This is a genomic window from Modicisalibacter sp. MOD 31.J, from assembly GCF_020147985.1.
Taxonomy (GTDB): domain Bacteria; phylum Pseudomonadota; class Gammaproteobacteria; order Pseudomonadales; family Halomonadaceae; genus Modicisalibacter; species Modicisalibacter coralii.
Window position 1 is genome coordinate 1,063,842 of the sequence record NZ_JAGXFF010000001.1, and the last position, 56,277, is coordinate 1,120,118.

54 protein-coding genes and 2 tRNA genes (2 of these 56 running past the window's edge) are annotated in these 56,277 nt (G+C 67.4%); 38 read left to right on the forward strand and 18 right to left on the reverse strand.

The annotated features are described in order from the left end of the window. Positions 1-181: the 5' end (the start) of a GlxA family transcriptional regulator gene (locus tag KGR00_RS04735; RefSeq protein WP_224417458.1), read on the reverse strand. The gene continues 791 nt to the left of window position 1, outside the view; only the first 181 of its 972 coding nucleotides appear in the window; the start codon lies at positions 179-181; its stop codon lies off the left edge, out of view. Positions 182-336: 155 nt separating this feature from the next. Beyond that, the gene (locus tag KGR00_RS04740) at positions 337-744 is read right to left on the reverse strand and encodes a helix-turn-helix domain-containing protein (RefSeq protein ID WP_224417457.1); all 408 of its coding nucleotides are present in this window, start codon (positions 742-744) and stop codon (positions 337-339) included. A 402-nt stretch (positions 745-1,146) separates the two neighbouring features. On the opposite strand from KGR00_RS04740, the gene KGR00_RS04745 reads away from it, so the two are divergent. Together KGR00_RS04745 and KGR00_RS04750 are read left to right on the forward strand one after the other, a co-directional pair. After that, positions 1,147-1,707 carry a L,D-transpeptidase gene (locus tag KGR00_RS04745; protein WP_224417456.1) on the forward strand — a complete coding sequence of 187 codons (561 nt, stop codon included), beginning with the start codon at positions 1,147-1,149 and terminating at the stop codon, positions 1,705-1,707. Positions 1,708-1,782: 75 nt separating this feature from the next. Next, the gene (locus tag KGR00_RS04750) at positions 1,783-2,106 is read left to right on the forward strand and encodes an Lpp/OprI family alanine-zipper lipoprotein (RefSeq protein WP_224417455.1); all 324 of its coding nucleotides are present in this window, start codon (positions 1,783-1,785) and stop codon (positions 2,104-2,106) included. Positions 2,107-2,147: 41 nt separating this feature from the next. Here the strand turns inward: KGR00_RS04750 and KGR00_RS04755 are convergent, their stop codons facing one another. Continuing rightward, complete coding sequence (locus KGR00_RS04755) at positions 2,148-3,239, reverse strand: L,D-transpeptidase family protein (RefSeq protein WP_224417454.1); 1,092 nt, start codon at positions 3,237-3,239, stop codon at positions 2,148-2,150. 181 nt (positions 3,240-3,420) lie between these two features. After that, positions 3,421-6,870, reverse strand: coding sequence for a transcription-repair coupling factor (mfd, locus tag KGR00_RS04760; protein ID WP_224417453.1), 3,450 nt, complete (start codon positions 6,868-6,870; stop codon positions 3,421-3,423). Positions 6,871-7,129: 259 nt separating this feature from the next. Here mfd and KGR00_RS04765 point away from each other — a divergent pair, with 259 nt between their 5' ends. From KGR00_RS04765 to KGR00_RS04815, 11 genes are all read left to right on the forward strand, one after another. After that, positions 7,130-8,584, forward strand: a complete 1,455-nt coding sequence (locus KGR00_RS04765) for a glyceraldehyde-3-phosphate dehydrogenase (protein ID WP_129140115.1) — start codon at positions 7,130-7,132, stop codon at positions 8,582-8,584. A gap of 293 nt (positions 8,585-8,877) precedes the next feature. Beyond that, positions 8,878-10,230, forward strand: coding sequence for a Na(+)-translocating NADH-quinone reductase subunit A (locus KGR00_RS04770; protein WP_224417452.1), 1,353 nt, complete (start codon positions 8,878-8,880; stop codon positions 10,228-10,230). Between the two features lie 2 nt (positions 10,231-10,232). Beyond that, positions 10,233-11,462: an NADH:ubiquinone reductase (Na(+)-transporting) subunit B gene (locus tag KGR00_RS04775; protein WP_224417451.1), complete on the forward strand. Its 1,230-nt coding sequence runs from the start codon at positions 10,233-10,235 to the stop codon at positions 11,460-11,462. Then, positions 11,459-12,247, forward strand: coding sequence for a Na(+)-translocating NADH-quinone reductase subunit C (locus KGR00_RS04780; RefSeq protein ID WP_129140112.1), 789 nt, complete (start codon positions 11,459-11,461; stop codon positions 12,245-12,247). Before KGR00_RS04775 ends, KGR00_RS04780 begins: the two co-directional genes overlap by 4 nt. A 3-nt stretch (positions 12,248-12,250) precedes the next feature. After that, positions 12,251-12,919 carry an NADH:ubiquinone reductase (Na(+)-transporting) subunit D gene (locus KGR00_RS04785; protein WP_129140111.1) on the forward strand — a complete coding sequence of 223 codons (669 nt, stop codon included), beginning with the start codon at positions 12,251-12,253 and terminating at the stop codon, positions 12,917-12,919. Next, on the forward strand, positions 12,920-13,540 hold the full coding sequence (gene nqrE / locus KGR00_RS04790) for an NADH:ubiquinone reductase (Na(+)-transporting) subunit E (protein WP_129140110.1): 621 nt from the start codon (positions 12,920-12,922) through the stop codon (positions 13,538-13,540). Between the two features lie 26 nt (positions 13,541-13,566). Next, positions 13,567-14,799, forward strand: coding sequence for an NADH:ubiquinone reductase (Na(+)-transporting) subunit F (gene nqrF / locus KGR00_RS04795; RefSeq protein ID WP_129140109.1), 1,233 nt, complete (start codon positions 13,567-13,569; stop codon positions 14,797-14,799). Between the two features lie 53 nt (positions 14,800-14,852). Then, a complete protein-coding gene (locus tag KGR00_RS04800) occupies positions 14,853-15,863 on the forward strand; it encodes an FAD:protein FMN transferase (RefSeq protein ID WP_224424168.1) in 1,011 nt (336 codons plus the stop codon). A 1-nt stretch (position 15,864) separates the two neighbouring features. Then, positions 15,865-16,122 (forward strand): (Na+)-NQR maturation NqrM, encoded by a 258-nt coding sequence (gene nqrM, locus KGR00_RS04805; RefSeq protein WP_224417449.1) that lies wholly within the window; start codon positions 15,865-15,867, stop codon positions 16,120-16,122. 219 nt (positions 16,123-16,341) lie between these two features. Then, complete coding sequence (gene sthA, locus KGR00_RS04810; protein ID WP_224417448.1) at positions 16,342-17,733, forward strand: Si-specific NAD(P)(+) transhydrogenase; 1,392 nt, start codon at positions 16,342-16,344, stop codon at positions 17,731-17,733. Positions 17,734-17,794: 61 nt separating this feature from the next. Beyond that, the gene (locus tag KGR00_RS04815) at positions 17,795-18,079 is read left to right on the forward strand and encodes a YrhK family protein (RefSeq protein WP_224417447.1); all 285 of its coding nucleotides are present in this window, start codon (positions 17,795-17,797) and stop codon (positions 18,077-18,079) included. 7 nt (positions 18,080-18,086) lie between these two features. Here the strand turns inward: KGR00_RS04815 and KGR00_RS04820 are convergent, their stop codons facing one another. The 4 genes from KGR00_RS04820 to KGR00_RS04835 all read right to left on the reverse strand — a co-directional run bounded on the left by KGR00_RS04820 (position 18,087) and on the right by KGR00_RS04835 (position 22,138). After that, positions 18,087-18,953, reverse strand: a complete 867-nt coding sequence (locus KGR00_RS04820; protein WP_129140104.1) for a DNA replication terminus site-binding protein — start codon at positions 18,951-18,953, stop codon at positions 18,087-18,089. A gap of 100 nt (positions 18,954-19,053) precedes the next feature. Beyond that, positions 19,054-19,992: a rhodanese-related sulfurtransferase gene (locus tag KGR00_RS04825; protein WP_129140103.1), complete on the reverse strand. Its 939-nt coding sequence runs from the start codon at positions 19,990-19,992 to the stop codon at positions 19,054-19,056. Positions 19,993-20,169: 177 nt separating this feature from the next. Then, positions 20,170-21,069 carry a carbon-nitrogen hydrolase gene (locus KGR00_RS04830; RefSeq protein ID WP_224417446.1) on the reverse strand — a complete coding sequence of 300 codons (900 nt, stop codon included), beginning with the start codon at positions 21,067-21,069 and terminating at the stop codon, positions 20,170-20,172. Position 21,070: 1 nt separating this feature from the next. Continuing rightward, positions 21,071-22,138: an agmatine deiminase family protein gene (locus KGR00_RS04835; protein WP_224417445.1), complete on the reverse strand. Its 1,068-nt coding sequence runs from the start codon at positions 22,136-22,138 to the stop codon at positions 21,071-21,073. 232 nt (positions 22,139-22,370) lie between these two features. Here KGR00_RS04835 and KGR00_RS04840 point away from each other — a divergent pair, with 232 nt between their 5' ends. Together KGR00_RS04840 and KGR00_RS04845 are read left to right on the forward strand one after the other, a co-directional pair. Beyond that, on the forward strand, positions 22,371-23,612 hold the full coding sequence (locus KGR00_RS04840; RefSeq protein ID WP_224417444.1) for a lipoprotein-releasing ABC transporter permease subunit: 1,242 nt from the start codon (positions 22,371-22,373) through the stop codon (positions 23,610-23,612). Positions 23,613-23,616: 4 nt separating this feature from the next. Next, positions 23,617-24,327, forward strand: coding sequence for an ATP-binding cassette domain-containing protein (locus KGR00_RS04845; protein WP_224417443.1), 711 nt, complete (start codon positions 23,617-23,619; stop codon positions 24,325-24,327). A gap of 24 nt (positions 24,328-24,351) precedes the next feature. Here KGR00_RS04845 and KGR00_RS04850 read toward each other — a convergent pair whose 3' ends face one another. Then, positions 24,352-24,915: a DUF2062 domain-containing protein gene (locus tag KGR00_RS04850; protein ID WP_129140098.1), complete on the reverse strand. Its 564-nt coding sequence runs from the start codon at positions 24,913-24,915 to the stop codon at positions 24,352-24,354. Positions 24,916-24,997: 82 nt separating this feature from the next. On the opposite strand from KGR00_RS04850, the gene KGR00_RS04855 reads away from it, so the two are divergent. From KGR00_RS04855 to murB, 9 genes are read left to right on the forward strand one after another with little or no spacing between them, the layout of a single operon-like run. Continuing rightward, a complete protein-coding gene (locus KGR00_RS04855) occupies positions 24,998-27,328 on the forward strand; it encodes a DNA internalization-related competence protein ComEC/Rec2 (RefSeq protein ID WP_224417442.1) in 2,331 nt (776 codons plus the stop codon). 38 nt (positions 27,329-27,366) lie between these two features. Continuing rightward, entirely contained in the window at positions 27,367-28,041 is a 675-nt protein-coding gene (locus tag KGR00_RS04860; protein ID WP_224417441.1) for a MotA/TolQ/ExbB proton channel family protein, read from the forward strand. Further along, positions 28,038-28,469: a biopolymer transporter ExbD gene (locus KGR00_RS04865; RefSeq protein WP_224417440.1), complete on the forward strand. Its 432-nt coding sequence runs from the start codon at positions 28,038-28,040 to the stop codon at positions 28,467-28,469. The genes KGR00_RS04860 and KGR00_RS04865 overlap by 4 nt, the downstream gene beginning before the upstream one ends. Further along, on the forward strand, positions 28,466-30,208 hold the full coding sequence (gene msbA, locus KGR00_RS04870) for a lipid A export permease/ATP-binding protein MsbA (protein ID WP_224417439.1): 1,743 nt from the start codon (positions 28,466-28,468) through the stop codon (positions 30,206-30,208). The genes KGR00_RS04865 and msbA overlap by 4 nt, the downstream gene beginning before the upstream one ends. After that, the gene (gene lpxK / locus KGR00_RS04875; RefSeq protein WP_224417438.1) at positions 30,205-31,242 is read left to right on the forward strand and encodes a tetraacyldisaccharide 4'-kinase; all 1,038 of its coding nucleotides are present in this window, start codon (positions 30,205-30,207) and stop codon (positions 31,240-31,242) included. Before msbA ends, lpxK begins: the two co-directional genes overlap by 4 nt. Continuing rightward, on the forward strand, positions 31,235-31,456 hold the full coding sequence (locus KGR00_RS04880) for a Trm112 family protein (RefSeq protein WP_129140093.1): 222 nt from the start codon (positions 31,235-31,237) through the stop codon (positions 31,454-31,456). The genes lpxK and KGR00_RS04880 overlap by 8 nt, the downstream gene beginning before the upstream one ends. Then, entirely contained in the window at positions 31,453-32,226 is a 774-nt protein-coding gene (gene kdsB, locus KGR00_RS04885) for a 3-deoxy-manno-octulosonate cytidylyltransferase (protein WP_224417437.1), read from the forward strand. Before KGR00_RS04880 ends, kdsB begins: the two co-directional genes overlap by 4 nt. After that, positions 32,226-32,699, forward strand: a complete 474-nt coding sequence (locus KGR00_RS04890; RefSeq protein WP_224417436.1) for a low molecular weight protein-tyrosine-phosphatase — start codon at positions 32,226-32,228, stop codon at positions 32,697-32,699. Before kdsB ends, KGR00_RS04890 begins: the two co-directional genes overlap by 1 nt. Beyond that, complete coding sequence (gene murB / locus KGR00_RS04895; protein ID WP_224417435.1) at positions 32,696-33,730, forward strand: UDP-N-acetylmuramate dehydrogenase; 1,035 nt, start codon at positions 32,696-32,698, stop codon at positions 33,728-33,730. The genes KGR00_RS04890 and murB overlap by 4 nt, the downstream gene beginning before the upstream one ends. Positions 33,731-33,846: 116 nt before the next feature. On the opposite strand, the gene KGR00_RS04900 is transcribed toward murB, so the two are convergent. The 9 genes from KGR00_RS04900 to KGR00_RS04940 all read right to left on the reverse strand — a co-directional run bounded on the left by KGR00_RS04900 (position 33,847) and on the right by KGR00_RS04940 (position 41,016). Then, a tRNA-Met gene (locus tag KGR00_RS04900) sits at positions 33,847-33,923 on the reverse strand. A 64-nt stretch (positions 33,924-33,987) separates the two neighbouring features. Continuing rightward, the gene (gene ychF, locus KGR00_RS04905) at positions 33,988-35,079 is read right to left on the reverse strand and encodes a redox-regulated ATPase YchF (protein ID WP_129140089.1); all 1,092 of its coding nucleotides are present in this window, start codon (positions 35,077-35,079) and stop codon (positions 33,988-33,990) included. Positions 35,080-35,257: 178 nt separating this feature from the next. After that, entirely contained in the window at positions 35,258-35,842 is a 585-nt protein-coding gene (gene pth / locus KGR00_RS04910; RefSeq protein WP_224417434.1) for an aminoacyl-tRNA hydrolase, read from the reverse strand. A 33-nt stretch (positions 35,843-35,875) separates the two neighbouring features. Then, complete coding sequence (locus KGR00_RS04915) at positions 35,876-36,568, reverse strand: 50S ribosomal protein L25/general stress protein Ctc (protein WP_129140087.1); 693 nt, start codon at positions 36,566-36,568, stop codon at positions 35,876-35,878. A gap of 101 nt (positions 36,569-36,669) precedes the next feature. Continuing rightward, the gene (locus KGR00_RS04920; RefSeq protein ID WP_203234846.1) at positions 36,670-37,611 is read right to left on the reverse strand and encodes a ribose-phosphate pyrophosphokinase; all 942 of its coding nucleotides are present in this window, start codon (positions 37,609-37,611) and stop codon (positions 36,670-36,672) included. A 66-nt stretch (positions 37,612-37,677) separates the two neighbouring features. Further along, positions 37,678-37,752, reverse strand: a tRNA-Gln gene (locus KGR00_RS04925). A gap of 69 nt (positions 37,753-37,821) precedes the next feature. Then, a complete protein-coding gene (gene ispE, locus KGR00_RS04930; protein ID WP_224417433.1) occupies positions 37,822-38,673 on the reverse strand; it encodes a 4-(cytidine 5'-diphospho)-2-C-methyl-D-erythritol kinase in 852 nt (283 codons plus the stop codon). Next, positions 38,670-39,287, reverse strand: coding sequence for a lipoprotein insertase outer membrane protein LolB (lolB, locus tag KGR00_RS04935; RefSeq protein WP_224417432.1), 618 nt, complete (start codon positions 39,285-39,287; stop codon positions 38,670-38,672). The genes ispE and lolB overlap by 4 nt, the downstream gene beginning before the upstream one ends. Positions 39,288-39,291: 4 nt before the next feature. Beyond that, positions 39,292-41,016 carry a tetratricopeptide repeat protein gene (locus tag KGR00_RS04940; RefSeq protein WP_224417431.1) on the reverse strand — a complete coding sequence of 575 codons (1,725 nt, stop codon included), beginning with the start codon at positions 41,014-41,016 and terminating at the stop codon, positions 39,292-39,294. Between the two features lie 426 nt (positions 41,017-41,442). Here KGR00_RS04940 and hemA point away from each other — a divergent pair, with 426 nt between their 5' ends. The 14 genes from hemA to KGR00_RS05010 all read left to right on the forward strand — a co-directional run. After that, a complete protein-coding gene (gene hemA, locus KGR00_RS04945) occupies positions 41,443-42,717 on the forward strand; it encodes a glutamyl-tRNA reductase (RefSeq protein WP_224417430.1) in 1,275 nt (424 codons plus the stop codon). Positions 42,718-42,725: 8 nt separating this feature from the next. Then, positions 42,726-43,811: a peptide chain release factor 1 gene (gene prfA, locus KGR00_RS04950; RefSeq protein WP_129140082.1), complete on the forward strand. Its 1,086-nt coding sequence runs from the start codon at positions 42,726-42,728 to the stop codon at positions 43,809-43,811. Next, complete coding sequence (gene prmC, locus KGR00_RS04955; RefSeq protein WP_224417429.1) at positions 43,811-44,650, forward strand: peptide chain release factor N(5)-glutamine methyltransferase; 840 nt, start codon at positions 43,811-43,813, stop codon at positions 44,648-44,650. Before prfA ends, prmC begins: the two co-directional genes overlap by 1 nt. Positions 44,651-44,821: 171 nt before the next feature. Continuing rightward, positions 44,822-45,322 (forward strand): Lrp/AsnC ligand binding domain-containing protein, encoded by a 501-nt coding sequence (locus KGR00_RS04960; protein ID WP_129140080.1) that lies wholly within the window; start codon positions 44,822-44,824, stop codon positions 45,320-45,322. A gap of 25 nt (positions 45,323-45,347) precedes the next feature. Further along, positions 45,348-46,100 (forward strand): molybdopterin-synthase adenylyltransferase MoeB, encoded by a 753-nt coding sequence (gene moeB, locus KGR00_RS04965; RefSeq protein WP_224417428.1) that lies wholly within the window; start codon positions 45,348-45,350, stop codon positions 46,098-46,100. A 10-nt stretch (positions 46,101-46,110) separates the two neighbouring features. Next, complete coding sequence (locus KGR00_RS04970; RefSeq protein ID WP_224417427.1) at positions 46,111-47,046, forward strand: LysR family transcriptional regulator; 936 nt, start codon at positions 46,111-46,113, stop codon at positions 47,044-47,046. A gap of 153 nt (positions 47,047-47,199) precedes the next feature. Then, the gene (locus KGR00_RS04975) at positions 47,200-48,492 is read left to right on the forward strand and encodes an FAD-binding oxidoreductase (protein WP_224417426.1); all 1,293 of its coding nucleotides are present in this window, start codon (positions 47,200-47,202) and stop codon (positions 48,490-48,492) included. 81 nt (positions 48,493-48,573) lie between these two features. Continuing rightward, on the forward strand, positions 48,574-49,713 hold the full coding sequence (locus KGR00_RS04980; protein WP_224417425.1) for an ABC transporter ATP-binding protein: 1,140 nt from the start codon (positions 48,574-48,576) through the stop codon (positions 49,711-49,713). 11 nt (positions 49,714-49,724) lie between these two features. Next, the gene (locus tag KGR00_RS04985) at positions 49,725-50,645 is read left to right on the forward strand and encodes an ABC transporter permease (RefSeq protein ID WP_129140075.1); all 921 of its coding nucleotides are present in this window, start codon (positions 49,725-49,727) and stop codon (positions 50,643-50,645) included. Then, the gene (locus KGR00_RS04990) at positions 50,642-51,439 is read left to right on the forward strand and encodes an ABC transporter permease (RefSeq protein WP_129140074.1); all 798 of its coding nucleotides are present in this window, start codon (positions 50,642-50,644) and stop codon (positions 51,437-51,439) included. Before KGR00_RS04985 ends, KGR00_RS04990 begins: the two co-directional genes overlap by 4 nt. 40 nt (positions 51,440-51,479) lie before the next feature. Continuing rightward, positions 51,480-52,544 carry a spermidine/putrescine ABC transporter substrate-binding protein gene (locus tag KGR00_RS04995; protein WP_224417424.1) on the forward strand — a complete coding sequence of 355 codons (1,065 nt, stop codon included), beginning with the start codon at positions 51,480-51,482 and terminating at the stop codon, positions 52,542-52,544. 108 nt (positions 52,545-52,652) lie between these two features. Next, positions 52,653-54,014: a glutamine synthetase family protein gene (locus tag KGR00_RS05000; RefSeq protein WP_129140072.1), complete on the forward strand. Its 1,362-nt coding sequence runs from the start codon at positions 52,653-52,655 to the stop codon at positions 54,012-54,014. A gap of 26 nt (positions 54,015-54,040) precedes the next feature. Beyond that, positions 54,041-55,114, forward strand: coding sequence for a spermidine/putrescine ABC transporter substrate-binding protein (locus tag KGR00_RS05005; RefSeq protein ID WP_224417423.1), 1,074 nt, complete (start codon positions 54,041-54,043; stop codon positions 55,112-55,114). Between the two features lie 163 nt (positions 55,115-55,277). Next, positions 55,278-56,277 carry the 5' portion of an FAD-binding oxidoreductase gene (locus KGR00_RS05010; RefSeq protein ID WP_224417422.1) on the forward strand. Its footprint extends 293 nt past the window's final position, so 1,000 of the gene's 1,293 nt are visible here — the first part of the coding sequence; it begins with the start codon at positions 55,278-55,280; its stop codon lies off the right edge, out of view.

Consider the following 56,277-nt stretch of genomic DNA (forward strand, 5'->3'; position numbering starts at 1 on the left):
TGCTGGCGGTCACCGGTTCGCCGTCCTGGCTGATGACGTGCCAGACGAACAGCTCGCGGCCGGCGATGCGGTTGGCGATTCGCAACGGCTCGACGGCCGAAAAGAAGGCCATCATCGCGAAGCGTGGCAGCAGCAGAAAGCCGATGGGTTCCGGCAGGGGGGCGGTATAGGTCAGGCGCATGGCGGTCCCGGCACGGCATCAAGAGTTCGCAAGTCGACAGGAGGCATCGGTCGGCGTCAAGTGGCTCCCGCGATGACGCCGGCCCGGCGCACGGCGCCGGGCTGTCAGGGCAGGTCGTGATGAGGGTCGTCGCTGCCGTTCAGCGGACCGAGTGGTCATGCCTCGTCGATTTCCATGCCGCCGGGCGTCGTGGGCCCATGGGCCCGGCCCCCCGCGGCCACCCTGTCGGCGAGCCAGTCGATCGGGCGGCCTTCCCGCCGGCCCGTCTCGATCATTTCGTGAAGCACCTCGTGGCGGATACGGCGCTGATAATCCCGCAGCTGGGGGTCGGCCAGCAGTTCGGAGGCCGTGATGCCGAACGTTTTGGCCAGACCCAGCACGTGCCGGTGGCCGATCTGCTTGATCACACCTCGCTCCCAGTAGGCGACCGTCACGTCGGAAACCTCGAGGCGCCGCGCCAGCCCGCTCTTGGTCAGGCCGGCCCGGAGCCGCTGGTCTTGAATTCTCTGGCCCAGGGTCGAGTCGGGGGACAGAGATCCGGTGTCGTTTTTCGGGTCCGTCATGAGCGTGTTCCTGCGTCGGTGGCAATCGGGAGGATCCCAGCTCCGATTCTTGCGCCTGCGAGCCGTCGCGTCTGCTGTATGGCGCGACTTGTCACGATGTTTTGCGTTTTACATCGCGACTCCAGGCGGTGCCGAGTACGGGTTCGGGGGCGGTATGGTGGCCGCGAGGGGCGGGGGTAGAGGCGTCACCCGGCAGCGTGGCAAAAAGTCGCTCGTCCCGCTGGTCAGTGGCGGCCGAGTTGACGTATCGTTGCCCCGGACCGTCATGGTCGGCGCTCGGTGAGCGGAGGCGTTCGGTCACGGTCCGCCTTTTTTACCGATCCGCGTTACCTCCCGTCATCGAGCAGCGTTGCCTCGGTCGCCTCGACCGGCGACAAGACGCGGTATCAGCAAGGGGAAACGATGAGGCGAATACTCTGCACCTGGATCCTGGGGCTCCTGCTGGCGATGCCGGCACTGGCGCAAGCGGTCACCGAACGGGAGGCGGTCTGGGTGCTGGTCGATCATGCGAGTTCGACGCTGACCATCTACCGTGGCGACCGCGAACTCGAGCGTTTTCATCCCATCTCGGTCGGCCGGCGGGGGGTGGCCAGCCAGCGGTTGCGCGGCGACATGACCACGCCGTCGGGGGAATTCCATATCACGCGCATCAATCGAGACAGTCACTTTCACATCTTTCTCGGTCTCGATTACCCCAACCTCGCTCAGGCGCGCCAGGCCCAGGAAGACGGCACCTTCAGCGACAGCGATTTCGCTCGTTACCTGAGCTATTACCGGCGTCATGGACGCCCGCCCCAGGACACCATTCTCGGCGGCAGCATCGGTATCCATGGTCTGGGCGAGGCCGATCCCGAGCTGCATCGGCGCTTCAACTGGACCCAGGGCTGCGTGGCGGTGACCAATCGCCAGATCGACCGCTTGACCCAATTGGTGCGACTTGGCACCAAGGTCATCATCCGCTAATTTCTAGGGTGGAAGTGATGCCAATTAACTTGCATCATAGACGGGGTTTCACGGACGACGACAAGGTCGCCTTGAATGCCTGCCAAGCAGGAATCCAAACCAAAGCACCAAGGAATGTTGTTAAAGGAGAACATGATGGCTAACAGCTTCAGCAACGCTCTCAAGCTTTCCGCTATCGGCGCGGCCATGCTGGTGATGGCTGGCTGTGCTTCACAAGGCGGCGAACAGCAAGGCAAGTGGGATCAAATGGATTCTGACGTATCAGAAGCCCGTAGCATGGCCAGCGAAGCGCTCAACACGGCCAACAAGGCCGAGCGTGACGCGCAGTCTGCTCTGCAGATGGCCCGTGAAAACCGGCAGGCAATGGATCGCATGTTCCAGAAATCCATGCAGAAGTAATGAGGTCGTGAACCCTCGCCCCGGTGGGGCGAGGGCCGCGCTCATGAGGGCCCTGCTTCCGGCAGGGCCTTTTGCATTTCGTCCCACCAGTACGGGCCGGCGATCTGGTAGACCTGACCGTACAGGGAATCGCTGCCGGCGAGGCGATCCGGGGCGGGCGAGTCGGCCACGAACCGCAGGGCCACCGGCATGCCGCTCGGTGCCTCGACCTCGCGGCGCAACGCCTTGTAGTCGACCGGGTAAGTACGGTCGCGAACCGCCGTCGAGACTGCATCGAGCGCTTCGGTGACGCGCTGGATGGGCGTCTCGCGGGTCTCCTCCAGGCCCGGATAGGACTGGATGTAGAGCACGCCGTCCGACCAGCCCAGCTTGAGGATATCGTTGATCAGGCGTACCGGGGTGCCCTCGGGCACGCGGGGAAAGAACTGGGCGATGTCCTCGGGCAGCATGCGGATGCAGCCATGGGTCACCCGCATGCCCACGCCCTCGGGCTTGTTGGTGCCGTGGATCAGGTAGCCGGGAATCCCCAGGCGCATCTTGAAGGCACCCAGCGGGTTGTCCGGCCCGGGCGGAACCGCCTTGGGCAGGGGATCGCCGTTCTCGGCATGTTCACGGATGATCGAGTCGGGCGGATACCAGTAGGGGTTCTCGATCTTGTCGATGACCCGGGTGGTCCCCAGCGGTGTCTTCCAGTCCATGCGGCCGACGCTGATCGGGTAGGTTTCCACCTGCCGCGGCTCGCCCTGCCTGGCGGGCGGGTAGTAGTACAGGCGCATCTCGGCGACGTTGACGACGATCCCTTCCCGCGGCCCCGGCGGCAACACGAAGCGGGTGGGCACCACGACCTCGCTGCCTGCTCCCGGTAGCCACATGTTGAGCTCGGGATTGGCGCGATGCATCTCCTCGTAACCGACGCCGAAGCGATGGCCGATCGCGATCAGGGTATCCTGCTGCCGGGCCGTCACCGTCTGAATCCGGCCGATCACGTCGCCGTTCTCGGGGAGTCGATAATGCCCGGTGGGCGGGGTCTCGGCCTCGTCGGGGGGCGCTTCGGCGTGAAGTGCGGGAGAGAGCCCGAAGGCGAGCAGGGCGACCAGACGCAGGGCGCGCTGTGTGGATAAGGCAATCGGCATGGATGTGGGACCTGTGTGAAATGCCGTGGGGCGGGGCTGGCGACAACCGTGGGACGTCATGGCAGCCGACCGCGGCACGGGCTCGGCCTGCGAGCCCGTACCGCGATCTCGTCGCCTACCTCGCATTCTGGCGAAATTGACGCCCAAGGCAAGCACCCGCCGTGCCGGGCGCCCGGGGCGTTCAGGCCGCTTCGGCCTTGCGGTTCAAGGTCTCGATGAGCGATTCCACGGCGGTGAAGCGCGCCGTCTCGTCGCTCATGTCGGCTTCGAAGCGCAGGATCTCGGCGCCCTCGAGGCGGTAGCGGTCGGGTTGCTGCTGGATCAACTGGACCAGCGTCATGGGGTCGACGGCCGGGTTGGCGCCGAAGATGACCCGGCCCCGTTCGTCCCCGGCCTCCAGGCGGGCGATTCCCAGCCGTGCGGCACGCTGGCGCAGGCGGGTCTGGCGAAACAGCGTCTTGACCGGCGCCGGCAGCAGGCCGAAGCGGTCGATCATCTCGACCTGGAGTTCCTTGAGGTCGGCCTCGTTCTCGGCGTTGCTGATGCGCTTGTACATGATCAGCCGCTGCTGGACGTCATGCAGGTAGTCGTCGGGAATCAGCGCCGGCAGGTTGAGGCTGATCTCGACGCCTTCATCGAGCGGGGCCTCGATGTTGGGCGTCTTGCCGGCACGGATCGCCTTGACCGCCCGGTCGAGCATCTGCATGTAGAGGCTGTAGCCGATGGTCTCCATCTGCCCGCTCTGCTCGTCGCCGAGCAGTTCGCCGGCGCCGCGGATCTCCATGTCGTGGCTGGCCAGGGTGAAGCCGGCGCCCAGGTCCTCGGCCTGGCCGATCGCCTCGAGGCGCTTGACGGCGTCCTTGGTCATCGCCCTGGGGTGCGGGGTCAGCAGGTAGGCGTAGGCCTGGTGGTGGCTGCGGCCCACGCGCCCGCGCAACTGGTGGAGCTGGGCGAGGCCGAACTTGTCGGCGCGCTCGATGACGATGGTGTTGGCGCTGGGCACGTCGATGCCGGTCTCGATGATCGTCGAGCACACCAGCACGTTGAAGCGCTGATGGTAGAAGTCCGACATGATCCGCTCCAGCGAGCGTTCCGGGAGCTGGCCGTGTGCGACCGCGACCCGCGCCTCGGGCACCAGGTCGCGGATCTTGTTGGCGGTCTGCTCGATGGTCTTGACCTCGTTGTGCAGGACGTAGGCCTGGCCGCCGCGCAGGATCTCGCGCAACAGGGCTTCCTTGATCACGCCGTCGTCGCGCTGCTGGACGAAGGTCTTCACCGACAGGCGCCGGGCCGGCGGGGTGGCGATGATCGACAGGTCGCGGATGCCGCTCATCGCCATGTTGAGCGTCCGCGGGATCGGGGTGGCGGTCAGCGTGAGGATGTCGACCTCGGCCCTCAGGTTCTTGAGGCGCTCCTTCTGGCCGACCCCGAAGCGATGTTCCTCGTCGACGATCAGCAGTCCCATGTTGGGGAGTTTCATCGAGCGGGACAGCAGCTTGTGGGTACCGATGACGATGTCGGCGCGGCCCTCCTCGATGCGCTTCAGGGTCTCGGCCTGACCCTTGCCGCCGGTGAAGCGCGAGATCAGCTCGACCTGGACGGCGGTGTCGGCGAAGCGGTCGCGGAAGTTGTCGTAATGCTGCTGGGCGAGCAGGGTGGTGGGCACCAGCACCACCACCTGTCGCCCGGAGTGCACGGCGAGGAAGGCCGCCCGCATGGCGACCTCGGTCTTGCCGAAGCCGACGTCGCCGCAGACCACGCGGTCCATGGGCCGGGGCGCGGTCATGTCGCCGATCACCGCGTGGATCGCGGCGCGCTGATCGGGGGTCTCCTCGAACGGGAAACTGGCCGCGAAACGCAGGTACTCCTCGCCGGGTGCCTCGCAGGCGAAGCCCTCGCGCGCCTCGCGCCGGGCATAGACGTCGAGCAGTTCCGCCGCGGTGTCGCGGATGCGTTCGGCGGCCTTCTTCTTGGCCTTGTCCCAGGTATCCGAGCCCAGCTTGTGCAACGGGGCGAGTTCGTCGCTGGCGCCGGCGTAGCGCGAGATCAGGTGCAGGCTGTCGACCGGGACGTAGAGCTTGGCGCCGTCGGCATATTCCAGGGCGACGAATTCGGCGGCCTGGCCGCCCGCCTCGAGGGCTTCCAGCCCCAGGTAGCGGCCGACGCCGTGGGTCTGGTGGACCACCGGGGCGCCGGGGCGCAGTTCCGAGAGGTGGCGCACCGCCAGTTCGTTGTCGTCGGTGCCCTTCTCGCGGCGCCGGCTCTGGCGGACCACCTCGCCGAACAGTTCGGTCTCGGTGATCACCGAGATGGCTGGTTCGTCGAGGGTCATCCCTTCGTCGAGCAGCCCCTCGGTGATCGCCAGGGGCGCATCGCTCTCGACGAAGGCCCGCCAGCCCGCGACGTGGGGCATGTCGAGATGCAGCACCTCGAGGGTTTCTTCCAGGGCCTCGCGTCGGCCCCGCGATTCGGCGACGAACAGGACCCGGCGCCGCTCCTCGGCATCGAGATAGGCGCTCAGGGCGGCCAGCGGTTTCTGGGCGCGGGCGTTGATCGCCACCGCCGGCGGCGCCTGGGTCAGCGGTGTTCGGGCGTGCGGGTGGTCGACGTCCCGGACCAGTTCGAGGCGCGGGCGCTGCTTGATCGCGGCGAACACCTCGGGGACCGGAATGAAGGCTCGCGACGGCGGCAGCAGCGGGCGGGTCGGGTCGACCCCGAGGTTCTCGTAGCGGCTCTGGATCGCCGCCCAGTGGTGTTCGGCGGCCTCGAAGACGCCGGGCATCAGGGCGACCCGCGTGCCCGCCGCGAGGTGGTCGAAGAGCGTGGCGGTTTCCTCGAAGAACAGCGGCAGGTACTGCTCGAGTCCCGGCGAGGGAATGCCCCTGATGGCGTCGTTGTACAGCGGGCACTGGCGCGGGTCGACGTCGAACAGGGTCTCGAAGCCTTCGCGGAAGCAGGCGATCGCCGAGCGCGACAGCGAGTATTCGTGAGCCGGCAGCAGCTCGACCGACTCGACCTTGTCGCCGCTGCGCTGGGTATCGGGATCGAAGCGCCGCAGGGTGTCGATCTCGTCGTCGAACAGGTCGATGCGCAGGGGCGTGTCGCTGCCCATCGGATAGAGATCGATCAGCGCGCCGCGCAGGGCGTACTCGCCGGGCTCGTAGACGGTCTCCACCGCGCGGTAGCCGGCCCGCGAGAGGCGTTCGCGAAAGCCCTCGCGGTCGAGCGTCATGCCGACTTCCAGGGTCATCACCCGGCCGGCGATGTAGTCGCTGGGCGGCAGGCGCTGCATCAGGGTGTTGACGGGCACCAGCACGATGCCGTCGCGGGCCTCCTGGAGGCGGCGCAGGGTGCGCAACCGCTCGGAGACGATGTCCTGGTGCGGCGAGAAGCTGTCGTAGGGCAGGGTCTCCCAGTCCGGAAAGGGCAGGACCGGGACCTCGGCGAAGAAGCGCAGGGCGTTCTCCAGACGCTGGGCGGCGGCGGTATCGGCGGTGACCACCAGCAGTGGCCCTTCATCGGCGAGCCGGGCCAGCGTCAACGGCGTGGCGGCGCCCTGTGGCGCCAGACAGAAGAGCGTGTCGCGATGGCCGCCGGGTGTCGGCGGCGCGAGCGGGGAGAAGTCAGGCATGGTCCAGGCAACGTTTCGACGAATCGACGGTAGGGCGAATCATAACAGGCGCACGAGTCCGGCGGGAAAACGACCCTGAAGGCGCGGTCGGCGCGCCGCGCCTGCCGTGGCGCAACACGCCCAATTCGGGTTTGTAGTCAACCCCGGATTTCTGTAATTGCCCTACAGCGAGTGCGACCATACAGCGATTGCGGTCCTCGTGAGTCGGCAAGGATAATGAACGCATCATTTTCAACGCGATTCCGTGAGAGGCGACTACGTGAGTCAAGACATGCTCGATACCTGTTTTCAGGAATGGCAGGACAGCGAGGCGCTGGCCGAAGAGATGATCCCGCTGCTCGGTCAGCTGTATCGCAAGTACAACGTGGTGCCTTCGCTGTATGGCCGTTCGCTGATCATTCGTTCGGTGATCCGTATTCTCAAGAACCACCGTTACGTGAAGAAGGTCGAGGGTACCGAGCTGTCCGTGCGCGATACGCTGCCGATGGTGCGGGCCATGCTCGATCTGGAGCTGGCCCCGGCGCACATCGACCTGGGCAAGCTGGCGGTGGCCTTCAAGCGCAGCGGTCGCAGCGATGTCGAGGCGTTCCTGCGCGAGGAGCTCGCCGAGATCGTGGGGGGCCACGAGACCAACGGCATGGGCGGCGAACCCAAGGACGTGGTGCTCTACGGCTTCGGGCGCATCGGGCGTATCCTGGCGCGCATCCTGATCGAGAAGGCCGGCGGCGGCAACCTGCTGCGTCTGCGCGCGATCGTGGTGCGCGGCGGCGGTGACGACCTCGAGAAGCGGGCCAGCCTGCTGCGTCGCGACTCGGTGCACGGGCCCTTCGCCGGCTCGATCAGCGTCGACCACGACAACAGCGCGCTGATCGCCAACGGCCACTACATCAAGGTGATTCACGCCGACTCGCCCAGCGAGATCGATTACACCGCCTATGGCATCGACAATGCCATTGTCGTCGACAACACCGGCAAGTGGCGCGACGACGAAGGGCTGTCGCAGCACCTGTCGAGCAAGGGCGTGGCCAAGGTCCTGCTCACCGCGCCGGGCAAGGGCAGCGTCAAGAACATCGTCTACGGCATCAATCACGACGACATCGGCGACGCGGATCGCATCATCTCGGCGGCATCGTGCACCACCAACGCCATCGTGCCGGTGCTCAAGGCGGTCAACGACGAATTCGGCATCCGCCACGGCCACGTCGAGACGGTGCATTCCTACACCAACGACCAGAACCTGATCGACAACTACCACAAGGGCGATCGTCGCGGGCGCAGTGCGCCGCTGAACATGGTGCTCACCGAGACCGGGGCGGCCAAGGCCGTGGCCAAGGCGCTGCCGGAACTCTCGGGCAAGCTCACCGGCAACGCGATCCGCGTGCCCACGCCCAACGTCTCGATGGCGATCCTCAACCTGAACCTGGAGCGCGAGGCCGACGCCGGGCGTCTCAACGACTACCTGCGCGAGGTGTCGCTGGATTCGCCGCTGCAGAAGCAGATCGACTACGTCGACTCGCCCGAGGTGGTGTCGTCGGACTTCGTCGGCAACCGCCATGCCGGCATCGTCGACGCCAAGGCGACCATCGCCGACGACACCAACGCCGTGCTCTACGTCTGGTACGACAACGAATTCGGCTACAGCTGTCAGGTGGTGCGCATCCTGCAGTCGATGTCCAACGTGCGCTTCCGTTACCTGCCCCGCGCCCGCGACTGACGGGCCCTGCGCGGCCGGTCGCCCCGTCGGGCGGCCGGCCTCTCCGCGCCTCTCGTCCGGGAGGCGGCCGCCCGCGCCGGTGGCCTTTCGATCAGTGTCTCTTTATAATGGCTGCGATTTTTTGGCGCGGTCCGTATGGCCACGGGCTGTACAGTAAAACCTTCTGATAAGAAAAGCCTTCGAGCACCGTGACTGTTTACCGTTCGCGTCGCCAGCTCGCGTATCGGCGGCGTCACCATGCCGTGCCTCGAACCCCTTTCCTTGCTAATCAGATTCGATAACTGGGCGAGACTATGATCGAAGTCAAACGAGGCCTGGATCTCCCCATCGCGGGGGCGCCCGAGCAGCGTATCGAGGATGCGCGGCCGGTGCGTCACGTGGCCGTCCTGGGCACCGATTACGTCGGCATGAAGCCGACGATGGAGGTCCGGGAGGGGGACCGGGTGAAACTCGGCCAACTGCTGTTCACCGACAAGAAGATCCCGGGCGTGCGTTTCACGGCGCCGGCTGCCGGTGAAGTGGTCGAGATCAATCGTGGCGAGAAGCGGCGCCTGCTGTCGGTCGTGATCAAGGTCGACGACAGCGAGGAGTCGGCCGACTTCACCGCCCATGGCGCCGAGGCGCTGGAGCGTCTCGAGCGGCAGACCGTCGTCGATCAACTGGTCGAGTCGGGGCTGTGGGCCGCCTTGCGCACGCGTCCCTTCTCGCGGACGCCGGCCCTCGACGCCGAGCCGGCGAGCATCTTCGTCACCGCGATCGATACCCATCCGCTCGCCGCCGACCCGGCACCGATCGTCAATGAGCAACCCGAGGCGTTCAGCAACGGCCTCAAGGTACTCAAGCGACTGACCGAAGGGGCGGTGTTCCTCTGTCACGCCCCCGATGCCGAGCTCCCCGGCAGCGATGTGGCCGGCGTACGTAGCGAGAGCTTCAAGGGGCCGCATCCGGCCGGTCTCCCCGGCACCCATATCCATCACCTGTCGCCGGTGAGCCTGACCCGTCAGGTCTGGCATCTGGGCTACCAGGACGTCATCGCTATCGGCAAGCTGTTCGCCGACGGCAAGCTCGACGTCAGCCGCGTGGTCGCCCTGGGCGGGCCGCTCGCCGCCAAGCCGCGTCTGGTACGCACCCGCCTGGGGGCCAGCCTGCGCGAACTGCTCGATGGCGAGATCGCCAAGGCCGACAACGATGTGCGGGTGATCTCGGGCTCGGTGTTCGGCGGCAAGGTCGCCGAGGGGGCGCTGAGCTACCTGGGGCGTTTCCATCGCCAGGTCACGCTGCTCGAGGAGGGCAACAAGCGCGCCTTCATGGGCTGGCTGTCGCCGGGACGCAACCGTCATTCGGTGCTGGGCATCTACCTGTCGCGGTTCACCGGGCTGCGCGACTATGCCCCGACCACCACCACCAACGGCTCGGAGCGCGCCATGGTGCCGGTGGGGGCCTACGAGACGGTGATGCCGCTGGACATCCTGCCGACCCAGTTGCTGCGCTCGTTGATCGTCGGCGACATCGAAATGGCGATGCAGCTCGGCTGTCTCGAACTGGATGAGGAAGACCTCGCGCTGTGCACCTACGTGTGCCCCGGCAAGTACGAGTATGGCCCCATCCTGCGCGACAATCTCACCACGATCGAGAAAGAGGCTTGAAGATGGGCATCCGACAGACACTCGACAATCTCGAGCCGCACTTTCACAAGGGGGGCAAGTACGAGAAGTTCTACGCGCTCTACGAGGCCGTGGACACCATCTTCTACTCGCCGCCCGACGTCACTCGCACCACCTCGCACATTCGCGACGGGATCGATCTCAAGCGGATCATGATCACCGTCTGGTTCTGCACCTTTCCGGCGATGTTCTTCGGCATGTACAACGTCGGCCTGCAGGCCAACCAGGCGATCGCCGACGGCTACGGCGTGCTGGGCGGCTGGCGCGAGGCGGCGACCATGCTGCTGGCCGGGGGCAATGATCCGGCCAACTGGTGGGACAACTTCGTGCTCGGCGCGACCTACTTCCTGCCCATCTATCTGGTGACCTTCGTGGTTGGCGGTTTCTGGGAAGTGCTGTTCGCCGTCAAGCGCGGTCACGAGGTCAACGAGGGCTTCTTCGTCACCTCGGTGCTCTTTGCCCTGATCTTGCCGGCGACCATCCCGCTGTGGCAGGTGGCGCTGGGCATCACCTTCGGCGTGGTGATCGGCAAGGAAGTCTTCGGCGGCACCGGCAAGAACTTCCTCAACCCGGCACTGACCGGGCGTGCCTTCCTGTACTTCGCCTATCCGGCGCAGATTTCCGGCGACTCGGTGTGGGTGCCGGCGGACGGCTATACCGGAGCCACGGCCCTGTCCACCACCTATGCCGACGGCATGAGCGCCCTGCATCAGCAGATGAGCTGGATGGACGCCTTCCTGGGCTTCATTCCCGGGTCGATCGGCGAGGTCTCGACGCTGGCGATCCTGATCGGCGCCCTGATCTTGGTAGGGACCAAGATCGCCTCCTGGCGGATCATACTCGGCGTCTTCCTGGGCATGGTGGCGACCAGCGCGCTGTTCAACGCCATCGGTTCCGATACCAACCAGATGTTCGCCATGCCCTGGTACTGGCACCTGGTGGTCGGCGGCTTCGCCTTCGGCATGGTGTTCATGGCCACCGATCCGGTGTCCGCCTCGATGACCGATACCGGCAAATGGGTGTTCGGCGCCCTGATCGGGGTGATGACGGTGCTGATCCGGGTGGTCAACCCCGCCTTCCCCGAAGGCATCATGCTGGCGATCCTGTTCGCCAACCTGTTCGCCCCGCTGATCGACCACTTCGTGGTGCAGGCCAATATCAAGCGTCGCCAGAAACGTGAAGCGGCCGCTGCGATGAGCAAGGAGACCGCCTGATGGCCAGCAACAACTCCGTCAAGAAGACTCTCACGGTCGCGTTCGCGCTGTGCATCGTCTGCTCCGTGGTGGTGGCATCGGCTGCGGTCGTGCTGCGTCCCACCCAGGCGAAGAACCAGGAGCAGGACCGCATGCGCAACCTGCTCCAGGTCGCCGAGCTCTACAAGCCCGGCCAGGACATCCGTGACCAGTACGACGAGCTGATCACGCCGCGTGTCGTCGACCTCAAGACGGGCGAGTATGCCGAGGGCAAGAATCCCGAGACCTTCAACCAGTTCGAGGCCGCCAAGGATCCCGCGCAGTCGCGCACCCTGTCCGGTGCCGAGGATCTCGCGGGTATCGGACGTCGGGAAAATTACGCTACGGTATATCTGGTGGGTGACCCCGACAGCCCCGACGAGATCATCCTGCCGGTTCGCGGGCAGGGGCTCTGGTCGTTGATGTCCGGCTATCTGGCCCTCAAGGGTGACGGCAACACCGTCGTCGGCCTGTCCTTCTACGATCAGGGCGAGACGCCGGGGCTCGGCGGTGAGGTCGACAATCCCAAGTGGAAGGCGCTGTGGGATGGCAAGAAGATCTACCCGGAGGACAGCATGGATCCCGCCATCAAGCTGGTGAAGGGCGGGGTCGGCCCCCAGACGCCAGACGCCGTCCACAAGGTGGACGCGCTTTCCGGCGCCACGCTGACCAGCAAGGGGGTCACCAATCTGCTGCAATTCTGGCTGAGTGACGAAGGCTTCGCCGAGTACTTGGCCCGGTTCCGCGACACGACGCAAGGAGCGTAAGCCATGGCTGCCTATACGCCCAAAGGCGTGCTGACCACGCCGATCTTCAAGAACAACCCGATCGCCCTGCAGATCCTGGGTATCTGTTCCGCGCTGGCGGTCACCAACTCCATGAACACCTCGCTGGTCATGGGGCTGGCGGTCATCGCGGTTACCGCGTTCTCGAGCTTCTTCGTTTCCCTGATCCGTCACCAGATCCCGTCGTCGATTCGTATCATCGTGCAGATGACGATCATCGCCTCGCTGGTCATCGTGGTCGATCAGGTACTCAAGGCCTACGCCTACGAGATCTCCAAGCAGCTCTCGGTGTTCGTCGGTCTGATCATCACCAACTGCATCGTGATGGGCCGTGCCGAGGCCTTCGCCATGCAGAACGGCCCGGTGATGAGCTTCCTCGACGGGGTGGGCAACGGTCTCGGCTATGCCGCGATGCTGCTGGCCGTGGGCTTCTTCCGCGAACTGTTCGGCTCCGGCTCGATCTTCGGTTTCACCGTGCTGCAGCCGGTCAACGACGGCGGCTGGTACGTCACCAACGGTCTGCTGCTGCTACCGCCCTCGGCATTCTTCGTGATCGGCCTGATCATCTGGGGGCTGCGCAGCCTCAACCCGGAACAGGTCGAGGAGAACGAGTTCAAGATCACGGCCAATACCCAGGCCAAGGAGGCCGTGTAAATGTTCGAACATTATCTGAGCCTGTTCGTGAAGGCCGTGTTCGTCGAGAACATGGCACTGGCCTTCTTTCTGGGCATGTGTACCTTCATGGCGGTGTCCAAGAAGGTGTCCTCGGCCATCGGCCTGGGCGTGGCGGTGATCGTGGTGCTGACCATCACCGTGCCGGTCAACAACCTGATCCTCCATTACCTGCTGGAGGAGGGGGCGCTGTCCTGGACCGGCATCGCGGGCGCCGAGAACATCGACCTGTCGTTCCTGGGCCTGCTCAGCTACATCGGCGTGATCGCGGCGATCGTGCAGATCCTGGAGATGTTCCTCGACAAGTTCGTGCCCGCGCTCTACAACGCCCTGGGCGTGTTCCTGCCGCTGATCACCGTCAACTGCGCGATCCTGGGTGCCTCGCTGTTCATGGTGCAGCGCGACTACAGCTTCGGCGAGTCGGTGATCTACGGCTTCGGCGCCGGCGCCGGCTGGGCGCTGGCGATCGCCGCGCTGGCGGGCATCCGCGAGAAGCTCAAGTACAGCGACGTGCCCGCCGGCCTGCGCGGCCTGGGCATCACCTTCCTGACCGTGGGACTGATGTCGCTGGGCTTCATGTCTTTCTCCGGCATCCAGCTGTAAGCACAACGAGAACATAGGAATTCGACATGGTCGATACATCGATTATCGTGCTCGGCGTCGTCATGTTCACCGTGATCGTCATTGGCCTGGTGGCGATCATTCTGGCCGCGCGCAGCCGGCTGGTGAGCAGTGGGGACGTGACGATCCAGATCAACGAGGATCCCGAGAACACCCTGACCACCCAGGCGGGCGGCAAGCTGCTGCAGACCCTGGCCTCGAACGGCATCTTCCTGTCGTCCGCCTGTGGCGGCGGCGGTTCCTGCGCCCAGTGCAAGTGCCGGGTGCTGGACGGGGGCGGCTCGATCCTGCCCACCGAGGAGTCGCACTTCACCATGGGTGAAAAGAAGGAGGGCTGGCGGCTCTCCTGCCAGGTGCCGGTGAAGCAGGACATGAAGATCGAGGTCCCCGAGGAGGTCTTCGGCGTCAAGAAGTGGGAATGCGAGGTCATCGAGAACCCCAACGTCGCCACCTTCATCAAGGAACTCAACCTCAGGCTGCCCGAGGGCGAGGAAGTCGCCTTCCGCGCCGGGGGGTACGTGCAACTGGTGGCGCCACCCTACGACATCAAGTTCTCCGACTTCGACATCGAGGAGGAGTACCGGGGCGACTGGGAGAAGTTCGGGCTGTTCAACGTCTCCCACAAGAACGACGAGGAAGTGATCCGCGCCTACTCCATGGCCAACTATCCGGAAGAGAAGGGCATCCTCAAGTTCAACATCCGTATCGCCACGCCGCCGCCCAACACCAATCATCCGCCGGGGCTGATGTCGACCTACGTCTTCAACCTCAAGCCGGGCGACAAGGTGACGGTGATGGGGCCGTTCGGCGAGTTCTTCGCCAAGGATACCGACGCCGAGATGGTCTTCATCGGTGGCGGCGCCGGCATGGCGCCGATGCGCAGCCATATCTTCGACCAGCTCAAGCGTCTCGAGTCCAAGCGCAAGATGTCGTTCTGGTACGGGGCGCGCTCCTGGCGCGAGACCTTCTACAACGAGGAGTACGACCAGCTGGCCGAGGAGTTCGACAACTTCGAATGGCACCTGGCGCTCTCCGATCCGCAACCGGAAGACAACTGGGAGGGGCCGACCGGCTTCATCCACAACGTCCTCTACGAGATGTATCTCAAGGACCATCCGGCGCCCGAGGATTGCGAGTACTACATGTGCGGGCCGCCGATGATGAACGCCTCGGTCATCAAGATGCTCACCGACCTGGGGGTCGAGCCGGAAAACATCATGCTGGACGACTTCGGCGGATGATCCGAGACTACCGACCGACCGCGACAGGGCCCCTCCAGGCCCTGTTGTTGATAGTGACCCTGGCATTGGCGCTGGCCGGCTGCAATCCCCCGCCCGATGTCTCGGCGCACCGCTTCCAGGGGCCGATCTTCGGCACCGGCTACCACGTCACGGTCTATGCGGCGCTCGACGACGAGGCCCGGGAAACCCTCGACCAGGGCATCCACCGCGAGCTGGAGCACGTCGACCACCTGATGTCGACCTACAAGGACGACTCTGAACTGTCACGCTTCAACCGCTACCCTGTGGGGGTGCCGTTCTTCCTGTCGCCGGAGACCGCGGCGGTGATCCGCGAGTCGTTGCGTATCGCCCGACTATCCAACGATGCCTTCGACGTCACCGTGGGACCCGCCGTCAATCTGTGGGGCTTCGGGCCGCAGGGGCGCCCCGACCATGCTCCCGAGGCCGAGGCGCTGGCCGAGGCACTCGCCCGCGTCGACATCCACGCCCTCGAACTCCGCGGCGACACCCTGACCAAGACCAAGCCGGTCTACGTCGACCTGTCGGGGATCGCCAAGGGGTTCGGAACCGATCAGGTCGCCGATTACCTGGAGCGTCAGGGGATCGACAGCTATCTGGTGGAAGTGGGTGGCGAGATCCGCACCCACGGCCACAAGCCGGATGGCAGCCCGTGGCGGGTCGCCGTCGAGAAGCCGGTGTCCAGCGAGCGCAGCGTGCAACGGGTCATCGATCTGGGCGACGCGGCGGTGGCGACCTCGGGCGACTACCGCAACTATTTCGAGGAAAACGGCGTACGCTACTCGCATACCATCGATCCGCGCACCGGCAGGCCGATCACCAACCGTGTCGCCTCGGTGACGGTGATCACCCAGCGCTGTGCCACGGCGGATGCGTTGGCCACCGCCTTCACGGTGATGGGCGAGAGCGCGGCGCTGAAACTGGCCGAACGGGAAAACCTGGCGGTCTATGTCATTGTCAGAACCGATGACGGTTTCGAAACACGCATGAGTCCGGCCTTCGAGCCCTACCTGGAAGGGGCCCGGACGACCGGCGAGGAGGAGTGACATGACGACCTGGCTACTGGTGTTCGGGGCGATGCTGCTGCTGGTCGCGGCGATGTCGATCGGCGTGCTGCTGGGACGCAAGCCGATCAGCGGTTCCTGTGGCGGCCTCAACAACCTGGGCCTCAAGGATGGCTGCGAGATCTGCGGCGGCAAGGACGAGGTCTGCGAGGAAGAGAACCGCAAGCGCAACGGCCGGGCGCGCCGGCGTGCCGACGAGAGCCGCGGTCTGGACCTGGGCTACGACGCCACGCGCCGCTAGGCGGCCCGACCAGGCGCCAGGGACGGCGTCGCGACGCCTCAGAGGATGTTTACAAATTACTGCGCTAGGCCATACGGCGTTGAAATCAGCCTCGAAATGCTCATTTACCCACTCGTAAACTGCGCTTTCTCGGCTGATTTCGCCTTGTCTGACCGTCGCTCGTGACTGTTGTAAACACCCTCTTAACTTCCATATCCGCGCGAGGAGACACGAGAACCGATGGCAGTCCATAACTACGACGTGGTGGTGATCGGCACCGGACCGGCAGGGGAGAGCGCGGCGATCAATGCCGCCAAGCACGGCAAGCGGGTCGCCGTGGTCGAGAAGCAGCCCGCCGTGGGCGGCAACTGCACCCACTGGGGGACGATCCCCTCCAAGGCGCTGCGCCATCAGGTCAAGCAGATCATGCAGTTCAACACCAACCGCATGTTCCGCGATATCGGCGAGCCGCGCTGGTTCTCGTTTCCCAAGGTCCTCGAGCGCTCCCGGGTGACCATCGATCAGCAGGTCGAGATGCGCACCAATTTCTACGCGCGCAATCGCATCGACCTGTTCTTCGGCGTGGCGCGCTTTCGCGACGAGCACACCGTGGTCATCCGCGACAATCACGAAGGCGTCGAGGAGCTCTGCGCCCAGAAGGTCGTCGTCGCCACCGGCTCGCGGCCCTATCGGCCGGGCGACGTCAACTTCCGTCATCCGCGGATCTACTGCTCCGACACCATCCTGGGCCTGTCGCACACGCCGCGCACGCTGATCATCTACGGCGCCGGGGTGATCGGCTCCGAATACGCCTCGATCTTCTCGGGGCTCGGGGTCAAGGTCGACCTGATCGATACCCGCAGTCGGCTACTGTCGTTCCTCGACGACGAGATCAGCGATGCGCTGTCCTACCACCTGCGTCAGCACGGCGTGCTGGTGCGTCACAACGAGGAGTACGAGCGGATCGAGGGCGACGAGTCCGGGGTCGTCGTGCATCTCAAGTCGGGCAAGAAGCTGCGTGCCGATGCCTTTCTGTGGGCCAACGGCCGGACCGGCAATACCGACGAGCTGGGTCTCGAGAACATCGGGCTCGAGGCCAACGGGCGTGGCCAGCTCACGGTCGACGATCACTATCGCACCGCCATCCCGCACGTCTATGCGGTGGGCGACGTGATCGGCTGGCCCAGCCTGGCGAGCGCCGCCTACGATCAGGGGCGCAGTGCCAGCGACGAGTTCCTCGACGAGCCGTTCCGCTTCGTCACCGAGATTCCCACCGGCATCTACACGATTCCCGAGATCAGCTCGGTGGGCCGTACCGAGAGCGAACTGACCGAGGCCAAGGTGCCCTACGAGGTGGCCCAGGCCTTCTTCAAGGATACCGCCCGGGCGCAGATCACCGGCGACACCGTGGGCATGCTCAAGATCCTCTTCCACCGCGACTCGCTGGAGATCCTGGGGATCCACTGTTTCGGCGACCAGGCCTCGGAGATCGTCCACATCGGCCAGGCGATCATGCAGCAGCCGGGGGAGGCCAACAGCCTCAAGTACTTCATCAATACCACCTTCAACTACCCGACCATGGCGGAGGCCTATCGGGTGGCGGCTCAGAACGGGCTCAACCGCCTGTTCTGAGCCCTAGGGCCCGCCATCGTGCGGGCCGTTTCCTTTCGTCTCATCGCGACAGGAGGTCAGCATGCGCAAGGAACGCAATTCGCAGAACAACGACTGGACCTTTACCTTCGGCCACGAGGAGCTGGTGATTCACCAGCGCTATGAAGTCCTGAGCATCGTCAACGACTTCATGCTGGGGGTCTGGTTCACCCTCGGCAGTGTCTGCTTCTTCTTCGAAGGCACGCTCAAGACGATCGGCGTCTGGCTGTTCGTCATCGGCAGCGTGCAGTTGCTGATTCGCCCGATAATTCGCCTGCACCGCTACATCCGTTTCAAGCGCCTGCCCGGCAGCGACCAGGACTACTGATGCGCCGTCAGGCGCTCCGGTAGCGGTAGACCCGCAGGCTCGGCAGGAAGACCTCGTCCTCCAGCCGCTCGTCGCTGCGCCTGGCGCGCGTGCGCCCCTCGGGCGGCCGGGGCAGCGGCTCGTTGTGGTGGGGCAGGCGGCCGTCCGGCGCGGGGATGAACAGCGGCAGCGGCAGGTTCAGGGCCCGTCGCTCGCGGCCGTCGGCGAGCGGCTCGGCGAAGAACAGGTTGCCACGCATCACCGGCGCCTGCTTCTGGACCTGGGCCAGGGGCTCCCGGTCGGGAATACCCGCCAGCCGTTCGAGCTGGATGCGGATGTGGGGCGCCTCGCTGTCCAGCGCCAGCAGTTTCTGCTCGGCCTCGCGTACCGTGAGCCGCTTGATCGAACGGCCACTCGAGTACCAGGCCAGTCGGACCCGGGAGAGCGGGGCATCCGCCACCGGGATCTGGCGCCAGCACTGCTTGAGATGCAGCCGGGCCAGCCCCTGGCCGCGCAGGTGGTCGTGGAGGGCGGGATGGCGGAAGGGCAGCACCGCCTTGATCTCGGGAATCAGGCCGGCGGCCTGTTCGCGGATGTCGCCGAGCTTGGCGGCGAAGGCCTGCTTGGCCGCGTTGACGCTGGCGACCGCCTCGAGCAGTGCCTCGTCGGCGGCGACCAGCGCCACGTAGCTGTGCGTGGCGCGCCCGTCCTGGCCGTCGCGGTACCAGAAGTCGAGCAGGCTGCGCCGCAGCCACTCCCGGTCGGGGGTGGGCGTTGCCAGGGCCCAGGCGTCTCGCGGGCGGGCCGCATAGCGGTCGAGCAGCGCTTCGCTGGTCTCGACGAGCCGATCGAAGGCGACCTCGAGTTCGGCCATCAGACGGTACTGGATCTCCATGGCGTGCGCCCTTATACCGTTAGCTCAAAGAGAGACTGTAATCCCGTGACACGCTGCTGTCATCCCGGGAAACGGGCCCGGCCAGCGGGCCCGGGTGCCGTCAGTTGCCGTTGGCGGCGCGGGGATCGCGGCCGATGGGGTGCGGCTGCCGGCGGGCCCTGGCCAGCTCGATCTGGCGCTGACGCTCGGCGGCGCGGGCGCGGGTCTTCTCGGCGAGGGCGTCCCAGCAGTGGGGACAGCTGACGCCGGGGCGGTAATGGGGCGACTGGCGGTCGGCATCGGAAATCGGCCTCCGGCAGGCGTGGCACTGGTCGTACTCGCCTTCGCTCAGGTCGTGACGCACGGTGACCCGGTTGTCGAAGACGAAACACTCGCCGCGCCACAGCGACTGTTCCTCGGGCACCTTCTCCAGATAGTTGAGAATGCCGCCCTTGAGGTGATAGACGGTCTCGAAGCCCTCGTTGAGCATGTAGCTTGAGGCCTTCTCGCAACGGATCCCGCCGGTGCAGAACATCGCCACCTTCTTGTGGCGGGCGGGGTCGTAGTGAGCCTTCACGTACTCGGGAAACTCACGGAACGACGTCGTCCGCGGGTCGATCGCCCCCTCGAAGCTGCCGATCTCCACTTCGTAGTCGTTGCGCGTATCGATCACCAGGACTTCCGGGTCGCTGATCACGTCGTTCCACGCTTCGGGCTCGACGTAGGTCCCGACCCGCTGGTTGGGATCGACATCGGGAACGCCGAGGGTGACGATCTCGCGCTTCAGCTTGACCTTGGTGCGATAGAAGGGATGGGCGTCGCAGTAGGATTCCTTGTGGTCGACGTCGTGCAGGCGCGAATCCGCCTTCAACCAGGCGAGCAGGGCGTCGATCGCTTCGCGGGTACCGGATACGGTGCCGTTGATGCCTTCTTCGGCAAGCAGCAGGGTGCCCTTGACGTCGTTGCGCCGCATGACGTCGAGCAGCGGCTCGCGCAGGGCTTCGAAATCCTCGAGGGTGACGAACTTGTACAGTGCCGCCACGACGATGGTCTGGCTCATGTCGTTCTCCAGTGAGTCGTCCGCGTAAAGGACGGTCCGGATGGTGGATACGGCGGGGTCGCCGCGGGGCGGCATTTTACGGCAAATCGGCGCGCCGTGCAGCGGGTCGTCGCTGCGGCGCCGACGCCATGGCGGGCGTCGGCGCGGAGAGTGGGGTGGTGGGCGGGCAGGCGCGTCTCAGCGGTCGCGATAGCGCCGGGTCAGATCGCCGTAGGCGTCGATGCGCCGGTCGCGCAGGTAGGGCCACATGCGGCGGACGTTCTCGCTGCGGGCCATGTCGAGTTCGACCAGCAGGTTCTCGGGTTCGTCGCCGGCATGGGCCAGCAATTCCCCCTGCGGGCCGCAGATGAAACTGCCCCCCCAGAAATGGATGCCCGGCGTGACACCGCTGAGATCCGGCTCGTGCCCGACCCGGTTGGCGACCAGCACGGGCAGGCCGTTGGCCACCCCGTGAGCGCGCTGGATCAGCGTCCAGGCCTCCTTCTGACGGCCCTTCTCCGGCAGGTCGTCGGGCGGGTGCCAGCCGATCGCCGTGGGGTAGAGCAGCAGATCCGCGCCGGCCAGGGTCATCAGGCGCGCCGCTTCCGGGTACCACTGGTCCCAGCACACCAGCACGCCGAGCCGGCCCAGCGAGGTGTCGATGGGCTCGAAACCCTGCTCGGCGTCGGCATCGCCCGGCGTGAAGTAGAACTTCTCGTAGAAGCCGGGATCGTCGGGGATGTGCATCTTGCGGTAGTGGCCGACACGCCCGCGCTGGCGGTCGAAGACCAGCGCTGTGTTGTGATAGACCCCGGCGGCGCGGCGCTCGAAGATCGAGCCGACCAGCACGATGTCCAGCTCGTGGGCGAGTTCCGCCAGGCGCGTGGCGGTGGGACCGTCGAGCGGTTCGGCGAGGTCGAACAGTTCCGGGTCCTCGCACTGGCAGAAGTAGTGGGTGGCGTGCAGTTCCTGCAGCAGCACCAGCTGGGCGCCGCGTTCGGCCAGTTCGCGAACGCCGGCTTCGCTGGCGTCCAGGCTGCGGGCCTTGTCGGGCCAGGCCGGCTGCTGGACCAGGCCCACCTTGAGGGTCTTGTGCATCTCAACGCTCCTCGTCGTCTTGCGGGTCGCCGGTCTCGGCCAGGCTGCCTCGCGGTAACTGCATGGTCAGGCAGTGTAGACTGCCGTGCTGGCGGATCACACTGCGGCAATCGATGGGCACGATCTCGCGGTCGGGAAACGCCTCGGCCAGGGCCGCGAGTGCCCGGGCGTCGGCCGGATCGGCATAGGTCGGCACCAGCACCGCCCCGTCGATGATCAGGAAGTTGGCATAGGTGGCGGGGAGTCGGTGGCCGTCGTCCGGATCGAAGCAGGGCCGTGGCCAGGGCAACGGTACCAGCCGATAGGGCGTGCCGTCGGGCCGGCGCAGGGCCTGGATCTCGCGCTCCATGGCGGTCAGCGCCGGGTAGTGCGGGTCCGCGGGATCGTCGCAGCGCACGTAGGCGATGGTCTGCGGGTCGCAGAAACGCGCCAGGGTGTCGATATGGCTGTCGGTGTCGTCGCCCTCGAGATGCCCGTGGGTGAGCCAGAGTACCCGGTCGATCCCGAAGTCCGCCGCGAGCCGGCTTTCGATCGCGGCGCGATCGAGGCTCGGGTTGCGGTTGGGGTTGAGCAGGCAGGCCTCGGTGGTGAGCAGTGTTCCCTGGCCGTCGGTCTCGATGGCACCGCCCTCGAGCACCAGCTCGCGAGCTTCCACCGGGGCGGCGAAGACGCCGGACTCGGCGAGTCGCCGGGTCAGGGCATCGTCGCGCTCGGCGGGAAACTTGCCGCCCCAGCCGGTGAAACGGTAGTCGAGCAGCACCACCGTGCCGTCGCGCTCGACGCCGATCGGGCCGTGATCGCGGGCCCAGGTATCGTCGGCGGGGGCCTCGACGAAACGCAGGCGCCCGGCCGGCACCCCGAGATGGCCGAAGGTCGTGGTCAGTCGCGCCCGGGTGGCGGCGTCGGGCACGCTGATCAGCACGCGCTGGTGGCGGGCGATGGCCACCACCATGGCTTCCAGCGTCGCCTCGATGCACGGCAGGGTCGGCGCCCAGTCGCTGTCGCGGGTGGGCCAGGTGAGCTGAATGGCGTCCTGGGGATGCCATTCGGGGAACAGACGCTGCGTCATGGTGTCTCCTGAAGCCGAGAACGTGCCCGTGAACCAGGCGGCGGCATTGTAGACCGCGCCCTGCGCGTTGCAAGCGTTTGGTGGTGCCGTGCCGCCGACGTGGCAGATGCCGGCACCTCGGGCCGTCGATGCGTCGGGCGCCGAAGCGTCGGACCGTCGATGCGTCGGGCGCCGATGCGTCGACACGTAAAAAACCGTACCATGGGTCGCCTGCCGACAAGGAACCGAGTTGATGCTGGATCGCCTACCTTTTCTGATCGGGCTGCGCTACGTGCGGGCCAAACGACGCAACCATTTCATTTCGTTCATCTCGTTGACCTCGATGCTGGGGCTGACGCTGGGCGTGGCGGTACTCATCCTGGTGCTGTCGGTGATGAACGGCTTCGATCACGAGCTGCGCACCCGGGTGCTGGGCATGGTTCCGCATACGCGAATCGAGAAGCCCGCCGGGATGACCGACTGGAAGCCGCTCGCCGAGCGGCTGACCCAGCGCAAGCACGTCGTCGCCGCGGCGCCCTACGTCGAGCAGCAGGGCATGCTGGCGGCCGGCGGCAATACCCAGGGCGCGCTGGTGTGGGGCATCCAGCCGGACTACGAGAAGCGCGTGTCGATCATCGACCAGCACATGCAGCAGGGCAGCCTCGACGATCTTGCCCCGGGGGAGTGGCACATCGTGCTCGGCGACCTGCTGGCACGCAACCTGGGCGTCGGGGTTGGCGACCGGGTGACGCTGCTGGTGCCCGAGGCCTCGATCACCCCGGGCGGGGTCTTTCCGCGCATGAAGCGTTTCACGGTGAGCGGGATCTTCAAGGTCGGGGCCGACCTCGACGCGCGGCTGGCCTATACCAACATCCAGGACATGCAGAAACTGGCGCGCATGGGCGATGCCGTCGGCGGGCTGCGGCTCGAACTCGACGACCTCTTCCTCGCCGGCTCGGTGACCCAGTCGATCCTCAATCAGCTGGGTTACGGTTACCGCGGCATGGACTGGACCTACACCCATGGCAACCTGTTTCAGGCGATCCAGATGGAGAAGCGCATGATCGGGCTGCTGCTGATGGTGATCGTCGCGGTCGCCGCCTTCAACATCGTCTCGACGCTGGTGATGGTGGTCACCGACAAGCACGCCGACATCGCCATCCTGCGCACCATCGGGGCCACGCCGCGAACCATCATGGGCATCTTCATCGTCCAGGGGCTGGCGATCGGCCTGATCGGCATCGTCATCGGCGTGGTGCTGGGCATCGCCCTGGCGTTGTCGGTCTCCGACATCATCGCCTGGTTCGAGGCGGTCACCGGTATCCAGTTCCTCGATCCCAACGTCTACTTCATCAGCTATCTGCCTTCCCGGCTGCAGTGGAGCGACGTGGGCTTCATCGTGCTGGCGGCCTTCGGCCTGAGTTTCCTGTCGACGCTGTACCCGGCCTGGCGGGCGGCGCGTGTCCAGCCTGCGGAGGTACTGCGCTATGAATGAGCCCATGCAATCGACGACCCCGGACGACGCCACCGCGCGCCCGGTCATGCTGGCCTGCGAGGGGCTGACCAAGATCTACCGGGAAGGCCCCCAGGACGTCACCGTTCTCGACGGGCTCGATCTGGCGGTGCGCGCCGGCGAGCGGATCGCCGTGGTGGGCAGTTCCGGCTCCGGCAAGACCACCCTGCTCAACCTGCTCGGCGGGCTCGACAAGCCCACCGCCGGCACGGTGCGCGTGGCCGATCGCTCACTGGCCGATCTCGGCGACGCCGAGCTCGGCCGCTTCCGCAATCGTCACATCGGTTTCGTCTATCAGTTCCACCATCTGCTGGCCGAGTTCACGGCGCGCGAGAACGCTGCGCTGCCGCTGATCATTCGCGGTCAGAAGCGCCGGGAGGCCGAGCAGCGGGCCGGCGAGATCCTCGACAAGGTAGGCATGGCGGCACGGGCCGATCACAAGCCGGGCGAACTTTCCGGCGGCGAGCGCCAGCGCGTGGCGATCGCCAGGGCGCTGATCACCGATCCCAGCCTGATGCTGATGGACGAGCCCACCGGCAACCTCGACCAGACCACCGCGGCGAGCATCCTCGCGCTGATGGACGAACTCGCCGCGACCACGGCCTGCGCCTTCGTGGTGGTGACCCACGATCCGGGCCTGGCCGCGCATCAGGATCGGGTGCTGCATCTGGATCGGGGGCATCTTGCTAGCGATTAGGCCACGGGCGGCGCAGCGTATGCGCTAGTCGGGCTTCTCTCGAGCGGGCGCGCCGGTCTGGGTGGCGCGCGCCTGACGGCGACGACGGGCGCGGCGCTTCCAGCTGCGCGCCACGTGCCAGCGCCAGAGCAGGCGGATCACCAGGTTGCCGGCGAGCCCGGCGACGACCGCGGCGACCAGCGAGCCGACCATCAGCGCGGGCAGGATCTCGGCCATCTTGGCGGCGAGCCAGTGGGCGTTGAGGTGATCGGGAACTTGCCGTGGCGGTGTGGCCAGCAGCCAGGCGCCCAGGCGATAGTTGCCGTAGAAGATGATCGGCATGGTCAGCGGGTTGGTCAGCCAGACCAGCCCCACCGACAGGGGCAGGTTGCAGCGCAGCAGCCAGGCCCCCGCCGCGGCGAGAACCATCTGGAAGGGAATCGGCAGCAGGGCGCAGAACAGGCCGACCATGAAGGCGTTGCCGACCGAGCGGCGGGTCAGCACCCACAGCGAGGCGTTGCCGATCAGGTGGCTCATGAAGCGCAGCGAGCGGTTGCGCTTCAGGGTGTCCGGATGGGGCATGTAGCGCTGGATCAGACGGCGCGGCATGGTCTCGCTCGCTGGTTCGGGGTCCGGCCATTATCCATGGTTGTCCGGCTCCCTGCCATGATCGATCGCGGAGGGCTCGACGGTGGACATCGCAGGCCGCTTCCCGCTCCCGAGTCACGCCCGTCGTCCGGGGCTGGCCGCCCGGCTGGCGCTGGGTGCGCTACTGGGCGGTGTGCTCGGCAACGTCGGGCCGCCCGGGCTGGCCGCCGGGCTCGCGCTGGCCTGGCTTGGGTGTCTGGCGGCCGGGCGCTACCGGCTGGCGCTGACGCTCGGCGTGATGGCCCTGGCCGCGGTACAGGTGCTGCTGGCACGTGGCGCGATCCTGCCCGAGGGCCTCTCGCGCGCCGACCTGGCGGTGCAGGCCCGGGTGCTCGCGGTCAGCGATGACGATGCCGTCACCCGGCTGCGCCTGGCGGTCGACGACTGCCGGCCGCTGGCCAGCCCACGCCCCGCCTGTGACGGCCTCGCGCGCGTCCGGGTGAGCTGGTACGACGCGCCGCCGCTGGCGGTGGGCGACGTCTGGCGGTTGACGCTGCGGCTGCGTCCGCCGGCCGGCTTCGCCAACCCCGATACCTTCGACTATGGCGCCTGGCTGTGGCGCGAGGGTATCGGCGCCACCGGCTACGTGCGCGATGCCCCGGCGCCCGAGCGTCTCGTCGCGGGCGGAGCGGGCCTGCGCCAGCGGGCGCTGGGCTTTCTCGACGGCCACGTCGCCGATCCGCTCGGCCGGCGCTGGCTGGCGGCACTCACCCTGGGCGCCTCGCAGCGGCTGGACGATGCCGACTGGGAACTGCTCAACGCCACCGGCACCACGCATATCATGGTCATTTCCGGGCTGCATGTCGGGCTGATCGCGACCCTCGTGCTGTGGCTGGCACGCGCTGCGGCGCGGCTGCTCACGCCGGGGCGCTGGCGGATGGCGGTCTGGCCCTGGTGGTGCGCGGGCGCGGCGGCCATCGGCTATGCCGGCCTGGCCGGGCTGCAGCCTCCGGCGATGCGCGCGATGATCATGACCCTGGTCGGGCTGTGGGTCGCCAGCGGCCGCCATGCGCCGGGGCCCTGGCAGGGCTGGTGGCTGGCGCTCGCCCTGGTGGTGCTCGCCGACCCGTTGGCGCTGTGGCGGCCGGGACTGTGGCTGTCGTTCGTCGCCGTGGGCCTGCTCATTCTGATCTGGCAGGGACGGGACCGGCCACGCGGTCCGCGTGGCTGGCTGGTCGCCCTGCTGCGTACCCAGGCGCTGCTGGCGCCGCTGATGGCGGCGGCGGTATTGGTCGCCTTCGATCGCTTGGCGCCCGCGGCGCCGCTGGTCAACCTGATCGCGGTGCCGCTGGTCGGCAGCCTGCTGGTGCCTGCGGGGCTGACCGGCTGGGCGCTGGCCTGGTGGCCCTCGCTGGCGGCGTTGTGCTGGCAAGGCTTCAGCGCGGCGGCGCATCTCGTCCACGCCGGACTCGAGCGCGTCATGCAGTGGGTGCCGCTCTGGCACCCGCCGGGCTGGGAAGCGTGGCCGGTCGCCCTGGCCCTGGTGGCGCTGACGGCGCTCTGGGCGCTGCCCGGCGTGGCGCGGACGCTGCGCTGGATCGGCAGCCTGTCACTGCTGATGATGGTGTCCACCCTCGCGCCGTCGGGGATCGCTCCGGGAGTGCTGCGTGTCCGTGTCCACGATGTCGGTCAGGGGCAGTTGCTCGAGCTGCGCACGGCCCATCATCGGCTGCTCTACGATACCGGACCGCGTTTCGGTTCCGGCTTCATGCCGCTGACGACGCTGTGGCCGGCCGGACAGCGCTTCGATGCGGTGATCGTCAGTCATTCCGACCGCGATCATGCCGGCGGCATTCCGGCACTCGAGCAGGACCATCGGGTGGCGAGGTGGTACGCGCCGGGTGTGACGCCGCTGGGTGTCGAGGTACAGCCGTGCCGGGCGGGCCGGCACTGGCGCTGGGATGGCGTCGACTTCCGCTTCCTGTGGCCGCGCGGCGATCCGGCCGGGTTCGACGACAATGACCGCTCCTGCGTGCTGCTGGCGCAGACGGCGGGGCAGCGCCTGCTGGTCAGCGGTGATGCCTCGGCGACCGTGGAGGCGCAGCTGGCCGATGCGCTGCCGGGCCCGGTGAACGTGCTGGTGGCCGGTCATCACGGCAGCCTGAGCAGTTCGTCGCCGCCCTGGGTGACGGCGACGCGGCCGCATCACGTGGTCTTCAGCGCCGGGCGCGACAACCCGCACCATCATCCCCGCGATGCCGTGGTGCGTCGTTACCGTCAAGCGGGCAGTTGCCTGTGGAACACCGCGCTGGATGGCGCGGTGACGTTCTGGCTGGGTGGCTCCCACGACCCCGAGGTGAGCGCACAGCGCCCGCCGGTGGGGTGGCGCGAGAGTGTCGAAGGGCGCTGCCATACGGTAGAATCGCCGCACTGAAAGCGGCGCTGCCTTCACGAACCGGGAGACGGGACGCAATGAACGTTTACGACGCGCTGGTGGCCGGCGGGGTCCTGATGATCCCGATCCTGGGCTGCTCGCTGCTCGCCACGCTGATCATCGTCGAGCGTCTGTGGAGCCTGCGGGCCTCACGGATCGCGCCGGCGCGTCTCGGCGAAGAGGTCTGCGAACTGATCCAGCAGGGGCAGGTCAACCTGTTCTGGCTGGAGAGCCACTCGCCGCTGGGCGGGGTGCTGGCGGCGGGTCTGCGTAACGCCCGGCTGGGGCAGGATCAGGTCCGGGCGCGCATTCAGGAAGCCGCCACCGCGGTGATCCACGACATGGAGCGCTTTCTCAGCCCGCTCGGCACCATCGCCTCCATCACCCCGTTGATCGGCCTGCTGGGTACCGTGGTGGGGATGATCCAGGTCTTCGCGGTGATCGTCTCGGCGGAGGGCGCGCAGCGCACCGCCGAACTGGCCGGTGGCATCTCCCAGGCGCTGGTGACCACCGCGGCGGGTCTGACCGTGGCGATTCCGGCGCTGATGTTCCATCGCTACTTCCAGCGCCGGGTGGAGGACATCACCGTGCGCATGGAGGAGCAGGCCGGCCAGGTGGTGGAGTTCCTCGCCCACCATGGCCAGGAGCTGACCCTGGCGGAGCGCCGCGACGTGCGCAGCGCCCCGCGCGAGGCCCGGGGCCGCCGCGCATGAAGTTTCCGCGTCGCCACCGCGAACCGGCGGAGGTCAACCTCACGCCGTTGATCGACGTGGTGTTCCTGCTGTTGATCTTCTTCATGGTCTCGACCACCTTCGAGACCCGCGAGGCGCTGGAGCTGACCCTGCCGTCGAGCGACAACGGCCAGGCCCTCGAGGCCGCGCCGGTGACCCTGACGGTGACCCGGGACGGCACCTATCGCCTGGACCAGCGCACGCTGACCTCCCGCGAGGCGCTGCATCGGGCGCTGGCCGAGCGGGCCGCGACCGCCCGGGAACGCGGCCTGGTGATCGAGGCCGATGCCCAGGCCACCCACGGCGCCGTGGTGACGGCCCTGGACCAGGCCGCCTCGCTCGACATCCAGCGGGTGCGTATCGCCACCCGCGCGATGCCTTCATCCTCCAAACACGCGGAGACGCCGTGACGCAAGCCACCAGTCTGTCCCTGTACCGGCGCCTGCTCGGCTACGTGAAGCCGCACTGGAAGGCCTTCGCCGCCGCCGTGCTCGGCTATGCCATCTACGCGGCGTCGAGCACCGCCCTGGCCGAGATGATGAAACGCCTGATCGATGGTATCCAGAATCCCGATGCGGCGTTCCGGCTGTATCTGCCGCTGTTCGTGGTCGGCATGTTCGCCGCCCGCGGCGCCGGGACCTTCCTGGGCACCTACTTCATGAGCGACGTGGCGCGCAACGTGGTCCATTCCCTGCGCTGCAGCGTGTTCAATCACATGCTGCACCTGCCGGGGCGCTTCTTCGACGCCCACTCCAGCGGGCACCTGATCTCGCGGGTGACCTATCACGTCGAGCAGGTCACCGGCGCGGCCACCAACGCCATCACCATCATTCTGCGCGAGGGGCTGTTCGTCATCGGCCTGGTGGTCTACCTGCTGTGGACCAACTGGATGCTGACGCTGCTGTTCCTCGCCGTCACGCCCTTGATCGCCGGGGTGGTGCGCTACGCCAGCAAGCGCTTCCGGCGTCTCTCGCGGCGCATCCAGAACTCGATGGGCGACGTCACTCACGTCGCCTCCGAGGCCCTGACCGGCTACAAGGTGGTGCGCACCCACGGCGCCGAGGAGTACGAGAAGCGCCGTTTCGCCGCCGTCAGCGACTACAACCGCGAGCAGAGCATGAAGGAGGCGCTGACCAAGGCGGTCAGCACGCCGGTGATCCAGCTGCTGGTGGCGCTGTCGCTGGCCGCCCTGGTCTGGCTGGCCATGGCCCCCGAACTGATGGCCGACATGACCCCGGGCGAGTTCGTGGCCTTCATCACCGCCGCTTCGCTGATGGCCAAGCCGATCAAGTCGCTCAGCGAGGTCAATTCGGTGATCCAGAAGGGCCTGGCGGCGGCCGGCGAACTGTTCCGCCTGCTCGAGGAGCCCACCGAGATCGACGACGGCCATCTCGATCCCGAGAACATCGCCGGTCGTGTGAGCCTGGAGGGCGTGCACTTTGCCTACGGCGCGGATCAGCCCGAGGTGCTCAAGGGCATCGATCTCGAGATCGCCGCCGGCGAAATGATCGCCATCGTCGGCCGCTCGGGCAGCGGCAAGTCGACGCTGGTCAGCCTGTTGCCACGCTTCTACCGGCCCACGCAGGGGTGGGTGTGCCTCGACGGCGTGCCGCTCGACGAGTACCGGCTGTCGCCGCTGCGCCGGCAGATCGCGCTGGTCTCGCAGCAGGTCACGCTGTTCAACGCCTCGGTGGCCGACAACATCGCCTATGGCGTGCCCGATGCCGACCGCGCCAGCGTCGAGGCGGCGGCGCGCGCCGCCTACGCCGACGAGTTCATTCGTCGCCTGCCGCAGGGCTACGACACCGTGATCGGCGACAACGGCGTGATGCTCTCGGGCGGCCAGCGCCAGCGCCTGGCCATCGCCCGGGCGATCTTCAAGGATGCGCCGCTGCTGGTCCTCGACGAGGCCACCTCGGCGCTCGACACCGAGTCGGAGCGCTACATCCAGCGTGCCCTCGAGGAAGTCTGCCGCGGTCGTACCACCCTGGTCATCGCCCATCGCCTGTCGACCATCGAGCGCGCCGATCGCATCCTGGTGATGGAGCAGGGGCAGATCGTCGAGAGTGGCACCCATGCCGAGCTGCTCGCCCGGGACGGCGCCTATGCCGCGCTGCATCGTCTGCAGTTCCAGGAGGCGGTGGCATGAGCCGCTGGGTCGATGCCGGCTATCGTGACGCCGCCTGGCTGCAGGCGTTGCGGCCCTTGTCGTGGCTCTACCGCCTCGGCGTCGAGACGCGCCGCCGGGCCTACGCCAGCGGCCGCAAGCCGATCTGGCGCTCGCCGGTGCCGGTGATCGTGGTCGGCAACCTGACCCTGGGCGGGACCGGCAAGTCGCCGCTGGTGGCCTGGCTGGTGCGCTGGCTGGGCGAGCGCGGCTGGCGGCCGGGGATCGTCTCGCGGGGCTACGGGGGCCAGGCGCCGCGCTATCCGTTCTACGTCGACGCCGACAGCGACGTGACCTTCAGCGGCGACGAGCCGCTGATGCTCGCCCAGCAGACCGGGCGGCCGGTGGTGGTCGACCCGGACCGCCCCCGCGGCGCCCGCAAGCTGATCGCCGCCGGCTGCGACATCGTCATCGCCGACGACGGCCTGCAGCATCTGGCGCTGGGTCGCGACATCGAACTGGTGGTGGTGGACGGGGCCCTGGGCTTCGGCAACGGCCGCTGCCTGCCCGCCGGGCCGCTGCGCGAGCCGCTGGCGCGCCTGGCGAGCGTGGATGCCCTGGTGGTCAACGGCGGCGGCCGCGAGGGACTTGCCGCGGCGGCGGAGGCTGGCGGGGCGCCGGCCGGTTACGGCATGCAACTGGTACCGGCCCGTTGGCGGCACCTCACCGACGGGGTGGGCTATGGTGTCGAGACGCCACCGTTCTCGGGGCGGGTGCATGCCCTGGCGGGCATCGGCCGCCCGGCGCGCTTCTTCGCCACGCTGGAGGCGCTGGGCGTGAGCCACGACGCGCACCCCTTGCCCGATCATCACCGCTTCAGCGCTGAGGATCTGCGCTTCGCCGACAACCGCCCGGTGGTGATGACCGCCAAGGACGCGGTCAAATGCCGGCGCTTCGCCAACGAGCGCTGCTGGGCGCTGGACGTCGAGGCGGCGCCGGATCCGGCCTTCGCGAGCTGGCTGGCCGAACGACTCGATACGCTACAACCCGCGACCTGCGAGGTAACTCATGGATAAGGAATTGCTGGCCATGCTGGTCTGTCCGCTGTGCCAGGGCAAGCTCAAGTACGATCGCGAACGCGGCGAACTCAAGTGCCATTACGATGGCCTGGCCTACCCGATACGCGACGACATCCCGGTGATGCTCCAGGAAGAGGCCCGGGTCATGGATGCCGACGAGAAGCTCGGCAAGTCGTCGGGCCCGGCCGCGGCAACGGACCCCGAGGCATGAACGAGTTCGTGGTGGTGATCCCGGCGCGCTACGCCTCGAGCCGTTTGCCGGGCAAGCCGCTCGCCGATATCGCCGGGGTACCGATGGTGGTGCGCGTCTGGCAGCGTGCCCTCGACAGCGGGGCCGCCCGGGTGGTGGTGGCGACCGACGACGCGCGGATCCGGGCGGCGGTGGAGGCGGCCGGCGGCGAGGCGCTGATGACCCGCGACGACCATCCTTCCGGCACCGACCGGCTGGCCGAAGTGGCGCAGTCGCTGCAGCTGGCGGACGAGACCATCGTGGTCAACGTCCAGGGCGACGAGCCCTTGTTGCCCCCGGCGTCGATCGCCCAGGTCGCCGCGCGCCTGGCGGACGACCCCGAGGCGGCGATCGCCACGCTGGCCGAGCCGATCGGCGACGTCGAGGCGCTGTTCAACCCCAACGTGGTCAAGGTGGTGCGCGACGTGCGCGGCCGGGCGCTGTACTTTTCAAGGGCACCGATTCCCTGGGATCGCGGGCAGTTCGCGGCGCGTCCCGAGACCCTGGCCACCGATGCCTGGTTGCGACACATCGGCCTCTACGCCTATCGGGCGGGCTTTCTCGCCGAGTACGTCGACTGGCTGCCGAGCCCGCTGGAGCAGCTCGAACAGCTCGAGCAGTTGCGGGCCCTGCATCACGGCCGGCACATCCAGGTCGCCCTGGCGCGCGAGGTGCACCCGGCCGGCGTGGACAGCGCCGCGGATCTCGAGCGGGTCCGTCATTGGTTTCTGCAGCAGGAGGCGTCGCACTGATGCGAGTTCTGTTCGTGTGTCTGGGTAACATCTGTCGTTCGCCGAGCGCCGAAGGCGTGTTTCGGGCGCGCCTTCAGCGTGCCGGCCTCGCCGAGCGGGTCGAGGTCGACTCCTGCGGCATCGGCCACTGGCACGTCGGCAAGGCACCCGACGAGCGCGCCCAGGCGGCGGCACGCAAGCGTGGCATCGACATCGCCGGGCTGCGCGCGCGGGTTCTCGACGCGGCGGACTATCGCCACTTCGACTACATCCTGGCCATGGATCACGATAACCTCGCCGCGATCGAGGCGGGTCGGCCCGTGGATTGCCGGGCGACGATCGATCTCTTCCTGAGCTATGCCGGGCGCCCCGACGACGCGGTGCCGGACCCCTATTTCGGCGGCGACGAAGGCTTCGAGACGGTGCTCGATCTGATCGAGGCGGCCAGCGACGGCCTGATCGACGAGATCCGGCGCCGCCTGGCGGGGTCATGATCCAGCACGACGTCGATCTGAGCGCGGCCAACACCCTGGGGCTGCCCGCCACCGCCGAGCGTCTGGCGACGGTGACCTCGATCGCCGAGGCCCGCCAGGCGCTGATCGAGGCCGAACGCCACGCCTGGCCGCTGACGGTGATCGGCGGCGGCAGCAACCTGGTCCTCGAGCCCTGGCTGCCGGGGCTCGTGGTGCGCCCGGCGCTGACCGAGCATTGGCTGGAAGCGGCCGACGGCGACACCGTGCGCGTTCACGTGGGGGCCGGCGTGAACTGGCACCAACTGGTCGTCGCCATGGCCGAGCGCGGCCTGTGGGGTATCGAGAACCTGGCGCTGATTCCCGGGCTGGCCGGGGCGGCGCCGATCCAGAACATCGGCGCCTACGGCGTGGAACTCGCCGAGGTGCTCGAGGAAGTTCACCTGATCGAGCGAGACGGGGCGCGCGAGCGGGTGCTGGGACGCGAGGAGTGTGCCTTCGGCTACCGCGACAGCGTCTTCAAGCACGCCCTCGAGAACCGCGTGATCATCACCCGCCTGGTGCTGCGCCTGTCGCGTCGCCCGCGGCCCCGACTCGACTACGGCGACCTGGCCTCGCGGGTCTCGGCCGCGGCGTCGCCGAGCGAGATCGTTGCCGCGGTGAGTGCGGTACGCCGCGAGAAACTCCCCGACCCGGCGCGGCTCGGCAACGCCGGCAGCTTCTTCAAGAACCCGCGGGTCGATGCAGACCAGGCACGGGCACTGCTCGCGGCGTTTCCGACGATGCCGCACTTTCCCCTGCCCGATGGCGGCGTCAAGCTGGCGGCCGGCTGGCTGATCGACCAGTGCGGCCTCAAGGGCCTGCGTGACGGCCATGTCGGCGTTCACGACCGTCAGGCCCTGGTGCTGGTGCATCACGGCGGCGGCAGCGCCGCGGAACTTCTGGCACTGGCCGAGCGCGTCGCGGCGGCGGTCGAGCGGCGCTTCGGCGTGTGCCTGGAGCGCGAACCGCGGCGCTTCGGGCAGGCGCGGCCGGCGGGGGGCGGAAAGCCGTAGAATGACGGCGGGTCGTACAGGGGCCGCGAGCCCGCGGCGGACGGCTCGTGTGGCTCGACAAGACCTGAAACGCAGAAGGCCCCGTCGGCGAACCGACGGGGCCTTCTGGCGTGTTCTGGTGGCTACGCCCTGATTCGAACAGGGGACCCCATCATTATGAGTGATGTGCTCTAACCAGCTGAGCTACGTAGCCGTTCAACGAGAGCGAATATTACGCATAAGACGCTGAGCTGTCAAGGAATATCGCCCCCGTCGCGTCACACGTTGAAGCGGAAGTGGATCACGTCGCCATCGGCGACGATGTACTCCTTGCCCTCCAGGCGCCACTTGCCGGCGTCCTTGGCGCCGGCTTCGCCGCCGAGCGTGACGAAGTCGTCGTAGGCCACCACTTCGGCGCGAATGAAGCCCTTCTCGAAGTCGGTGTGGATCACGCCGGCCGCCTGGGGCGCGGTGGCGCCGACCCTGACCGTCCAGGCGCGGACTTCCTTGACCCCGGCGGTGAAGTAGGTCTGCAGGCCGAGCAGGTTGTAGCCGGCGCGGATCACCCGGTCGAGGCCCGGTTCCTCCATGCCCATCTCGTCGAGGAACATGGCGCGCTCCTCGTCCTCCAGTTCGGCGATCTCGGCCTCGAGCTGGTTGCACACCGGCACCACCACGGCGCCTTCCTCGGCGGCGATCTCGCGCACGGTGTCGAGGTGCGGGTTGGCGTCGAAGCCGTCCTCGTTGACGTTGGCGATGTACATGGTCGGCTTGAGCGTCAGGAAGCCGTAGCTCTTGACCTGGCGCTTCTCCTCGTCGGAGAGCCCGAAACTGCGCAGCGGCAGGCCCTCGGCGAGGTGCGGCTGGATGCGATCGAGCAGGGCCTTGGTGGCGATGGCCTCCTTGTCGCCGCTCTTGACCACCCGGGCGAGGCGCTGGAGGGCGCGCTCGACGCTGTCCAGGTCGGCCAGCGCGAGTTCCAGATTGATGGTCTCGATGTCGGCCCGCGGGTCGACCTGATTGGCGACGTGGATGACGTTGTCATTGTCGAAGCAACGCACCACGTGGGCGATGGCGTCGGTCTCGCGGATGTTGGCGAGGAACTGGTTGCCCAGGCCTTCGCCCTTGGAAGCGCCCGCCACCAGCCCGGCGATGTCGACGAACTCCATGGTGGTGGGGACGACCTTCTCGGGCTTGACGATCTCGGCGAGCTTGTCGAGGCGCGGGTCGGGCATCGGCACGATGCCGGTATTGGGCTCGATGGTGCAGAAGGGGAAGTTCTCGGCGTCGATACCGGACTTGGTCAGTGCATTGAAGAGCGTGGACTTGCCGACGTTGGGCAAGCCGACGATGCCGCAGTTGAATCCCATGATTTGGTCCTGAAGATGCAGAAAGGCGTGAACGCAATGGCGGGTATTCTACGGGACGCTTTAGGCGTGAGCCAGAAGAGGGAAGGCGTCAGAGAGAAGATCGGATAGGCGTCATACTGCAAGACATGAGGCTTAGGTCTTCTTGGATCTTCCAGCGGCGCAGCCGCGCTCTTCCTTCTTATGGCTTGAAGCTGTGCAGCCGGTTCATGGCCTTGGCCCTGTCGCCGGAGAGGGCGTCGGGCAGGGTGGCGATGCACTCGTCGATGGCGGCGTCGATGGCCTGACGTTCGGCCTTGCCGGGGCGGCCCAGTACATAGTTGGTGACCTGCTTGGCACTGCCGGGGTGGCCGATGCCGATGCGCAGGCGGTGGAAGTCCTTGCGATTGCCCAGCGCGCTGATGGTGTCGCGCAGGCCGTTGTGACCGCCGTGGCCGCCGTCGCGCTTGTAGCGGGCGGTGCCGGGGGCGATGTCCAGTTCGTCATGGGCGACGAGCAGTTCCTCGGGGGCGATCTTGAAGAACTGGCAGAGCGCGGCGACAGCCGCGCCGCTGCGGTTCATGAAGGTGGTCGGGTTGAGCAGGTGCAGCTCGTGACCGGCGAAGTGGATCTTGGCGTAGTCGCCGAGAAACTTCTTCTCCATGCGCAGCGGTGTATGGCTGTCGCGCGCCAGGGCGTCGACCAGCCAGGCCCCCGCATTGTGCCGGGTTTCGGCGTAATTCGAGCCCGGGTTGCCCAGGCCGATGATCGCTTTGACGTGGCTCATGCGGGTGCCTTGCTGGTGGTACGGCAAAGCCGATTACTCGGCCTTGCCGTCTTCCTCGCCCTCGTTGCCGGCTTCTTCCTCGGCACGCTGTTCGACTTCGGTCGGCGTCTCGGTTTCTTCCGCGTCGCCTTCCTCGGTGGTACCGCGGGTCGGACGGGTGATGCTGACCACGCCGGCGTCGTGCTCTTCACCATGGCTCAGCTCGACCAGCGTCACGCCGGCCGGCAGCTTGAGGTCGGACAGGTGCAGGGTGTCGCCCAGTTCCAGGTCGCTGATGTCGACCTCGAGGTACTCGGGCAGGTCCTTGGGCAGGCAGCTGATGGTCACGTCGGTGGCCAGCACGTGCAGCACGCCGTCCTGTTCCTTGATGCCCTTGCAGTTCTCTTCGCCGACCACGTGCAGCGGCACGTGCATGGTCATGGCGTGAGTGGCATCGACACGCAGGAAGTCGGCGTGGGTCACCAGCGCCTTGTACGGGTGACGCTGCAGGTCGCGGATGACGACCTGTTCCTTGCTGCCCTCGACGTCGATGGTGATGATCGAGGAGAAGAAGGCTTCTTCTTCGATCGCCTTGTAGAAGGCCGGCTTGTCGATGGTGATCGGCTGCGGGGCCTTCTCGCCGCCGTAGATGATGGCAGCGACTTGCTCGTTCTTACGACGCAGGCGGCGGCTCGCACCTTTCCCCAGGTCGTGTCGAACGTTGGCGGACAATTGATAATCGGACATGGTTAACCTCTCGGGGTCGAAATAAGGAAATCGGCATCGCCCGCGACCAAGCGATGCCGTTTCCAGTAGCGCCTCGACGGCGCGCGTATCCGCGCGACTCCTTAATGGAACATCGCGCTGACGGATTCCTCGTTGCTGACGCGGCGAATCGCTTCGGCGATCAGCCCGGCCACCGACAGTTGGCGAATCTTGCCGCTGCGACGTGCCGGTTCGGAAAGCGGAATGGTATCGGCCACGACGAGTTCGTCAAGTACCGAGCCGCTGATATTGTCGACGGCCGGGCCCGACAGGATCGGGTGCGTGGCGTAGGCGACGACGCGGCGGGCGCCGTGGTCCTTGAGCGCCTCGGCGGCCTTGCACAGGGTGCCGGCGGTGTCGACCATGTCGTCGACCACCACGCAGGTGCGGTCGTCGATGTCGCCGATGATGTGCATCACCTGGGCCTGGTTGGCCTGGGGGCGGCGCTTGTCGATGATCGCCAGGTCGGCGTTGAGCTGCTTGGCGATGGCGCGGGCCCGTACCACGCCGCCGACGTCCGGCGAGACCACCACCAGGTCGTCGTAATTCTGGCGCTCGATGTCGTCGAGCAGGATCGGCGAGCCGTAGACGTTGTCCACCGGCACGTCGAAGAAGCCCTGGATCTGATCGGCGTGCAGGTCCATGGTCATCACCCGGTCGACCCCGGCCTTGACCATCATGTCGGCTACTACCTTGGCGGAGATCGGCACGCGGGCGGAGCGCACCCGGCGATCCTGGCGGGCATAGCCGAAGTAGGGCACCACGGCGGTGATCCGGGTGGCGGAAGCGCGCCGCAGAGCGTCCACCATGAGGATCAGTTCCATGATGTTGTCGTTGGTCGGGGCGCAGGTGGACTGCAGGATGAAGACGTCCTTGCCGCGAACGTTCTCGTTGATCTCGACCGCGATCTCGCCGTCGCTGAACTGGCCGACCGTGGCATGGCCCAGCCGATTGTCGAGGGCCTCGGCCACCTTGCGGGCGAGTTCGGGATTGGCGTTCCCGGCGAAAACCATCAATTTAGACACGCGCAGCCACCTTTGGAGTCTTGGGGGATCTCAGGAGCGGGGTTGTGCAGTCGTGCTCGGAGGAATTGGCTGGGGTACCAGGATTCGAACCTGGGAATGGCGGTACCAGAAACCGCTGCCTTACCACTTGGCTATACCCCAGCAACTTTTTCCCGAGCCCACCACGGCCTGGGTCTGCCGCGGATCGGACTGCCATGACGCTGTCGGCCGTCAGGCCAGGCCCAGCGCCTGGTGGAGGGGAGACGTGTTGCAGCCACGCGCCTTGAAGGCCTGCCAGCCGGTGCCAACACGGGAGAGTATGCTATCCGCCTCGCTTTCCTGCGTCAATCGGCAGAAGACGCAGGCGCCGGTCCCGGTCAGCAGGCTGGGAGCGAAGTCCGACAACCAGCCCAGTGCCTCGCCGACGGCCGGGTAGAGCCGGCACACCGTCGGCTGACAATCGTTGTGCCAGGCCGGCGGCCCCTCCTGCAGTGCGCGCGCCATACTAATGGGGGGGGTGTCGCGTGTCAATTGCGGGGCCTGGAACACCGCCGCCGTGGCGACCTCCACGCCGGGATGCAGGACCACGAACCAGTCGTCGTCGAGCGCGACGCGAACGAGGCGTTCGCCGATCCCTTCGGCCCAGGCGGAACGGCCGCGGACGAAGACCGGTACGTCGGCGCCGAGTTCGAGCCCCAGCGCGGCCAGGGTGTCGAGATCGAGCGGCAGCGACCATAACCGGCTGAGCCCCAGCAGGGCGGTCGCGGCGTTGGAGCTGCCGCCGCCCAGGCCGCCACCCATCGGCAGGCGCTTGTCGAGGCGGATGTCGGCCCCCAGGCGACAGCCGCTGGCGCGTTGCAGCAGGCGGGCGGCGCGCACCACCAGATTGTTCTCGTGGGCCACGCCGGGCACGCCCGGCGACAGGCTGATGCGCTCGTCGTCGCGGCGGCGAAAGTGCAGCGTGTCGCCGTGATCGAGCAACTGGAAGAGCGTCTGCAGCTCGTGGTAGCCGTCGTCGCGCCGACCGGTGATGTGCAGCAGCCGGTTGAGCTTGGCCGGCGCGGGCAGGACCAGTTCGTTCATGGCGCTCGGTTGGCGTCCTCGCCCTCGGGATGCCAGGCGTTGACCACCAGGGTGGCGCGCAGGTCGGCGAAGGTCATGACCACCCGGCTGGGCAGCCACAGCCCGTCGGCCCGGGTCCAGGCGCGGTAGTCGATGGTCCAGCCCGCCTGACGCAGGCGCTCCGGGAAGCCCAGATCGTCGCGGGTCATGCGGTGGGCGACCACCGGAGCCGGCAGCCCGCGAATCCAGTCGTCGAGCGCCGAGACCGGCAACGACCAGCCGAGCTGGCGTTCCATCAGCCTCTCCGGGGTATCGGCTTCGTAGCGGCCGTCGCCGGTGGTCAGCACGACGCCGTCGGGGCCGCCCTCGAGCACGCTGCGGCCACTGCCGAAGGGGCCGCTGATCAGCATCCGGTAATCGGCGCCCCGCTGGGTCCAGTCGAGGTTGGCGCTGGTCGCGTCGTCGCGGGTGCGCAGGCCGACCTTGCCGGCCAGGCGCCAGTGATCGAAGGCCTCCAGTCGCGATTGCTGGGCGGCCCAGTCGCCCGCTTCGCGTGGCGTCTCGGGCGTGGGCGCCTGGCTGGCACAGCCGCCCAGCAGGAGCAGGCTCAGGGTCAGAATGGCTAGCCGTCGCATGGCGTTACTCCGGTTGCGTGGATGCGGGGGCGAGTGACGGGAGGCGCTGGATCAGGTCGTCGATCGGCGGATGCGTGTCGAAGCGCTCCAGGGTGTCGGCGACCAGGGCGCGTGCCTCGCTGCGGTGGCCGAGTCGCCAGAGGACCTCGGCGAGGTGCGCGGCGATCTCCGGATCGGGCTGGCGCCGATAGGCATCGCGCAGGTAGGGCAGGGCGGCCTCGTCGTTGCCGAGTCGATGCTGGAGCCAGCCCATGCTGTCGATGATTGCCGGGTCGTCGGGCGCCAGACGGTGGGCGTGCTCGATCAGTTGACGCGCCTCGTCGAGCCGCGAGGTCTCGTCGGCGAGCGTATAGCCCAGGGCGTTGAGCGCCGTGGCATTGTCGGGATGACGTTCCAGAATGTATCGCAGGTTACGCTCCATGCCCGCGAGATCGTCGTCGTGGTAATGCCGCATGGCCCGCATGAAGCGCAGCTGGACGTCGTCGGGGTGGCTCGACAGGGCACGATCGAGCAGCGCATCGGCCGCCGTATCCTCGCCCTGATCGCCGAGCAGGTCGACCTCGAGCGCGATCAGGTCGCCGAAGGCTTCGGGGTGGCGCAGCCGCTCGATGTGCAGGAAGGTGCGGGCATCACTGAGCCGTCCGGCATCGGCCAGCATCCGTGCGCCGCGCTGGCGCGCCTCGAGGAAGCCGTCGCCGGGCGGAACCTGCCGGTAATAGAGAAGGGCGTTGTCGATTTCGCCCTCCTGTTCGGCGACGTTGCCGAGCAGGATGAAGGCCAGTGGCGGGCTGGGCTCGTCGTCGATCAGCGGCAGCAGCAGACGCTTGGCCGGGTCCGGATAGCCTTCGCCGAGATACAGTTGTGCCAGGGCCAGGCGCAACTGCGGTGCGTCGGCGTGTTGCGCGATCAGGGCATCGAGTTGCGACTGGGCGGCATCCACGTTGCCCAGACGCAGTTGGGCCTGGGCGAGCAGCAGGATCAGCCGGCTGTCGTCGGGGGCGAGGTCGAGCCCGCGTTTCGCCGCATCCCGGGCCGCCGCGTCCCGGCCCTGCTGCAGGGCGATGCGCGTCTTGGCCAGCCACAGGTCCGGCAGGTCGGGGTGGCGCGCGGCGAGCCGGTCGAGGCGTTCGTCGGCACGCTGGACGTTGCCGTTGCCCGCTTCGAGCAGGGCGGTGGCGAGCAGGGCGTCGGGGTGGTCCGGCTGATGGTCGATGAAGCGACGCAGGCGGGCGATCAGCGGGGGCAGGGCGGCGCCCTGTTCCAGGGCGGCCTCGGCGAAGCCGGTCAGGTCGCCCTGGCCGTCGCGCCGGGCCAGGGTCAGGCGCTGTTCCAGGCTGCCCGTCCAGTCGCCGCGCTGCTGGGCGATGCCGGCGAGCAGGCGGGCCGGGGCCTCGGCATCGGGCGCCAGGGCCTGCCAGGTCTCGGCGGCGCGGGTCAGCTGCGACGGGTCGTCGGCATAGCGCGCCGCCAGGGTGGCACGTTCGGCCAGGGCCGGCGAATGATAGCGTCGGGCGGTCTTCAGATAGCCCTGGGCGGCCTCGCCGAACTGGCCACGCTGGCCGGCCAGTTCGGCGGTGATCAGGGTCGCCAGGCTGTCGGCGTCGAGACCCGACTCGATGGGCGGTGCGGTGGCCATGGGGTCCGCCACTTGCGTCGGCGGCGGCGTCAAGCTTTGGCAGCCCGCCAGCCAGGTGGCGGTCAATGTCGTCACAAGCCAGCGTGCGTGCATGCGTTCCTCGTTGGTGAGCCGCTCGTCGGCGAGTCGCCGGATCGGCGAGCCGCTCGCGCCTTGACAGACCGGCCGGGGTGCCGGTCATTCCCGTTGAGCGTCCTTGCCGGCAGGGCCGGGAGCTGGGTTCAGCATACCGGTTCGCCGATGTCGGGCAAAGCGCTACCGACCACGTGGACGCGCTGCGCTTGCCCCGTGCCCACGGTTGGCGCCGTTGTGGTAGACTGATGCGCCCGATCGTGGCCAACCATAATAATTCAGGCGCGTCTGGCGCGGGCCGGTGCGAACGGCACCTTATACCGTCATGGCGGCCATTCGACGCGTCGGGAGGCGCCGGTGCATCCGCGCCTTGCTTGGTGGGCGGGCCTTCCCGTCATCGACGTTTCAGCGTAATCACTCGCCTAGGATCCAACGGCCCTGACTGCAATGACGCTTCTGGCTCTGGGAATCAATCACACGACCGCCGACGTCGCGGTGCGCGAGCAGGTCGCCTTCACGCCGACCCAGCTCGAGGCGGCGCTGACGCAGCTCAAGGCGCTGCCGGCGATCCGCGAGGCGGCGGTGCTGTCGACCTGCAATCGCACCGAACTCTATTGCGTCACCGAGTCGCAGGGCGAGCAGGCGGTGCTCGACTGGCTGGGGCGCTTCCACGACCTGCCGGTCGAGACGCTGACCCACTGCGCCTACCATTATCTCGACGAGGCCGCCGCCCGGCACCTGATGCGGGTGGCCTCGGGGCTGGATTCGATGGTGCTCGGCGAGCCGCAGATCCTCGGCCAGATCAAGGAGGCCTACCAGCAGGCACGCCTCCACCAGGGGCTGGGCGGCGAGCTGGAGCGGCTCTTCCAGCATACCTTCGCGGTGGCCAAGCAGGTGCGCACCGAGACCGGTATCGGCGAGAACCCGGTATCCGTGGCCTACGCCGCGGTCAGTCTGGCGAGTCGCATCTTCGATGACTTCTCGAGTTCCCGGGCCTTGCTGGTGGGTGCCGGCGAGACCATCGAACTGGTCGCCCGCCACCTTCGCGAGGCGGGCATCCGTGAGCTGATCGTCGCCAACCGCACCCGCGAGCGCGCCGAACACCTGGCCGGTGAGTTCGGCGGTCAGGCGATCACCCTCGGCGAGATTCCCGATGCCCTGGGGCGCGCCGACATCGTGATCTCCTCGACCGCCTCGCCGCTGCCGATCCTCGGCAAGGGGATGGTCGAGCGGGCGCTGAAACTGCGCCGGCATCGGCCGATCTTCATGGTCGACATCGCCGTGCCCCGGGACATCGAGCCTCAGGTCGGCGAGCTCGACGACGTCTTCCTCTATACCGTCGACAACCTCCACGAGGTGATCGAGGAGAACCGGCGTCATCGCCAGGTCGCCGCCGACCAGGCCGAGGAGTTGATCCATCAGGGGGTCGGTCACTGGCAGCACGAGCGCCGCGTGCGCGGGGCCGGCGATCTGATCCGCCGCTATCGCGAGCAGGGCGAGGCGCTGCGCCAGGCCAGCGAGGCTCAGGCGCTCGCCCAGCTGGCGCGCGGCGAGGACCCGGAAAAGGTCCTGCGCCGGCTCAGCCAGCAGCTCACCAACAAGCTGCTGCACGGGCCCACCCTGCGTCTGCGCGAAGCCTCGGGCGCCGAGCGTCACGACATCATCCAGGCGGCCGAGGCCCTGCTGCTCGACCCTGCCGCCGTCTCCCAGGACCCGCCATAGGACACTGCATGAAAGCGTCACTGCGCCAACGTCTGGAAAGCCTTCAGGACCGTTTCGAGGAGCTGGCCGCGCTGCTCGCCGAGCCGGAGGTGATCGGCGACCAGGCGCGCTTTCGCGACTATTCCCGCGAGTACGCCGAGCTCGAGTCGCTGGTCGAGGCCTGGCAGGCCTACCGGGCCACCGAGGGCGACATCGAGGCCGCCGAGCAGCTCTGCGCCGACAGCGATGCCGAGATGCGCGAGATGGCCGAGGAGGAGTTGCGCGAGGGTCGCGACCGCCTGGCGGCCCTCGAGGAGCGCCTCAAGCAGCTGCTGGTGCCCCGCGACCCCGACGACCACCGCAACGTCTTCCTGGAGATTCGTGCCGGTACCGGCGGGGACGAGGCGGCGCTGTTCGCCGGCGACCTGTTTCGCATGTATTCGCGCTACGCCGAGAAGGTCGGCTGGAAGGTCGAGGTGGTCAGCGCCAGCCATGGCGAGCAGGGCGGCTACAAGGAGATCATCGCCCGGGTGCGCGGCGAGGGCGTCTATGCCCGGCTCAAGTTCGAGTCCGGCGCGCATCGCGTGCAGCGGGTGCCGGCCACCGAGTCCCAGGGACGCATCCACACCTCGGCCTGCACGGTGGCGGTGATGCCCGAGGCCGAGGAGGTCGGCGACGTCGACATCGATCCCAACGACCTGCGCGTCGACACCTTCCGCTCCAGCGGCGCCGGCGGCCAGCACGTCAACACCACCGACTCGGCGATCCGCATCACTCACCTGCCCTCCGGCGTGGTGGTGGAGTGCCAGGAGGAGCGCAGCCAGCACAAGAACCGTGCCAAGGCGATGTCGCTGCTCGCCGCGCGGCTCAAGCAGAGCGCCGTGGACAGCCAGCGCCGCCAGCAGGCCGACACCCGCAAGTCACTGGTCGGCTCGGGCGATCGCAGCGAGCGTATCCGCACCTACAATTTTCCCCAGGGCCGGCTCACCGATCATCGCGTCAACCTGACCCTCTACAAGCTCGGCGAGGTGATGGCCGGCGAGCTCGACGAGGTGGTCGGGCCGCTGGTCAACGAATACCAGGCCGAGCGCCTGGCCGCGCTGCAGGACGCCTGATGCGCCTCGATCGGTTGCTCGCCGGGGCCGCCGCCCGGCTGCGCGAGGCCGGCTCGCCGACGCCGCGTCTCGACGCCGAAGTGCTGCTGGGGCACGTGCTGGGGCGCGACCGCACCTGGCTGTATACCTGGAACGACCATGACGTCGCGGGCTTCGAGCACGCGCGTTTCGCGGCGTTGGTGGCGGCCCGGGCCGAGGGGCGTCCGGTCGCCTACCTCACCGGCGAGCGCGAGTTCTGGGGGCTGCGGCTGCAGACCCGGGCTTCGACCTTGATTCCGCGACCGGATACCGAGCGGCTGGTCGAGGCGGCGCTGGCCTGCACGCCCGCGATTGCCGCTGAGGTGCTGGATCTGGGCACCGGCAGCGGGGCGATCGCCCTGGCGCTGGCCAGCGAGCGCCCGGCCTGGCGGGTGACCGGCATCGACCGGGTGCCGGCGGCGGTCGCGCTGGCCCGTGACAACGCCGCGCGCCTGGGGCTCGCCAATGCGGTCTTTCGGGTCGGCGACTGGTTCGCCGGGCTCGAGGCGCGGCGCTTCACCCTGATCGTCGCCAACCCGCCCTACCTGGCCGCCGACGATCCGCATCTGGCGCAGGGCGACGTGCGCTTCGAGCCGCCTTCGGCGCTGGTCGCCGAGGGCGCGGGACTGGCCGATCTCGAGCACCTGATCGACGCCGGGCGCGAGCATCTCGAGCCGGGCGGGCACCTGCTCCTGGAACACGGCATGGCCCAGGGCGAGGCGCTGCGCGAGGCCTTCGCCGCCGCCGGCTTCTGTTCGATCGTCACCCACGACGATCTGGCCGGACTGCCGCGGGTGACCCAGGGATGCTGGCCCGGCTGACACGCTGGTGATCCCGCGGGGGAATGTGGTAAGACTATGGTATAGCCGAGCCCGATCGATAATTTCGGCTATCTCCGTGGGGATTTGTCCGTTGTTTTGTCGTTCGTTGCTGCTCGCGTCGGCAAATTCAGGTGATTGTTCCGCCATCGAGCAGCAGGGATCCATCCAACAATGAAAGCCAAGACCCGATCGCTGGACCGTATCGATCTCAACATCCTGCGCTGTCTGCAGGACAACGCCCGCATCTCCTATGTCGATCTCGCCTCGCAGGTGGGGCTGTCGACCACGCCCTGCCTGGAGCGCGTCAAGCGCCTGGAGCGGGCGGGCATCATCCGCGGCTATCGCGCCATCCTCGATCCGCGGGCGCTCAAGGCCAATCTGCTGGTGTTCGTCGAGATCTGTCTCGAGACCCAGTCGCCGGCGGTGTTCGACGAGTTTCGCCGCGCCGTGGCCAAGCTGCCGCAGATCCAGGAGTGCCATCTGGTGTCGGGGCAGTTCGACTATATCCTCAAGTGCCGGATTCCCGAGATGTCGGCGTATCGTCAGTTGCTCGGCGACGTCGTGCTGACGCTGCCCGGGGTCAAGGAATCCAAGAGCTATGTGGTGATGGAAGAGGTCAAGGAGGAATTCTCCCTGCACGTGCCGGAGCTCGAGCAGTTGGAGGAGAAATAGTGCCATTCAGACGTTCTGGAGGACCATGAACGACGCCTCGCTGTTGCGCTACAGCCGCCAGATCCTGCTCGAGCCGATCGACATCGACGGCCAGGAGCGTCTGCTGGCCGGCCATGCGCTGATCATCGGCGCCGGTGGCCTGGGGTCGCCGGTGGCGCTCTATCTGGCCGCCGCCGGTGTGGGGCGCTTGACCATCGCCGATGCCGATGCCGTCGAGCTGAGCAACCTGCAGCGCCAGATCGCCCATCGCCAGGCCGACATCGGTCGCAACAAGGCCGAGTCCGCGGCGGCGGCGATCGGGGCGCTCAACGACGGCTGCGAGGTGCGCGCGATCCCCCGCCACCTGGGCGACGATGCGCTGCGCGAAGCGGCCGCCGAGGCCGACGTGGTGCTCGACTGCACGGACCGCTTCGCCAGCCGCTACGCGATCAACCGGGCCTGCCTGGCGACCCGTCGACCGCTGGTCTCGGGGGCGGCGATCCGCTTTTCCGGCCAGCTCGCGGTCTTCGACCCGCATCAGCCCGACGGCCCCTGCTACGCCTGCCTGTATCCACCGCAGGCGGGGGGCGAGGACGACGAATTGCGCTGTGCCGAGAACGGCGTCGCGGGGCCGCTGGTGGGGATGATCGGCACCTTCCAGGCGCTCGAGGCCCTCAAGCTGATCAGCGGTGCCGGCACGCCCCACCGGGGTCTGTCGACCTTCGACGGGCTGACCGGCGAGTGGCGGCGCTTCAACGTACCGCGCGACCCGGCCTGTCCGGTGTGCGCGCCACGCTAGGCGAATCCGCATGGGCGAGCGCAAGGCGACGTTACTCGGTCAGGTCAGCGACTTCGACATTCGCCTGCTGCGCATCTTCAAGACCGTCGCCGAAAGCGGCGGCTTCACCGCCGCCGAGGTGCCGCTGGGGATCAGCCGCTCGGCGATCAGCGTGCACATGAACGATCTCGAGAAGCGGCTGGGTCTGCGCTTGTGCCAGCGCGGGCGAGGGGGCTTCGCGCTGACCGAAGAGGGGCGCGAGGTCTATCGGGCGGCCCTGACGCTGCTCGCCTCGCTGGAGACCTTCCGCACCGAGGTCAATGGCCTGCACCGGACCCTGCGCGGCGAGTTCAACATCGGCATCACCGACAACCTGGTCAGCCTGCCGCGCATGCACATCACCCGGGCCCTGGCGCAGCTCAAGGCGCGGGGACCGGACGTACGCATCAACATTCACATGACGCCCCCCGACGACATCGCCCTGGCGGTGCTCGACGGCGGCCTGCACCTGGGCGTGGTGCCCGATGTCAACCGCCTCGCCAGTCTCGACGTCCAGCCGCTCTACAGCGAGCGCTCGCTGCTCTACTGTGCCGACGATCACCCACTGTTCGCCGTGCCCGATGCGCAGATCGACACGGCGCTCCTGCAGGCCCAGGAAGCCGTGGTACCCGGCTATCCGTTGCCGACGGCGGCCCGCGAGCGTATCGAGTGGCTGGATGGCCGGGCCACGGCCTCGGATCGCGAGGGCACGGCCTTTCTGATCCTCACCGGGCGCTTCATCGGTTATCTGCCGGATCACCTGGCCGCGCCCTGGGTGGCGGCGGGGCGCCTGCGGGCGCTGGTGCCGTCACGCGAACAGTTCTTCACCGACTTCGTCATCCTGACCCGGCGCGGGCGACGCCCGCATCGGGTGCTCGACGCCTTTCTGGAGGCGCTGGCCGAGCAGGCGGCCGCCGTCGACTCGTGATCCTTTGTCGTCAGGTGTGTTATTGAATACTTGACAATCGATAGCGTTTTGGTGTCAGACTTACGGAAAGCACCGTGATCGTTTTCTCGAAACGGTGAAAGAATTCAACAACAATTCGAGTCATCACCGATGGCCGTCTTCGGGACTTCCGACATGAATGCAGCCGCCGCCCTGCGACGCCCCGCTTCCTACTACAACGCCAGCATCGCCGTGACGCTGGCGCCGACCCCGCCGCTGGCCGGCGACTCGCGGGTCGACGTCTGCGTGGTGGGCGGCGGGGTGACCGGCTGTTCGGCGGCGCTGCACCTGGCCGAGCGCGGCTATCGGGTGGCGCTGCTGGAGGCCGGCGAGATCGGTTACGGGGCCTCGGGGCGCAGCGGCGGTCAGGTCCTGCCGGGGCTGGGTACCGACATCGGCGTGGTCGAGAAGGCCCTGGGTCACGAGCGCGCCAGGGCGATCTGGGAGATGAGCCGCGAGTCGGTGCGTCTCACCGCCGATCTGGTGAGGCGCCATGATATCCCCTGTGACCTGAGCTGGGGTTACCTGCACGCCGCGGTCAAGCCGCGGCACGTGCGCGAGCTGCGCGAATTCCGCGACACCCTGGCCGAGCGCTACGACTATCCGGCGCTCTCGCTGCTCGAGGGCGAGGCGCTGCGCGAGCACGTGGTCACCGACGCCTATCCGGCGGCGCTCTACGACGCCGAGGGCGGCCACCTGCATCCGCTCAACTACACCCTGGGCCTGGCGCGCGCCGCCCAGCGCGCCGGGGTGACGATCCACGAACACAGTCCGGTCGTCGCCATCCAGCGCGGCTCGCCGGCCCGGGTGCGCACCGCCCAGGGCACGCTGACCGCCGACCACGTGGTGCTGGCGGCCAACGCCTACCTGAACGGCCTGGTCCCGGAGCTCGACGGGCGCATCATGCGTGCCGCCAACTACATCATCGCCACCGAGCCGCTCGGCGATGACCAGGTGGCCCGGGTCCTGCCGCGCAACGACGCGCTTTCCGACGCCAATTTCGTGCTCGACTACTACCGCCTGTCGGGCGATCGCCGCCTGATCTACGGTGGCGAGGTGAGCTACGACGGCCGCGAACCCCGTCGGCTCCAGGCGCGCATGGATGCCAAGATCGCCCGGCTGTTTCCGGCGCTCAAGGGCGTGCGCATCGACTATCGCTGGGGCGGTGACGTGGCGATCACGCTCAACCGTGCCCCCGATTTCGGCTGCCTGGACGGCAATCTTTTCTACGCTCAAGGGTATTCCGGCCACGGCATGTCGCTGGCGGGGCTGGCCGGCAAGCTGCTGGCCGAGGCGCTGGCCGGGCACGCCGAACGCTTCGAGACGTTCTCGGCGATGCCCCATCGGCCGTTTCCGGGCGGTCGCTGGCTGCGTACGCCGCTGCTGGTGCTGGCCACCCATTTCTACAAGCTGCGGGACCGGCTCTGACGGGCCTGGATAGACACACGAGCATCCCTGGCGGCGTTCGACGACGCCGTGATATCCCGACAACAAGAGGGGAGTGTTGCGATGAGTGACCCCACGGCGGCCGCCACGGCCGCAACCCAGCAGGCCGAAACGTCCGGGGCGGACGCCCGGGCAGCCCGGCCCCGCGAGGCGTCGTCCATCGAGCTCAAGGGCCTGCACAAGCGTTTCGGCAAGGACACCGTGGCCCTCGACGGCGTCGATCTGACCATCGAGGCGGGGGAGTTCTTCACCCTGCTGGGCCCCTCCGGCTGCGGCAAGACCACCCTGCTGCGGATTCTCGCCGGACTCGAGGCGCCCAACGACGGTCGGCTGCTGATCGGCGGCAAGGACGTCACCGACACGCCACCGCACCGGCGCAGCGTCAATACCGTCTTCCAGTCCTATGCGCTGTTTCCGCACCTGTCGGTACGCGACAATCTGGCATTCGGCCTGCGCATGCGTGGCGAGCCGGCCGCCGAGCGCCATCGCAAGGTGGACGAGGTCGCCGAGTTCATCCAGCTCGGCTCGCTGGTCGAGCGTCGCGTCGAGCAGCTCTCGGGTGGCCAGAAGCAGCGTATCGCCCTGGCCCGTGCCCTGATCTGCGAGCCCGACGTGCTGCTGCTCGACGAACCGCTGTCGGCCCTCGACGCGGGGCTGCGCAGCCAGTTGCAGGTGGAGCTGCAGCGCCTGCAGAAGCGCCTGGGCATGACCTTCGTGTTCGTCACCCACGATCAGGACGAGGCGATGGTGATGTCGGACCGCATCGCCGTTCTCGACGGCGGCATCATCCAGCAGGTGGGTACGCCCAACGAGGTCTACGAGCATCCCGCCAATGCCTTCGTGGCGCGCTTCATGGGTCACGACAATCTGTTCGCGATCTCCGCCAGCGAGGACGACTGGGTGGACACCGAGCTGGGCCGCCTGCGGCTCGACCCCGCCGAACAGCGTGACGATCAGGCCGGCTGGCTGCTGATCCGTCCCGAGACCCTGGAACTGGACGGCGAGGTGCCGGAGGGCTACAACCGGCTCGAGGGTACCGTCGAGGAACGTCTCTATCGCGGCAGCCGCATCGAGTACCGCCTGTCGGTCAACGGCCGGACGCTGATGGCCGTGGCCAGCAATCTGGGCCAGCGCATGCACGACGTCGGCGACCGGGTGACGATCAGCGTCTGCCCGGAAGATCTGGTTCGCGTCGCGGCCTGAGGAGAGCGCACATGGTGGAATCATCCCTGCTTTCATCGCGGCGCCGGGCGGTGGTCGGCGAGACCCGGCATCTGCTGTTCAGCGTGGCGCCGGGGGCGGTGTGGATCTTCGTCTTCCTGGTGCTGCCCAGCGTCTATCTGATGGCGGTCGCCTTCATGACCAACGGGCCCTACGGGCTGCCGCAGATGCCGCTGTCGCTGGACGCCTTCGAGCAGCTCGCCGGCTTCGGTTTCCTGGGCTGGAGCCCGGGCAATCTCTACACCCTGCTGCGCTCGCTGTGGCAGACCCTGGTGTCGACGGCGCTGGTCGTCGTGGTCGCCTATCCGATCGCCTACTACATCACCACCTGTCGCGAAAAGTGGCGGCCGATCATGCTGCTGGCGGTGGTGGTGCCTTCCTGGACCAATCAGGTGATCCGCACCTTCGGCTGGATGAACCTGCTGGCGCCGGGCACGCCGCTCTCCGATCTGGCCGATTCGCTGGGACTGATCGGGCCGCACATGGGGCTTTACCCCTCCAACTTCGCGGTGACCCTGGGGCTGGTCTACAACTTCCTACCGTTCATGGTGCTGCCGCTCTACGCCGCCTTCGAGAAGCTCGACGTCGCCCAGGTGCAGGCCGCCCAGGACCTCTACGCCTCGCCGGTGCGCGCCTTCTGGCACGCGGTGTTCCCGCAGACCCTGCCCGGACTGCTGGCGGGCACCGTACTGGTGGCGATCCCGGCGTTCGGCATGTACGTGATTCCCGAACTGCTGGGTGGCGGCAAGAGCATGATGCTGGGCAACCTGGTGGCCAATCAGTTCGCCGGCGGTTCCAACTGGCCGCTGGGCGCGGCCGGGGCGATTCTCATGCTGCTGGCGACCTTCGGCGGCCTCTACGCCATGCGCCGTATCGGCAAGCGCCTGGGCGGCGGCGAGGAGGTGGTGATATGAGAAAGAAGACCCTCGCGCGCTCGCTGACCGGCTTCTGGTGGCTGACCCTGGCGTTCCTCTATCTGCCGTTGGCGGTGGTGGTGCTGTTCTCCTTCAACTCGGCCAACAGCGCGGCCCACTTCGCCCATTTCTCGCTGCGCTGGTATCACCAGTTGCTGGGCAACGAGCAGATCATCTCGGCCTTCTGGAACAGTCTGGTGCTGGCGATCGTCTCGTCGGTGATCGCCCTGGTCATCGGCTGTCTGATCGGCTATGGCATGTATCGCCACCGGCATCGCAAGCTGGGCTGGCTGATCGTGCTGATCTATCTGCCGATCGTGCTGCCGGACATCGTCTTCGGCATCTCCGAGATGGCCTTCTTCGTGCAGATCAACCGCGCGACCGGACTGCTGGAACCGGGCCTGGTCACCATGATCATCGCCCACGTCACCTTCCAGATCCCGTTCGTCGCGCTGATCGTCTATTCGCGCTTCGTGGGGCTCGACCCGACGCTGTTCGAGGCCGCCAAGGATCTCTATGCCTCGCCGTTCCAGCGCGCGCTGCACTTTTTGCTGCCGACCCTCAAGCCGGCGCTGATCTCGGCGTTCTTCCTGTCCTTCACGCTGTCGATCGACGACTTCGTGATCAGCTTCTTCACCGCCGGGCCGGAGAGCGCCACGCTGCCGATCTACATCTGGGGCGCGATCAAGAAGGGCGTGACGCCGGAGATCAACGCCATCGCCGCGCTGATGATCGGCGCCGTCGCCCTGGCGGCGGTGATCAGTCTGCTGTTCAACCGACAAGGGCGCCGCTGAGGCGTCCGACGACCCTGGGAACCAAGGAGAGAGCGACACCATGAAAACAATCAAGACGCAACTCGCCGCCGTCCTCGGTGGCCTCCTGCTGGCCGGCGGGGCCCAGGCGGCCTCGGAGAAGCTGTACCTGTTCAACTGGACGCAGTACATGGACCCGGCGATCATCAAGTCCTTCGAGGACAAGTACGACGTCGAGGTGGTCCAGAACTACTTCAACTCGCTGCCCGAGCTGTTCGCCAAGCTCAAGGCCGGCGGGGCCTCCCAGTACGACATCATCGTGCCTTCCAACTACTATGTGCCGCGGCTGATCGAGACCGGCCTGGTCCAGAAGCTCGACAAGTCGAAGATCCCCAATTTCGACAACATCATGGACAAGTTCCGCGATACGGCCTATGACCCGGGCAGCGAGTACACCGCCGCCTACCAGTACGGGATCACCGGTATCGTCTACAACGCCGAGACCTTCCCCGACGCCCCCAAGAGCTGGTCGCTGGTGTTCGATCCCGAGGTCAATCCCGGCTACCCGTTCGGCCTGATGGGCGACGGTCAGGTCAGCATGGGGGCCGCCTGTGCCTATCTGGGGCATGGCTATGACTGCACCGATCTCGATGCCTGGAAGGAGAGTGCCAAGCTGCTGCTCGAGACCAAGCAGCGCAGCAACTTCAGCGGCTTCGTCGACGGCACCCCGGCGCTGCAGCAGCTCGCCCGCGGGGTGACCCACGTCTCGCTCACCTACAACGGCGACTACCTGTTCTACAAGGAAGAGAATCCCGACACCTTCAAGAACATCAAGTTCATGATTCCCGACGAGGGCACCGAGATCTGGGTCGACTCGATGATGATTCCGGCCCAGGCGCCGCACCCGGACCTGGCTCACAAGTTCATCAACTTCATCCTCGACCCCGAGATCGGTGCCCAGTTGTCCAACTACAACTACTATTCGAGCCCCAATGCGGCCGCCAAGCCCTATCTCGACGAGGTGCTGACCGAGCCGCCGGTGACCCCCGCCGACAGCGACATCGACAAGCTGCACTTCACCCCCAGCCTCGATGGCGACAAGCTGCAGACCTTCAACCAGCTGTGGACCGAAGTGCAATCGCGCTGAGGCCTTCGCCGCGGCGGCCTCGGCCGTCGCGGCCCGCGGCGACCGGTCGTGCCGAGGCAAGACCGGTCGCGGCGTCGCTTAACCTGCCTTTCGATCAAGGATATTCCGATGAGCGAGCGTAACGGCCATGAACTCAGTGAATGGTTCAATGCTCATGGCATCACCGAAGTGGAGTGCCTGGTCAGCGATCTGACCGGCATCCTCAAGGGCAAGATCATGCCCGCCGGCAAGTACCTCAACGGCGGCCGGCCGCGTCTGCCCGACTCGATCTTCATCCAGACCGTCACCGGCGGTTATCCGGACGACGAGGACATCCGTTTCTGGAATCCCGCCGAACGCGACATGCAACTGGTGCCCGACCCCGGTGCCGTCTACCTGGTGCCCTGGGCCGACGATCCCACCGCGCAGATCATCCACGACTGCTATTACCTCACCGGCGAACCCGTGGAGCTGTCGCCGCGCAGCGTGCTCAAGCGGGTACTGGAGCTCTTCGCCGCGCGGGGCTGGCGCCCGGTGGTCGCGCCCGAGGTGGAGTTCTACCTGGTCAAGACCAACACCGATTCCGACTACCCGCTGGAGCCGCCGGTCGGTCGCAGCGGTCGGCAGGAGAGCAGTCGTCAGTCGTTCTCGATCGATGCGGTCAACGAGTTCGACCCACTCTTCGAGGAGATGTACGACTACTGCGAGGCGATGGATCTGGATCTGGACACCCTGATCCACGAGGAGGGCGCCGGGCAGATGGAGGTCAACTTCCAGCACGGCGACCCGCTCAAGCTGGCCGACCAGGTGGTGATCTTCAAGCGCACGCTGCGCGAGGTGGCGCTGCGCCACGGCATGTACGCCACCTTCATGGCCAAGCCGATGGCCAACGAGCCGGGCAGCTCGATGCACATCCATCAGAGCCTGGTCGACGGCGAGGGCCGTAACGTCTTCGCCGGCGACGACGGCGAGCCCAGCCGGCTGTTCCACCATTTCATCGGCGGCATGCAGCAATACCTGCCGGCGGCGATGCCGTTCTTCGCCCCCAACGTCAACTCCTATCGGCGGCTGATGCGCACCGAGACCAGCGGCTCGGCCCCGGTCAATACCGAATGGGGCTACGACAACCGCACCGTGGGCCTGCGTGTGCCGGTGGGGGCGCCCGAGGCGACGCGCATCGAGAACCGCTTGGGTGGTGCCGACTCCAACCCCTATCTGGCGATGGCCGCCTCGCTGGCCTGCGGGTATCTGGGCATGCTCGCCCAGCTCGATCCACGGCCGCCGATGGTCGGGTCGGCCTGGTCGGCGGGCAACAAGCTGCCCGACGACATCGGCCCCGCGCTCGCCGCGCTGCGCGAGTGCAAGCCGCTCGCCGACCTGCTCGGTGAACGCTTCACCAACAGCTACCTGGCAGTCAAGCGCGCCGAGCATTCGGCCTATTTCGGAGTGATCAGTTCCTGGGAGCGCGAACACCTGCTGTTGCGGGTGTGAGGCAGTTTCCCGGAGAGGAGGCAAGCATGCAGGGGACGATTCGCAAGGGGCTGCTGGCGGCGGGGCTGCTGGGCATGACGCTGCCGGCGCTGGCCGCCGAGCGGCAGCTCAATCTGTTCAACTGGTCCGACTACATGGACCCGTCGATCATCGCCGATTTCGAGCAGGAGACCGGCATCGAGGTGGTGCAGAACTACTACAACTCCAACGCCGAACTGTTCGCCAAGCTCAATACCGGCGGTGACTCGCAGTACGACGTGATCGTGCCGTCGGGCTACTTCATGCCGCGGATGATCCAGGCCGGGCTGGTGCAGCCGCTGGTCGGCGAGGGCGAGCACCTGGCCGGCCGCGAGGCGATCCTCGAGGAGTTCCGCAAGCCGGCCTACGATCCCGAGGGGCGCTATACCGTGCCCTACCTGTGGGGCACGTCCGGCGTCGTCTACAACACCGAGGTCTGGCCGGATCCCGAGCCGAGCTGGTCGCTGCTCTACGACCCCGCGGTCAATCCCGACCAGCCCTTCGCGCTGCTCAAGGGCGATGCCCAGTTCACCTTCGGCACGGCCTGCGCCTATCTCGGCGAGGGGTTCGACTGTGTGGGCCAGGCGCCCTGGAAGAAGGCCGCCAGAGAGGTGATCGAGACCCGTCACCGCGACAACTTCGTGGGCTTCGTCGATGCCACCGCGACCCTCGAGCAACTGGCGCGCGGCGTGATCCAGGCGGGGATCGCCTACAATGGCGATCTGGCCTCGCGCAAGGCGAACAACCCCGAGGTATACGACAAGATCGGCTTCTTCATCCCCCGCGAGGGTTCGCAGCGTTGGGTCGACGTGATGGCGATCCCCGCCCGCGCGCCGCATCCCGAGGCCGCCCGCGCCTTCGTGCGTTACATGCTGCGCCCGGCGGTGGCCGCCCGGCTGGCCAACTACAACTACTACACCACCCCCAACGAGGCGGCGCTCGAGCAGGTCGACGCGGTGCTGCGTCAACCGCCGGTGATGCCCGACGCCGAGGCCCGACGGGCGCTGCACTTCACGCCCTCGGTGCAGGGCGAGCAGTTGCAGTGGCTCCAGCAGTTGTGGACGGAGGCGTTGAGTCGCTGAGCCGTCGCCAGGGGCGCGAAATGGTCGGGTCCGTCCCGGCCATTTTTCGTGATGCGTTGCAAATAAGACGCCACGAGATTGGATTAGTCACCGCCGAGGCGGTAACATGGCGTCATTGTGTCAAATAAAATCAACACTCATCGATTCCGTCTGGAGGCTCGTCATGCCGACTCCCGCGCCGACCGATCATGTGGCGTCCTACTACGCCGCCTCCGCCAATCCCAGCCCCGAGCGCCCCGCGCTGAGCGGCGAGACCCGTTGCGACGTCTGCGTGGTGGGCTCCGGCTTCACCGGCATTTCCGCGGCCCTGCACCTGGCCGAGCAGGGACATCGGGTGATCGTCCTCGAGGCCGCCCGGGTCGGCTTCGGGGCCTCCGGGCGCAATGGCGGTCAGATCGTCAACAGCTACAGTCGTGACATGGACGTCATCGAGTCGCGCTACGGCGATGACACGGCCCGCGCGCTGGGCGACATGGCCTTCGAGGGCAACCGTATCATTCGCGAGCGCATCGCGCGCTACGACATCGCCTGCGACCTCAAGGAGGGCAATCTGTTCGCGGCCTGCAACGCCAAGCAGTTCAAGGCGCTGGTCGAGCACAAGGCGCTCTGGGAACGTTACGGCCACGATCGGCTCGAGCTGCTCGAGGGCGAGGCCTACCAGCGCGAGATCGGCAGCGAGCGCTACACCGGCGCCCTGCTCGATCACTCCGGCGGCCACCTGCATCCGCTCAACCTGGTGCTCGGTCAGGCGGCGGCGCTGGAGTCGCTGGGCGGGGTGATCCATGAACGGACGCCGGTGACGCGGATCGAGCACGGCGAGCCGGTGCGCCTGCACACGCCCCAGGGCGTGGTCGTCGCCGAGCGCGCGGTGCTCGCCGGCAACGCCTACATGAAGGGCCTGATGCCGCAACTCGAGGGCAAGTCGATGCCCGCCAGCACCCAGGTCGTCGCCACCGAACCGCTCGACGCCGCGCGGGCTCGCGAGATCCTGCCCACCGATCGCGCCGTCGAGGACTGCAACTACCTGCTCGACTATTACCGGCTCACCGCCGACAACCGGCTGCTCTACGGCGGCGGGGTCAGCTATGGCGGTCAGGATCCCGCGAGCATCGAAGGCGTGATTCGGCCCAAGCTGGAGAAGACCTTCCCCCAGCTGGCGGGCG

Coding starts and splice junctions, on each gene's coding strand:
- KGR00_RS04755 (WP_224417454.1), bottom strand. CDS start 3,239: ATGCCGATTGCCTTATCCACACAGCGCGCCCTGCGTCTGGTCGCCCTG.
- KGR00_RS04785 (WP_129140111.1), top strand. CDS start 12,251: ATGGCTGCCTATACGCCCAAAGGCGTGCTGACCACGCCGATCTTCAAG.
- lpxK (WP_224417438.1), top strand. CDS start 30,205: ATGAGCCGCTGGGTCGATGCCGGCTATCGTGACGCCGCCTGGCTGCAG.
- KGR00_RS04770 (WP_224417452.1), top strand. CDS start 8,878: ATGATCGAAGTCAAACGAGGCCTGGATCTCCCCATCGCGGGGGCGCCC.
- KGR00_RS04820 (WP_129140104.1), bottom strand. CDS start 18,953: ATGGAGATCCAGTACCGTCTGATGGCCGAACTCGAGGTCGCCTTCGAT.
- KGR00_RS04745 (WP_224417456.1), top strand. CDS start 1,147: ATGAGGCGAATACTCTGCACCTGGATCCTGGGGCTCCTGCTGGCGATG.
- KGR00_RS04990 (WP_129140074.1), top strand. CDS start 50,642: ATGAGAAAGAAGACCCTCGCGCGCTCGCTGACCGGCTTCTGGTGGCTG.
- KGR00_RS04890 (WP_224417436.1), top strand. CDS start 32,226: ATGCGAGTTCTGTTCGTGTGTCTGGGTAACATCTGTCGTTCGCCGAGC.
- KGR00_RS04880 (WP_129140093.1), top strand. CDS start 31,235: ATGGATAAGGAATTGCTGGCCATGCTGGTCTGTCCGCTGTGCCAGGGC.
- KGR00_RS04985 (WP_129140075.1), top strand. CDS start 49,725: ATGGTGGAATCATCCCTGCTTTCATCGCGGCGCCGGGCGGTGGTCGGC.
- KGR00_RS04815 (WP_224417447.1), top strand. CDS start 17,795: ATGCGCAAGGAACGCAATTCGCAGAACAACGACTGGACCTTTACCTTC.
- KGR00_RS04970 (WP_224417427.1), top strand. CDS start 46,111: ATGGGCGAGCGCAAGGCGACGTTACTCGGTCAGGTCAGCGACTTCGAC.
- prmC (WP_224417429.1), top strand. CDS start 43,811: ATGCGCCTCGATCGGTTGCTCGCCGGGGCCGCCGCCCGGCTGCGCGAG.
- lolB (WP_224417432.1), bottom strand. CDS start 39,287: ATGCGACGGCTAGCCATTCTGACCCTGAGCCTGCTCCTGCTGGGCGGC.
- KGR00_RS05005 (WP_224417423.1), top strand. CDS start 54,041: ATGCAGGGGACGATTCGCAAGGGGCTGCTGGCGGCGGGGCTGCTGGGC.
- hemA (WP_224417430.1), top strand. CDS start 41,443: ATGACGCTTCTGGCTCTGGGAATCAATCACACGACCGCCGACGTCGCG.
- KGR00_RS04960 (WP_129140080.1), top strand. CDS start 44,822: ATGAAAGCCAAGACCCGATCGCTGGACCGTATCGATCTCAACATCCTG.
- KGR00_RS04825 (WP_129140103.1), bottom strand. CDS start 19,992: ATGAGCCAGACCATCGTCGTGGCGGCACTGTACAAGTTCGTCACCCTC.
- murB (WP_224417435.1), top strand. CDS start 32,696: ATGATCCAGCACGACGTCGATCTGAGCGCGGCCAACACCCTGGGGCTG.
- KGR00_RS04860 (WP_224417441.1), top strand. CDS start 27,367: ATGAACGTTTACGACGCGCTGGTGGCCGGCGGGGTCCTGATGATCCCG.
- KGR00_RS04850 (WP_129140098.1), bottom strand. CDS start 24,915: ATGCCGCGCCGTCTGATCCAGCGCTACATGCCCCATCCGGACACCCTG.
- KGR00_RS04750 (WP_224417455.1), top strand. CDS start 1,783: ATGCCTGCCAAGCAGGAATCCAAACCAAAGCACCAAGGAATGTTGTTA.
- moeB (WP_224417428.1), top strand. CDS start 45,348: ATGAACGACGCCTCGCTGTTGCGCTACAGCCGCCAGATCCTGCTCGAG.
- nqrF (WP_129140109.1), top strand. CDS start 13,567: ATGGTCGATACATCGATTATCGTGCTCGGCGTCGTCATGTTCACCGTG.
- ychF (WP_129140089.1), bottom strand. CDS start 35,079: ATGGGATTCAACTGCGGCATCGTCGGCTTGCCCAACGTCGGCAAGTCC.
- sthA (WP_224417448.1), top strand. CDS start 16,342: ATGGCAGTCCATAACTACGACGTGGTGGTGATCGGCACCGGACCGGCA.
- KGR00_RS04915 (WP_129140087.1), bottom strand. CDS start 36,568: ATGTCCGATTATCAATTGTCCGCCAACGTTCGACACGACCTGGGGAAA.
- KGR00_RS04845 (WP_224417443.1), top strand. CDS start 23,617: ATGCAATCGACGACCCCGGACGACGCCACCGCGCGCCCGGTCATGCTG.
- pth (WP_224417434.1), bottom strand. CDS start 35,842: ATGAGCCACGTCAAAGCGATCATCGGCCTGGGCAACCCGGGCTCGAAT.
- KGR00_RS05000 (WP_129140072.1), top strand. CDS start 52,653: ATGAGCGAGCGTAACGGCCATGAACTCAGTGAATGGTTCAATGCTCAT.
- mfd (WP_224417453.1), bottom strand. CDS start 6,870: ATGCCTGACTTCTCCCCGCTCGCGCCGCCGACACCCGGCGGCCATCGC.
- KGR00_RS04980 (WP_224417425.1), top strand. CDS start 48,574: ATGAGTGACCCCACGGCGGCCGCCACGGCCGCAACCCAGCAGGCCGAA.
- KGR00_RS04995 (WP_224417424.1), top strand. CDS start 51,480: ATGAAAACAATCAAGACGCAACTCGCCGCCGTCCTCGGTGGCCTCCTG.
- KGR00_RS04835 (WP_224417445.1), bottom strand. CDS start 22,138: ATGACGCAGCGTCTGTTCCCCGAATGGCATCCCCAGGACGCCATTCAG.
- KGR00_RS04775 (WP_224417451.1), top strand. CDS start 10,233: ATGGGCATCCGACAGACACTCGACAATCTCGAGCCGCACTTTCACAAG.
- KGR00_RS04740 (WP_224417457.1), bottom strand. CDS start 744: ATGACGGACCCGAAAAACGACACCGGATCTCTGTCCCCCGACTCGACC.
- ispE (WP_224417433.1), bottom strand. CDS start 38,673: ATGAACGAACTGGTCCTGCCCGCGCCGGCCAAGCTCAACCGGCTGCTG.
- KGR00_RS04865 (WP_224417440.1), top strand. CDS start 28,038: ATGAAGTTTCCGCGTCGCCACCGCGAACCGGCGGAGGTCAACCTCACG.
- nqrE (WP_129140110.1), top strand. CDS start 12,920: ATGTTCGAACATTATCTGAGCCTGTTCGTGAAGGCCGTGTTCGTCGAG.
- prfA (WP_129140082.1), top strand. CDS start 42,726: ATGAAAGCGTCACTGCGCCAACGTCTGGAAAGCCTTCAGGACCGTTTC.
- kdsB (WP_224417437.1), top strand. CDS start 31,453: ATGAACGAGTTCGTGGTGGTGATCCCGGCGCGCTACGCCTCGAGCCGT.
- KGR00_RS04830 (WP_224417446.1), bottom strand. CDS start 21,069: ATGCACAAGACCCTCAAGGTGGGCCTGGTCCAGCAGCCGGCCTGGCCC.
- KGR00_RS04940 (WP_224417431.1), bottom strand. CDS start 41,016: ATGCACGCACGCTGGCTTGTGACGACATTGACCGCCACCTGGCTGGCG.
- nqrM (WP_224417449.1), top strand. CDS start 15,865: ATGACGACCTGGCTACTGGTGTTCGGGGCGATGCTGCTGCTGGTCGCG.
- KGR00_RS04840 (WP_224417444.1), top strand. CDS start 22,371: ATGCTGGATCGCCTACCTTTTCTGATCGGGCTGCGCTACGTGCGGGCC.
- KGR00_RS04975 (WP_224417426.1), top strand. CDS start 47,200: ATGAATGCAGCCGCCGCCCTGCGACGCCCCGCTTCCTACTACAACGCC.